The organism is Lysinibacillus sp. BS3, from assembly GCF_039614735.1.
GTDB lineage: Bacteria > Bacillota > Bacilli > Bacillales_A > Planococcaceae > Lysinibacillus > Lysinibacillus capsici.
Genome location: NZ_CP154860.1, coordinates 2,479,083 through 2,536,753, shown reverse-complemented (window position 1 = coordinate 2,536,753; position 57,671 = coordinate 2,479,083). Strand labels below are relative to the sequence as shown.

The 57,671-nt window shown below is 35.9% G+C and carries 40 protein-coding genes, 1 rRNA gene and 1 riboswitch (2 of these 42 cut by a window edge); of the genes, 27 read left to right on the top strand and 14 right to left on the bottom strand.

The genetic code is table 11. The annotated features are described in order from the left end of the window. Together AAJG31_RS12455 and AAJG31_RS12450 are read left to right on the top strand one after the other, a co-directional pair. Positions 1-398, top strand: the 3' portion of a protein-coding gene (locus AAJG31_RS12455) for an HPP family protein (protein ID WP_279493639.1). Its footprint begins 157 nt before the window's first position; only the last 398 of its 555 coding nucleotides appear in the window; its start codon lies off the left edge, out of view; it ends in the stop codon at positions 396-398. A 198-nt stretch (positions 399-596) separates the two neighbouring features. Further along, entirely contained in the window at positions 597-2,072 is a 1,476-nt protein-coding gene (locus tag AAJG31_RS12450) for a hypothetical protein (RefSeq protein WP_345803546.1), read from the top strand. Between the two features lie 38 nt (positions 2,073-2,110). Here the strand turns inward: AAJG31_RS12450 and AAJG31_RS12445 are convergent, their stop codons facing one another. Next, entirely contained in the window at positions 2,111-3,295 is a 1,185-nt protein-coding gene (locus AAJG31_RS12445; protein ID WP_048390754.1) for a CaiB/BaiF CoA-transferase family protein, read from the bottom strand. A gap of 506 nt (positions 3,296-3,801) precedes the next feature. Here AAJG31_RS12445 and AAJG31_RS12440 point away from each other — a divergent pair. Then, a complete protein-coding gene (locus AAJG31_RS12440; protein WP_279493643.1) occupies positions 3,802-5,370 on the top strand; it encodes a diguanylate cyclase in 1,569 nt (522 codons plus the stop codon). 354 nt (positions 5,371-5,724) lie between these two features. Here AAJG31_RS12440 and AAJG31_RS12435 read toward each other — a convergent pair whose 3' ends face one another. Continuing rightward, positions 5,725-6,081: a helix-turn-helix domain-containing protein gene (locus AAJG31_RS12435; protein WP_048390751.1), complete on the bottom strand. Its 357-nt coding sequence runs from the start codon at positions 6,079-6,081 to the stop codon at positions 5,725-5,727. 125 nt (positions 6,082-6,206) lie between these two features. On the opposite strand from AAJG31_RS12435, the gene AAJG31_RS12430 reads away from it, so the two are divergent. From AAJG31_RS12430 to AAJG31_RS12410, 5 genes are all read left to right on the top strand, one after another. Continuing rightward, positions 6,207-6,833, top strand: a complete 627-nt coding sequence (locus AAJG31_RS12430) for a nitroreductase family protein (RefSeq protein WP_048390749.1) — start codon at positions 6,207-6,209, stop codon at positions 6,831-6,833. A gap of 307 nt (positions 6,834-7,140) precedes the next feature. Beyond that, the gene (locus tag AAJG31_RS12425) at positions 7,141-11,496 is read left to right on the top strand and encodes an S-layer homology domain-containing protein (protein ID WP_279493645.1); all 4,356 of its coding nucleotides are present in this window, start codon (positions 7,141-7,143) and stop codon (positions 11,494-11,496) included. A 1,332-nt stretch (positions 11,497-12,828) separates the two neighbouring features. Continuing rightward, positions 12,829-13,743 carry an ABC transporter ATP-binding protein gene (locus tag AAJG31_RS12420; RefSeq protein ID WP_279493647.1) on the top strand — a complete coding sequence of 305 codons (915 nt, stop codon included), beginning with the start codon at positions 12,829-12,831 and terminating at the stop codon, positions 13,741-13,743. Continuing rightward, on the top strand, positions 13,736-14,470 hold the full coding sequence (locus tag AAJG31_RS12415; protein ID WP_279493649.1) for a hypothetical protein: 735 nt from the start codon (positions 13,736-13,738) through the stop codon (positions 14,468-14,470). Before AAJG31_RS12420 ends, AAJG31_RS12415 begins: the two co-directional genes overlap by 8 nt. 12 nt (positions 14,471-14,482) lie before the next feature. Continuing rightward, on the top strand, positions 14,483-15,217 hold the full coding sequence (locus AAJG31_RS12410; protein ID WP_202342733.1) for a hypothetical protein: 735 nt from the start codon (positions 14,483-14,485) through the stop codon (positions 15,215-15,217). A 7-nt stretch (positions 15,218-15,224) separates the two neighbouring features. Here the strand turns inward: AAJG31_RS12410 and AAJG31_RS12405 are convergent, their stop codons facing one another. Both AAJG31_RS12405 and AAJG31_RS12400 read right to left on the bottom strand, forming a co-directional pair. Then, positions 15,225-16,250 (bottom strand): sensor histidine kinase, encoded by a 1,026-nt coding sequence (locus tag AAJG31_RS12405; protein WP_279493652.1) that lies wholly within the window; start codon positions 16,248-16,250, stop codon positions 15,225-15,227. After that, on the bottom strand, positions 16,247-16,909 hold the full coding sequence (locus AAJG31_RS12400; RefSeq protein WP_004233853.1) for a response regulator transcription factor: 663 nt from the start codon (positions 16,907-16,909) through the stop codon (positions 16,247-16,249). Before AAJG31_RS12400 ends, AAJG31_RS12405 begins: the two co-directional genes overlap by 4 nt. Before the next feature lie 199 nt (positions 16,910-17,108). Here AAJG31_RS12400 and AAJG31_RS12395 point away from each other — a divergent pair, with 199 nt between their 5' ends. Both AAJG31_RS12395 and AAJG31_RS12390 read left to right on the top strand, forming a co-directional pair. Continuing rightward, entirely contained in the window at positions 17,109-17,876 is a 768-nt protein-coding gene (locus tag AAJG31_RS12395; protein ID WP_009373595.1) for an ABC transporter ATP-binding protein, read from the top strand. Next, complete coding sequence (locus tag AAJG31_RS12390) at positions 17,863-19,863, top strand: ABC transporter permease (RefSeq protein WP_279493654.1); 2,001 nt, start codon at positions 17,863-17,865, stop codon at positions 19,861-19,863. Before AAJG31_RS12395 ends, AAJG31_RS12390 begins: the two co-directional genes overlap by 14 nt. Positions 19,864-20,304: 441 nt before the next feature. On the opposite strand, the gene AAJG31_RS12385 is transcribed toward AAJG31_RS12390, so the two are convergent. The 5 genes from AAJG31_RS12385 to AAJG31_RS12365 all read right to left on the bottom strand — a co-directional run bounded on the left by AAJG31_RS12385 (position 20,305) and on the right by AAJG31_RS12365 (position 26,051). Next, positions 20,305-21,105: an alpha/beta hydrolase-fold protein gene (locus AAJG31_RS12385; protein ID WP_341715384.1), complete on the bottom strand. Its 801-nt coding sequence runs from the start codon at positions 21,103-21,105 to the stop codon at positions 20,305-20,307. Further along, positions 21,102-22,100, bottom strand: coding sequence for an ABC transporter substrate-binding protein (locus tag AAJG31_RS12380; protein ID WP_279493659.1), 999 nt, complete (start codon positions 22,098-22,100; stop codon positions 21,102-21,104). Before AAJG31_RS12380 ends, AAJG31_RS12385 begins: the two co-directional genes overlap by 4 nt. A 45-nt stretch (positions 22,101-22,145) precedes the next feature. After that, on the bottom strand, positions 22,146-23,330 hold the full coding sequence (locus AAJG31_RS12375; protein WP_279493660.1) for a helix-turn-helix domain-containing protein: 1,185 nt from the start codon (positions 23,328-23,330) through the stop codon (positions 22,146-22,148). A 32-nt stretch (positions 23,331-23,362) separates the two neighbouring features. Further along, positions 23,363-24,997: a helix-turn-helix domain-containing protein gene (locus tag AAJG31_RS12370; protein ID WP_279493662.1), complete on the bottom strand. Its 1,635-nt coding sequence runs from the start codon at positions 24,995-24,997 to the stop codon at positions 23,363-23,365. Between the two features lie 97 nt (positions 24,998-25,094). Next, entirely contained in the window at positions 25,095-26,051 is a 957-nt protein-coding gene (locus AAJG31_RS12365; RefSeq protein WP_279493663.1) for an ABC transporter substrate-binding protein, read from the bottom strand. Positions 26,052-26,379: 328 nt separating this feature from the next. Between AAJG31_RS12365 and AAJG31_RS12360 the strand changes: the two genes are divergently transcribed. Then, complete coding sequence (locus AAJG31_RS12360; RefSeq protein ID WP_279493664.1) at positions 26,380-26,562, top strand: hypothetical protein; 183 nt, start codon at positions 26,380-26,382, stop codon at positions 26,560-26,562. A gap of 190 nt (positions 26,563-26,752) precedes the next feature. Beyond that, positions 26,753-26,998 (top strand): helix-turn-helix domain-containing protein, encoded by a 246-nt coding sequence (locus tag AAJG31_RS12355; protein WP_279493665.1) that lies wholly within the window; start codon positions 26,753-26,755, stop codon positions 26,996-26,998. Positions 26,999-27,036: 38 nt separating this feature from the next. On the opposite strand, the gene AAJG31_RS12350 is transcribed toward AAJG31_RS12355, so the two are convergent. After that, positions 27,037-27,993: an ABC transporter substrate-binding protein gene (locus AAJG31_RS12350; RefSeq protein WP_279493666.1), complete on the bottom strand. Its 957-nt coding sequence runs from the start codon at positions 27,991-27,993 to the stop codon at positions 27,037-27,039. A gap of 99 nt (positions 27,994-28,092) precedes the next feature. On the opposite strand from AAJG31_RS12350, the gene AAJG31_RS12345 reads away from it, so the two are divergent. The 3 genes from AAJG31_RS12345 to AAJG31_RS12335 all read left to right on the top strand — a co-directional run bounded on the left by AAJG31_RS12345 (position 28,093) and on the right by AAJG31_RS12335 (position 32,805). Next, a complete protein-coding gene (locus AAJG31_RS12345) occupies positions 28,093-29,658 on the top strand; it encodes an AraC family transcriptional regulator (RefSeq protein WP_269897480.1) in 1,566 nt (521 codons plus the stop codon). Between the two features lie 101 nt (positions 29,659-29,759). Further along, positions 29,760-30,704: an ABC transporter substrate-binding protein gene (locus AAJG31_RS12340; protein WP_269897479.1), complete on the top strand. Its 945-nt coding sequence runs from the start codon at positions 29,760-29,762 to the stop codon at positions 30,702-30,704. Positions 30,705-30,882: 178 nt separating this feature from the next. Further along, the gene (locus AAJG31_RS12335; protein WP_279493669.1) at positions 30,883-32,805 is read left to right on the top strand and encodes an AraC family transcriptional regulator; all 1,923 of its coding nucleotides are present in this window, start codon (positions 30,883-30,885) and stop codon (positions 32,803-32,805) included. Positions 32,806-32,989: 184 nt separating this feature from the next. Here the strand turns inward: AAJG31_RS12335 and AAJG31_RS12330 are convergent, their stop codons facing one another. Both AAJG31_RS12330 and AAJG31_RS12325 read right to left on the bottom strand, forming a co-directional pair. Beyond that, a complete protein-coding gene (locus AAJG31_RS12330) occupies positions 32,990-34,267 on the bottom strand; it encodes a hypothetical protein (RefSeq protein WP_279493670.1) in 1,278 nt (425 codons plus the stop codon). A 589-nt stretch (positions 34,268-34,856) separates the two neighbouring features. After that, a complete protein-coding gene (locus AAJG31_RS12325) occupies positions 34,857-36,506 on the bottom strand; it encodes an S-layer protein (protein WP_279493673.1) in 1,650 nt (549 codons plus the stop codon). 254 nt (positions 36,507-36,760) lie between these two features. Between AAJG31_RS12325 and AAJG31_RS12320 the strand changes: the two genes are divergently transcribed. The 3 genes from AAJG31_RS12320 to thiC all read left to right on the top strand — a co-directional run bounded on the left by AAJG31_RS12320 (position 36,761) and on the right by thiC (position 41,994). Further along, positions 36,761-38,860 carry a methyl-accepting chemotaxis protein gene (locus AAJG31_RS12320; protein ID WP_279493674.1) on the top strand — a complete coding sequence of 700 codons (2,100 nt, stop codon included), beginning with the start codon at positions 36,761-36,763 and terminating at the stop codon, positions 38,858-38,860. Between the two features lie 110 nt (positions 38,861-38,970). Beyond that, positions 38,971-39,900 (top strand): AEC family transporter, encoded by a 930-nt coding sequence (locus AAJG31_RS12315; protein WP_048390721.1) that lies wholly within the window; start codon positions 38,971-38,973, stop codon positions 39,898-39,900. 60 nt (positions 39,901-39,960) lie between these two features. Continuing rightward, a riboswitch (TPP riboswitch) is annotated at positions 39,961-40,075 on the top strand. A gap of 140 nt (positions 40,076-40,215) precedes the next feature. Further along, a complete protein-coding gene (thiC, locus tag AAJG31_RS12310) occupies positions 40,216-41,994 on the top strand; it encodes a phosphomethylpyrimidine synthase ThiC (protein WP_048390718.1) in 1,779 nt (592 codons plus the stop codon). Positions 41,995-42,117: 123 nt separating this feature from the next. Here the strand turns inward: thiC and AAJG31_RS12305 are convergent, their stop codons facing one another. Both AAJG31_RS12305 and AAJG31_RS12300 read right to left on the bottom strand, forming a co-directional pair. Continuing rightward, positions 42,118-43,623 carry a catalase gene (locus AAJG31_RS12305; protein ID WP_048390717.1) on the bottom strand — a complete coding sequence of 502 codons (1,506 nt, stop codon included), beginning with the start codon at positions 43,621-43,623 and terminating at the stop codon, positions 42,118-42,120. 287 nt (positions 43,624-43,910) lie between these two features. Beyond that, positions 43,911-45,365 carry a helix-turn-helix transcriptional regulator gene (locus tag AAJG31_RS12300; protein WP_279493676.1) on the bottom strand — a complete coding sequence of 485 codons (1,455 nt, stop codon included), beginning with the start codon at positions 45,363-45,365 and terminating at the stop codon, positions 43,911-43,913. 281 nt (positions 45,366-45,646) lie between these two features. Here AAJG31_RS12300 and hutH point away from each other — a divergent pair, with 281 nt between their 5' ends. From hutH to AAJG31_RS12255, 9 genes are all read left to right on the top strand, one after another. Further along, entirely contained in the window at positions 45,647-47,161 is a 1,515-nt protein-coding gene (gene hutH / locus AAJG31_RS12295; RefSeq protein ID WP_048390715.1) for a histidine ammonia-lyase, read from the top strand. A 167-nt stretch (positions 47,162-47,328) separates the two neighbouring features. Then, positions 47,329-48,999: a urocanate hydratase gene (hutU, locus tag AAJG31_RS12290; RefSeq protein ID WP_004233805.1), complete on the top strand. Its 1,671-nt coding sequence runs from the start codon at positions 47,329-47,331 to the stop codon at positions 48,997-48,999. Further along, positions 48,996-50,273, top strand: a complete 1,278-nt coding sequence (gene hutI / locus AAJG31_RS12285) for an imidazolonepropionase (protein ID WP_054548937.1) — start codon at positions 48,996-48,998, stop codon at positions 50,271-50,273. Before hutU ends, hutI begins: the two co-directional genes overlap by 4 nt. 152 nt (positions 50,274-50,425) lie before the next feature. Then, on the top strand, positions 50,426-51,226 hold the full coding sequence (locus AAJG31_RS12280) for an NUDIX domain-containing protein (RefSeq protein ID WP_048390712.1): 801 nt from the start codon (positions 50,426-50,428) through the stop codon (positions 51,224-51,226). A gap of 80 nt (positions 51,227-51,306) precedes the next feature. After that, on the top strand, positions 51,307-51,861 hold the full coding sequence (locus tag AAJG31_RS12275) for an isochorismatase family cysteine hydrolase (protein ID WP_054548938.1): 555 nt from the start codon (positions 51,307-51,309) through the stop codon (positions 51,859-51,861). A 19-nt stretch (positions 51,862-51,880) separates the two neighbouring features. Next, positions 51,881-53,338: a nicotinate phosphoribosyltransferase gene (locus tag AAJG31_RS12270; RefSeq protein ID WP_279493681.1), complete on the top strand. Its 1,458-nt coding sequence runs from the start codon at positions 51,881-51,883 to the stop codon at positions 53,336-53,338. 25 nt (positions 53,339-53,363) lie between these two features. Continuing rightward, the gene (nadD, locus tag AAJG31_RS12265) at positions 53,364-53,978 is read left to right on the top strand and encodes a nicotinate-nucleotide adenylyltransferase (protein ID WP_048390705.1); all 615 of its coding nucleotides are present in this window, start codon (positions 53,364-53,366) and stop codon (positions 53,976-53,978) included. Between the two features lie 169 nt (positions 53,979-54,147). Next, positions 54,148-56,001, top strand: coding sequence for an SLC13 family permease (locus AAJG31_RS12260; protein ID WP_115673041.1), 1,854 nt, complete (start codon positions 54,148-54,150; stop codon positions 55,999-56,001). A 391-nt stretch (positions 56,002-56,392) separates the two neighbouring features. Next, positions 56,393-57,671: ribosomal RNA gene (locus tag AAJG31_RS12255) — 16S ribosomal RNA — on the top strand; it runs 273 nt beyond the window's last position.

Here is a 57,671-nt window from a genome sequence, read left to right as displayed (position 1 = left end):
TGCTATGGTTAACTAACATTACCAATTCACCTTGGTTAATGGCCTCATTAGGCGGTAGCTGCGTTCTTGTATTTGTCGTCTGGAATGCACCTTTGTCCCAGCCCCGAAATATAATTGGAGGTCATTTTATTTCGGCATTTATCGGGTTGGCCATGTATTCATTACTAGGCCCCAATATATTGTCTATTAGTCTTGGTGTCGGATTAACTATATTTTTTATGGCCTTTTTAGGTGTCATACATCCTCCAGCGGGCGCCAATCCTATAATTATTATTTTAGGAGGTTATGGTTGGAGTTATTTACTAACCCCTGTATTAATTGGAGCAGTCATAATTGTATTTTTCGGTTTGTTGATCAATAATTTACGAGAAAAAAGAAAATATCCGTTGTTTTGGTAAAGATGATATCCATCTATAAAGTGTGTTCACTTATATAGGTGGTTTTTTATATTGTTAACGTTTTTGCTATGCATACCCATATTTTTTTAGCATATGTTAGTTAAGATTTGTTATATTGAAGAAAGAGTGTAAAAATCATGTATTTGAATGATAGGGGAAGATCTTTGTTGGTAGAAATTGATGGGAGGATCCATTTTTATGCTGTTGGACTGTGATGAGCAATTATTCATGGCTTATAAACAAAGAAGTAAAAAGGGTGCTGAAAATATACTAGCAACTTGGCTGGAGGCAGAGTCAAATCTGCGAGAAGATCCAAAAATACTTGGTACTTCACTTTCACCCAATCTATTTTTAGTAAACGAAGAAACGGCTAAGAATATTGCCTTTTCCACAGCACGTAAATATTGGGGTCATGTATCAACAGAAATGCAAATATATTTTGACAAATATGGTTTAGATTCAAAATTTGTGAATGAGCGTCTCAGTGCTTTTTTCTATACACAAAAAGGTAAAGATACTTTTTTTGAGCAGCTTTTTGCACAACATACAATAGACTTAGAACGATTAATTTGGTTAGTCTTTGGGAAACGAATGCAAATAGCTATGCCAGTTAATGAGCTACAATCAATTATTTTATATAAATTTCAAGATGAATATTTAGTGCATATGATGTATAAAGAGCATGCATCTTTTTGGCATTGGCTTTTCACAAAAAAAGTTTATTCACTGCTTATCCACAAACCTTTAGAGCAATTCACATTTCTGTATGAAATAATGGGACATTTCGAGCATTCTGTGAGAGAAAATTGTGAACATGTGGATAACTTTGTGAATAACTATAAAACGATACTGGATAAGTGTATAACTCATGTGGATAAGCATAATGCTAGCTGTTTGGCAAAGAAACAATTACGTCTTTATCAAATTGTTACTGATTATCGCTTATCAGAAGGTGATTTTAAAAGTGTCAAAGCGCTTATTACCTCATTTGAAGCTGAATGGCGCTACTCAATGTATGCACTATCAGAGAAGGAAAAAGTGTTAATTGCCTATATTTTATTTCATATAGCAAATAGAGAACAGCAGAGTGAAAAGGTTATATATTATGGTGAATATTTATTAGAGGATGAGCGAATAAATAATTATGCCATTGAAATATTACTGGAGTATAAAGAGCTATTACCAAATCGTAAACCAACACCACCTGCCATTATTAAAAATTATCAGTTAAATTATTTAGAAAATTTATATGCCATTCTACTAGAGCATTATGTAAAAATGGCACGTTATGAGGATGGCTTACTTTTATTAAAAGAGCATGTTTTAGCATCGAATAAAAAAATTAATTCTTCATTAGTACAAAAAAACTTTAGTAGTGAACAGCTTATTGCAATTGAAGCATATGTTCAACAGGATATAGCACTTCATGTGAATAACTCTCTACAACATATTGGTTTGTCTGTGGAAGAGTGGCGACGCAATTATCGTCAACCAAATGCACCATACTATGTTGTAGCACAAAGTGCCTCCCTGCATATGTTAAATATTTTAAGAGTTTTGTTTGTAACAGAGCAGTACGAGCTTTTTGAAAAGTTAATGGAGATTTACAAAAAATATCTACTAATAGATGATCATTTTGAAAACCTACGTATGTTTATTAGTGCGTATGTATAAAAAAGGTGTCTAATACATCACAGTATTAGACACCTTTTTTACTCTAAAACACCTTTTTCCTTCAAAGCCTTGATTTGTTCAGCATTAAAGCCCAGAGATAGTAAAACTTCCTCATTATGCTCGCCTAATTTAGCACCAACATGCTTGTATTCAGGCTGCGTACCATCAAATTTAAAAGGAGAGGCAATTTGTTTTTGCATAGTGCCATCGCTTTTGGGTATAGTCACAATCATTTCTCGTGCCTTTAGCTGTGGATGTTCACATGCTTCAGGAAATGTTAGAACTGGCTCTACACAACCTTCAAAATCCTCGTTAAACACTTCAAGCCATTCTTCATATGTCTTGGACAAGAAGGCATCGTGAACAGCCTCTTTAAAACGAATTTGCGTATAGTAGGAGTCATTGAAGGTATTATCGATCAATTCGGGAATATCGAGTGCTTCACAGAGCAATTTGCGAAATTGAGGCTCTAAACTACCGACAGAGAAAAAGCGCCCATCCTTTGTTTTGTAAAAATCATAGTAACTGCCTCCATTTAAAATTTCTTGCTCTGGCTGTGGTACACGTCCACCTCCAATAAATGCTGCTCCATACATAGCATTAAGTGAAAAGACAGCATCTGTCATACTAATATCGATGAACTGTCCTTCTCCTGTTTTTTCACGATGAAGGGCAGCAGCCAGCACACCTATTGCTGCATGCATTGTCCCTCCAGCTATGTCTGCTAATTGAACGCCCATGGAAACAGGCTTTTTATCCTTATGGCGGGAATAGTCGAGTAAGCCAGCTAAGGATAGATAGTTATTATCATGTCCTGGTCGATTACTATAAGGCCCTGTTTGTCCGTAGCCAGTAATCGCACAATAAATAACCTTAGGATTTATTTCTTTAAGCGCTTCATAGCCGATGCCAAGTCGCTGCATTACACCAGGTCGAAATCCTTCGATAATAACGTCATACTCCTGTACAAGTGATTTAACAATGTCGATAGCTTCTGGTGATTTTAAATTTAGCGTTATAGATTTTTTTGATCGATTTAAATGTTGATGGATATATGCCTCGTGATCATCGTCATAGGGAGGCATAATTCGTGTTAAATCAACCCGCTTTGAAGATTCAACATGGATGACATCTGCTCCTAAATCAGCAAATATCATTGTCGCCATTGGTCCTGGTAGTAATGCAGAAAAATCGAGAATTTTTAACCCCTTTAAAATGCCCAAATCTTCCAACCCCTTTTTGTGTAGGCTACACAACCATCTGGATGATGATGGCGAGTAGCGCTTTTCTCATAATCCCCATTGTGTGAAAAGCGTATTCTATATACTGTATTATTACAGTTTATTATATTTTAATGAGTATTATAACAGATTAAATCTTAACTTGCCTATGCTAATTTTTATTATAAAATAAACGCTTCAACTTTTATATGTCAGAATAACAATAAAAGTAAAAAAATTTAGAATTTAGATTTTCTATCAAATTTCAGATAATTAGCGTCAGCTGTTGCAATCTTTAATCTAAATAACTAAAATGTTGGAATTTTGTTTGCCAGATTCTATATGATACATCCACGTTTATTGATACAATCCTAGAGGTGTGTTGGATTCTTCTTACACAATTAATACATGTTACTTTTACCTATAGGAGTCTTTGCTTATAATAGGCACTAATTGTTTAAGAATCTCTCAAAATATACATATAAAAAATCATAAATAGGAGGGGAAAAATGAAATCGCACCGATTAAAATTAAAGCATCTTATAATGGGCGTAGCAATGGCAGCATTCTTTTTAACAAGCATAGGTAGTGTTTGGGGCGGCTATAGGATGAACATTGATTCCATTAAGGAAAATACGCTAGAAACGAATAGAGTTTATGCTCAAAAATTGGCCTCAACTGCTGATTCCTATCTACACGAAGCTTTCCAAATATTAGGATATAGCGCGGATCAGGTTAGGACGAAAATGGATGATGAACAAGTATTGAATCAGGAAACAGAGCGTTTGAGATTGCAAAATCAAATGTTCAATTCGGTGGTTATAACAAATGCAAAGGGACTTGTTTTATCTGTCTCTCCGCCATCTATAGAAATTAAAGGAGAGATTTTAACATCAATTGGCGCTAAAGAGGCATTAGCCAAAAAGACACCAATTATTTCTAAGCCATATGAGGCGATGACAGGGCGGCTCATCATTTTTATATCGCATCCTATTTTCTCGGAGTCCAATGAATATCTAGGAATGATTGCTGGCACTATTTATTTAAAGGAACCTAATGCCTTTAAAAGCTTGTTGGGAGAACATTATAGTAAGGATGGTTCTTACGTATATGTAGTTGATTCAGAAGGACGAGTTATCTATCATCAAGATCCAAGTCGTATTAATGACATTGTAACAAAAAATAAAGTCGTTCAAGCTGTTACATCTGGCAAGGATGGTGCCCAACTGGTTGAGAATACAAAAGGAGTGAAAATGCTAGCTGGCTATAGTGCAGTGGCATCGACAGGATGGGGAGTTGTTGCGCAAAAACCTTTAGAAGTTGCATTAGCCCCTTCATTTGATCGTGTACAGGAGGTCCTTATAAAATCTGTGCCTCTTATGTTTGTTTCCATTATCATTGTACTTTGGGCTGCAGCACGTATTGCGAATCCCTTACAACAATTAGCATCATTAACAGAAGAAAGTTTAGATAAGAAAAATGTAGAAGGTTTAAAATCTGTTAGTGGATGGTACTTTGAAGCCTATTCTTTGAAGAATGCATTGGTTCGAAGTTTATCGTTTCTACATGGACAGGTCTCCTTTTTCAAAGATCAATCTACTGTTGATCCACTGACGGGGATTACGAACCGACGTACAATGGATTCAATGCTTGCTGAATGGTTAGCAAGTAAGGTACCACATGTCATTATTTTGTTAGATTTAGACCACTTTAAAAGTGTGAATGATACATATGGACATGCAGTAGGCGATAAAGTTTTACAATTTTTGGCTAGACAAATGGAATCAGTAGCTCGTGAAGGCGATGTATGTTGCCGGTACGGAGGCGAGGAATTTGTCATACTTCTGCCGAACACGACGGTAGAGGAAGCCACACTAGTCGCAGAACAACTACGAAAAACTTTGGCCGATACGGTCAGTCCATGTGGTAGACCAATAACATTATCTGCGGGAATAGCAGCCTATCCAGCAATGGCACATACAACTGAAGCGCTAATTGAAGCGGCTGATGACGCACTTTACCTTGCGAAACAAGAAGGGCGAAATCAAGTAAAAGTTGGAGTCTCAAAAAAGGGATAAAAAAATATAACAAAAGAGCTTACAACCCTAATTTTTGGGGTAATGATTAATGCAAACATCATTTGGGCAAGCTGTATATAAGTCATCAGCCACATGACTTTTAAATTATGTTCAAATGATATGTAACTCGGGCCACATCTCTTGATCGACTTGACAAGACGTAAGGTTATCCCCCTTTCCCTTATGACACCCCAAGTACGACTAGATGTATGCCTATATATCGTCAAAAGCCAAGCGAGCACCGATGCTCCTTGGCTTTTTTACATTTTGTGGGATATTCTAACAAAGTGACAAGCTGTGGTTTTGATACGAATTATAGAAAGGTGATTAGTATAAGGAGCCATTAAGGAAAACTTAGCTTTCCTTTTGATGACAACAAATTTGTTGCTCCTTGGCAATTCCCTTTAAACGTGCATAATCATTTCCCCATGTACACATTGTATTTAAAACGGGTATAAATGACTCTCCTAAATCTGTTAAACTATATTCTACTTTTGGTGGTACTTCTTTAAATATTTCTCTCCGAACAAGTCCGTCTCTTTCTAACTGCTTCAATTGATCGGTTAGAACTTTTTGCGTAATTCCGGGTATTAATTCATAAAACTCTTTCGTCCTTACTGATTGTTGACTCAAGAAAAATAGTATTAATCCTTTCCATTTGCCACCTGCAATATCCATAAAAATATTGATTCCTGTATTATAGTTAACCATGTGCTTCCTCTCCTAAATAGGCACAAAAATGTGGCTATACCACTTTTTTGTGCGTTATTTTCTTATTTATTATTGCTTACTATAATTAGAGGCGCAATACAATAAAAACTTAGGAGTTGTTCATAATGAGTGTAAAAGATATTTTAGAAAAAAGACGTTCAGTTAGACATTATGATTCAAATTATAAAATTAGTTCAGAAACATTGACTGCCTTAGTTGACAGTGCAAGTAAGTCGCCTAACGGAAATAATATTCAAGCAACGCGATACTTAATAATCGAGGATGCGAACTTAAGAAATTTATTACTACCTATAGCTTTTAATCAACAGCAAATAGTAGAAGCTTCAACGTTAATCGTCATGTTGGGCGACTATCAGGCATTTAACAAAGGTAATATTATTAAAATTCATGAGGAGGGGTACCAAGCAGGTTATTTTGATGAATCATTAAGAGACTATCTTGCGAATGCTGCAATAAATTATTATGAAAGTAAGACAAAAGAAGATCTAAAGTTAGAGTTAACTAGAGATGTAAGTCTTGCCTCAATGTCCTTAGTTTTGTTAGCGAATGAAGCTGGTTTTGACACAATTACGATGTCAGGCTACGATTCTAAGAAATTGAAAGAGATCTTAAATATTTCTGATAGGTATCTTGATGTTATGCTGATTGCTATTGGTAAAGGTATAAAAGCAGGTCATAAGACTGTTAGGCATAATGTAAACAAGGTAATTTATAAAAATGAAATAATTTAGTGTTTTTAAACTAACCGAACTTTTAAAAGTCCAAAATTAATATCTAATAAAGAGAAGCCAATTATGAATCTATCTTTAATGGCTTCTTTTTTATGTATTGCAAACTATGAATTTTTAAATATTCAGTGATGGAAAGCTAATGGACTCGCATAGTAAAGAAATCGTATTTTAGTCTCTAACTCTAGAAGAAATTTACCCTACTATTTTAGATTTATCTATGAAGGTTCACTAGTCTTTGGTCGATATAAAGGATATGAGCAAATGATATTTGTACGTATCAAAATACATAAACGAAAGGAAGAGTGGAATGGATAAATCTAAAATCCAAAAAGTAAATAAAGCCTTGATTGCAACAGTATTTGCTTCAAGTGGGATTGCTGTTGTAGTACCTCCACCAAATGCAGCAGCGGCTACTTCTCCCTTTACGGATATTAACCAATACTCGGACAATTATAATGAAATATTAAAACTATATTCTCAGGGCGTAATGAGCGGTTTTGCGGATAATACTTTCCGTCCTGATGTCAGTGTAACTCGTGGAGAGGCAGCGAAAATGCTGGCAACGGCGTTAAAATTGGATACAAAAAATATCCAAGATCCTTACTATAAGGATGTTCCAAAGGGCAATCAATATTATAAATACGTAGCGGCATTGCAAAATGCAGGTATTATGTCGGGCTATTCAAATGGCATGTTTATGCCGAATGAAGTGTTGACTAGAGGGGAACTAGCCAAAATGGTTGTAGTTGGATTCCATCTAGAGGTATCCCCTACGTACAACAATATTTTTAAAGATGTGAATAGCAAAACAAACAATGCCATCTATATTCAAACTTTAATCGATTTGAATATTACAAAGGGCACAACTCCTGTTACATTTTCTCCATTTGATCCTGTTACTCGCGGACAGTTTGCTTCGTTTGTAGTGGGTTCACAAGAGAAGAAAAGTAATGAAACATCTTACAAAATCACAAATGTGGATGATGACGCAGTTTATATAAATGGCCAGTCATATACAATTCCAGAGAGTCTTGCTCATATTTTTAACGAATATAATGCTCCGGTGTTAAAAGGTGCATTCATTGAGGGGGATTTATCGAGTAAGGGAATTCGCTCCATTTCAAAATTGACCCTTAATGCAAGCGGGACAAGCACACGTTCTCTAGATTTTGATGGAAATTACGGTTCTTTTGGTGCAACGATTGTAGTAAATGGTAATTATATAGAATTCTCGAATATGACGCTGACAGGGACAATGTTTGTCAACGAAACCGTTCGCCCACCATTGCATTTAGGGGCTACTTACAATCAACCATTAGCTCTTGGTCGTGTGGCAAGTAACAATATTTCATTTATTAATTGGTCAAACCCAGATAACAATAAAGGCGATGATTCGTCAAATAACAATTCGAACGATCTTCAAAATTGGACAAAACCAAATACTGAAAATGATAAGCCATTTGTTAACTGGTCTAAAGAAAAAGAGGAAATGAAAAACGTTGAGAAGTACCTAGAATTTTATAACAGTAGTGTTTCTCGACTAGTAGTATCTCAAACAGGTACAAAAATTGAAACAAATACAAAACTACCACGTGTAGACATCATTGGGAATGTGCGTGAGTTTGAAATTCAAGGCGATATTGGTACGTTAAATTTAAATACAGAAACAAAACTTACAATTTATGGTTCAGGAAATATCGATTGGATCAATTACAATAGCTACACAGATCTAGAGCTGTATATTGATGGACGAATTGGCACATTATTTGTTGATAATTCATATGGCAAAATTGATATTGGAGATTATACGTATATTGATAAGGTCATCTTACCTAAGGATGGATCACCAAATAATATCTTCGACGATTTCCTCGATGATAAAGATAATATAGGCAATATTACTGATCCAGATGGCAAACCAATTGATAAAGAGGAAAATGAGAATCAAAATCCTGATGATAAAACAAAACCAATCATTAGTATTACGAATGTAAAAGTACTAAATGGTAGCGAAATTCAAGCAGATTTCACTTCTGATGAAGTCGGTACGTACTATTATATTGTGCGTGAAAAGGGCGCAGAGGCACCAAATAAAAGTGAAATGGTTAACCGTCTCTCAAATAAGAACGTAGCACATGGAACTGCGGCAGCCATCAAAGGAACAAACTCAATTAAGGTTTCTAATTTAGGTGAGAAAAAGGAATATGTTATCTACATTATGGTTGTGGATGGCTCGAAAAATGCATCGGACATAGTTTCTCAAGAGTTCCAAATGAAAGATGCTTCACCACCAGTAGTGAAATCCCTACAAGTTACGCCATTACATGGAGGAACACGTGCTGAATTTACTTTTACAGCCAGTGAACCAGGAGACTATTACTACTATGTACGTAAGAAAACAACAGCAACTGATCCAACAACGGCTGACATCGTTGCAAAACCAATAGGTTCGGGTAAGGCTGTTGGAGGTAATCTAGGTATTAAGGGAGTTTTATCAGGCTTAGAGGCAGAAGAAATGTACCAGCTCTATGTGGTGATGAAGGATGCATCTGGTAACTATTCGATAGACCCTATCCCAAAAGAGGCCATCGAAGAGTTTACGACAAGTGCACTGGATAATATTCACCCTTATGTTGAACAGACGAAGTTAGAACCAGCGGGAAAATCAAATCAATTTTATTTATATTTAAACGAAGCATTAGATCCCGAAAGTGCACGGAATATAAATAACTATGATTTATCTGGGACCGTTATTGTAAATACAACAGGACAAAATAAAATTAAACCTTCGGCAGTAGATTATAAAGAAGGGGACAAAAGAGTGTTATTAACGATTCCTTCTGAAACAGGTTTTGTTTACGGTGATACATTACGCGTGACTGTTTTACCAAAAGTAAAAGACTTAGCGGATAATGACTTTGAAAATACCAGTACTGTAGATCCAGGCAAACCTGTACGAAATTATGCAGAATATATCCATCAAAAATTTGATATGCCCGTTATAACTATTGAAAATGTAATAAGTAAGCCAGATCAAAATGATAACTTTAGACGCTCTGAAGTTGAGTTTAAACCAAGTAAGGCCGGTACTTATTATTATATGGTGTTGCCTAATACTGTTGACGATAATGGGGAAGTAAAAACGTTTAGACAATATTTAACCGATAAGGGTATTACTGAACGTGATTTTGTTAATGAGTTCGCAAGTGAATCATCGTTAAAATCAGGTTACTTCCAATTAGGCGGAAAGGATATTTATATTGAACGTGGATCGGGTCCAGCTGATTTAGAGGAAGCTACAAAAAAATTCCCAATAACGTTAGCTAAAGATAAACTAAATCCATTTTTAAGCTATTCCGTGTATATGGTCTTAAAGGATCGTGGTGGGGAAATTTCGAAAATTACCTCTGGGGAAATGATTGGTGATACTAGAGCACCTTTAATTAAAAATTTAGTAGTAAAACCTAAAGAAAATGATGATACGACAGCCATGATTTCCTTTGATACTGATGAAACAACGGAGCTTCATTATTGGTTTGTACCGAAGAAAAATACAGATGGTACAACAAATGATTCAGCAAATCTAAAAATTGATACACCTGCTGAACGTAAATTTTTAGAGGATAAATTAAGAATTAGCCCAAGTGTTAAGAAAAGTGGAAAGGGATCATTTCCATTATCTGAAGCAACAGGTGTAACGTTAGAGCCTCATACGGAATACGTGGTATATTTTGGTGCGGAAGATACTTATGGAAATATGACAGTGTACAGATCCAATACCACTTCTGATGGATACGATGAATCAAGCGTAGGGTGGATGAAAGAAGATTTCTATTCCGATGGTACACCACCTAAAATAGCAGTTGGCACGCAACCATGGATTAAGAAAATATCAAAAAATGAGTTTGAGGCAATTGCGCAAAATCCGTTAACTTCAGATTCTATGACATTTAGTGAAGACAGAACATTTGTAGTAACGTTCTCAGAAGCTCTGAATATTACAGATGCTCAATTACTTTCAGCTTTAAATACTAAGCTAGATGGTACAACAGCAACAATTAGTAAGATCGAATGGGAAGACACAGTAAATATTAAAACATGGCAACCACGTAAACTATTAATTCAATTCAATCAAAGTGTTCTAAGTAGCTTTACTCTGGATATGAACAAAGGAACAGTCGTAGTCAAAGACTTTGCTGGATTGACATTCGATAAATCAATAGGAGAATTCAAATACCAAAATATGCCGGGATTTGGTATTGCTGGCGCAGGCTTGATTGGAAACCTAACTAAGAATACAAGCCTTCCTGCGACATCAAATAAAATTCAGGTTGTATATACAGTTAATTCTAGAGTGCATAATCCGAAATACTACTATGTCATGTCAAATACAAATTATGACCTTACATCATCAACAACTATTTTAACAAAGCAGCATATTATTGCAGGTATAGATCCAGAAAATAATCTAGCATTCGATGTTAAAGGTACTAACGTTATGTTAGGAGACTCGTTATTAAATATTAGTTTATGGCCAGACAGTCTAATTGGTACAGCTAATCAGCCAGAGAAGGTATTTATAGAAAATAAATATATCTACATGGTTTTAATGGATGATTACGGAAATATTTCAGATATTTCGAAAGCTACAATTATTAAATAAGTTACTAAACAGCGAGCTTTATTAATTTATTCATAATATCATCTGCTATCCCAAAAGAATTTTAGTCAAATCTACTGTGAATAATTGAAGGCAGAAATGTTGTTCAAAACAACGTTTCTGCTTTTAAATTGGCATAAATAAAGTAAAGTGATCTATTGTACCATCATATTATTTGGAAAAATAAAGGAGATTCTCACTAATTTTTATATATGAATTGAACTATTTATTTATATCTTTAAAGTCATTGGAGAACAGACAGCCTCTATAATTGGCAGTACTGACAAAGAGGTATACATATATGGTGATCATTATTCTAGAGGTGGAGAAATTATTTATAGGGAATTCCAATTAAATGTGCCAGCCTTGGTTCAAAAAGAGGCCCTTGATTCAAAATAATGGGAGTTTCAGTTTCATTTTCAATTGAACGATTGGCAGACTGTGCAGGAGATTTTATTTTTTTATAGAAGATACGGCGCTTGAATTCCCTAAATAAAGTACATTATGGAATGAGATGCCTGCTGTGAAAAATAATAAGGTTACTACTTTAGGTAGTACTACCTCCTACTTTAATGACCCTGTTTCATTAAATAAACACCTTAATTTAGTAGTAGAAGCCTTTAGTAATATAAAAAAATAAATAACATGAATAATTCATAAGCCAAACTACAATCTATCGTATTTTGGCTTTTATTTGAGAATAATTTTTAATTATAATAATAGTAGTAAAGAAGGTAGATAGGAGAAGTTAGGGCATTATGAATGTTGATGTCCATATTTACCTGTGGGATCTTTCTGCTACCGTGCCTGTCCTACAAATCAAGAAATAGCAAAACTCATGATGTAATCTCTTTCAGTTGCAATATAGTTATATACCAATTTATACGAAATTGTGGAACTCCTTACCTACTGTGAAGGAGAGGCAAGGTTAGACTTTAGTTTATCCTGCAAGCAGTAAAGTTATAACAAAGAGGCTGGGACATAACTAACTGGGACCTTCATAAAGCCGTATAATCTCTAAATTAACAAAATATGATAACTAGAAAAACCGAACTATTCCGAAATACTTCGTAAGCGTTTCAGTGGATAGTTCGGTATTTTTGTTGGTTGAAACATTTTTGTCCCACCCTCTTCTTAGCTAGGAATTTAAAATCGAGAAAGACTACTAAATTACAATTTGCTATATCTTTTTTAATGAAGAGTAACCCCTTATAAATGTCATTATTTTACAATAAATACTTATTTTAATAAAATGTAATTATAAACCATTTTTATGAGAGATCAGTAGAATTGTTGCGTGTAATTGATAAGATGCATTACAAGGAGGAAAAAGAAATGAGTAATATTTTAACATTGTCGAATATCACAAAGAGTTATCGAAATAATAAAGTAATTAATAATGTTTCTTTCTCAGTTCCAAAAGGTGAAGTAATAGGCTTAGTTGGACCAAATGGTGCAGGGAAAACAACCCTGATGCGAATAATTATGGGATTAATAACGAAGTTTGAGGGGGAGGTTCGGTTTGATATTGAAAAGCAGCCTTTAAAACATATAAAACGTATTGGAGGACTGATTGAATACCCTAGTTTTTATCCCCATATGAGTGGAATGGATAACCTTATTTATTTTGCAGAGATTTCAGGGGGATATGATAGAGATAATGTTTCATCTGTAATCCATTTATTGGGGATTGAAGGTTTTGTTCATAAGAAGGTAAAAAGGTATTCTTTAGGAATGAAACAGAGGTTAGGAATTGCACAGGCATTAGTTAATAATCCTAAACTATTGATTTTAGATGAACCCACAAATGGCTTAGATCCAGAAGGAGTTGCTGAAATAAGAGAAATATTGGGAAAAATTTCAAAAGAAAGAGGGATATCAATTCTTGTATCCAGCCATATTTTATCAGAAATTGAAGCTGTTTGTGATAAAGTTTTGTTTTTGAAGAAGGGAACAGTAGTAGATTATATTGATTTAAAAACAGAAAAACAGACTGATAGAGAGCTACATGAATTTATCATAGAAACTAAAAAAATAGAAATGGTAAAAAACTATTTAAATGATATACAAAACATACCTTTTATAGAAATAGATCAAGATAAAGTAAAATTTCAATATCTTTATAAAGATTCTGATTCTCTTATAGTAGATTTAGTAAAAAATAAAATTAGTATAAATGCTATTTATCCACTTCGCAAAGATTTAGAAAAGAGATTTTTTGAGTTAATGGGAGGAAATAAGATTGAATAGCACTTTAAGAATATCAATATTAGAGGTTAAACAATTATTCAAAAGATACGGCATTTGGTCAAGTTTATTTATTGCAGTTTTATACACTATTACAATTTATCTAAAAAGGCCCATGTATCCATCCCCTTCGGATTTGGATACATATTACAATTACTTTGGTGATATTTCGTACTATATTATTCTCATTCTGCCTTCTTTTATTATGTCCAGAGAGTTTTCATTAAAAACTTCTAGAATTATATTCACAGGATCTTTATCACGTATAAATATAGTCCTATCAAAATTACTTTCATTGATTTTAATTGGATGTATTGTTGGAACTATTCACCGATTACTAGCCAATTTATTGTGGGTATTGGAACATAATAAATTTACTCTGAATAATCTTACACACGATATTTTTACTAATCTAACAAATTATTTACTTATTTCCTTTTTTGTTTCAAGTTTATCTTTCATCATTGGTTTCATTACGTTCAGTCAAATTGCAACAATAGTTTCCATTATTTCTATGTTTTCATTTGAGAGTATGATTAGAGGTATTATTCTAATAAAATTAGATTATACAACAAAATTAGCTCTTTGGATTAAAGAGAATCCACTGGCTTTGGTTTATAAGGGAATGCAATATAATAATTTATCAATATCAAATAATATTTGTTTAGCATTAACAGGCTTAGTATTATTTTTAATATCTTTAATAATTATTAATAAAAGAGAAATTTAGGAGATTGATAATATGACTGGTATGTTTTCTATAAGCCGAATGGAAATAAAGAAAATATTTGATACATCAACATGCGTTTTTTTAATAATATTATTTATTGCTACAATTATTGATAATGTTCTTTATTATCAGATGAACTTAAGTAAAAGCGTAGAGTTAAGCGGAAATATTGGTATTTCCTTATTTATTATACAAATTTATTTTATTTACTTAGGTAGTAATATGATAGGATCCGAGTTTAGTTTTGGAACTTCGAAAATGGTATTCAGTAGTATGTTCAGTAGAAGTCAAATAATTCATATTAAAAGTGTTTCATTTTTATTTTATACTTCTTTATATGGCATTTTTAATATATTAATTGGATTAACTGTTCAACTTATCATAGGTAAACATTTCTCTAGTATGGAGATCCTAAGTACGCTATTCTCAGTTTGGATTGTATATATAGTTTATTTCGCTTCTATCTTATCAGTAGGAATATTTACAATTTCTATTACGTTTAATCGCGTTTACTCATTAATAACTGGATATGTTCTATATATTTTTTTATATAACATTGGTATACAAATTGTAGAAAGAGATGAAAGTTGGATGAAGACGATTATGGAGAATACACCATTTTACATTGCTTCTGATGGTTTTTCTACTCTATACTACAATATTAATGATATTATTTACTTAAGCTTCTTTTCAGTAGTAATTTATATAATAGGTCTCTATATTATCAAAAAAAGAGATTTGAAATAAATAAACTCTATATATTTTGTTTAGATTCTTGGAATAATCGTAGTTTATCAGGGAAATATATTTTAAATGTAGTGCCAGTATCTTCTTGAGAATCTACACTTATGCGTAACCCTAATTTTTTGCACAAGGTTTCACAAAGGTACAAACCCATACCAGTAGATTTAACATAGTTTCTACCATTGGTTCCCGTGAACCCACGTTTAAAAATTCTCTCAATATCAGATGAAGCTATACCTATACCATTGTCTGATATTAACAATAAAGTACCGTTTTCTACTTTTTTAGCAATAAAGGATAATTTAAGTGGATTATGACGATATTTGATAGCATTATCTATTAATTGCTTTAAAATAAAAATAATCCATTTTGAATCAGATGTGACTTTCAAATCAAGGTTATCCTTATATATGCTACCATTGGCACGAATAATACTTAGAGATAATGATTTAATAGCTAAATTTACAGCCTTATCAAGTGTAAATGTTTCTATTCTATAATCTTGAGTTAAAGTACTACTTCTTGCATAGTATAGAGCTTGTTCAACATAACCTTCTATTTTTAATAGTTCTTCTTGAATAAGTATGTTTTCAGGTGTCTTATGGTTACTTAAAATTAACTTTAGTGCAGTGATTGGTGTTTTTATTTCATGCACCCAAAGTTCAATGTAGTCGGTATAATCACGTTGAGAGTTTTTCAAAGAGAACATACAATCATTCATGTATTTTGTTGCTTCATTTAAGATGTTGTAGAAGAATTTCCCTGAAAAAAAAGGGGGTTCCTCTACAATATCTGCGATGTATGTTTTTTCTTTGATTTGTTTTGAAATATTTTTTATTTCATTATAATATTTACTTAATTGATAGTATTTAACTATAATTGGTGTGAAAAAGAAGAATAGAAGAATTAAATCTATTACTATTACTAAACTTCCATTTTCATTATACAAGTAGAGGACACTAGAGATAATTAGCAAAGATAGTAAATGAAAAAGTATTGCTAACTGTTTTTCCTTAAAAAATTCAATTAAACTCATAACTGATAACCCTGTCCTCTCTTCGTTAATAAATATTTTTTTAAACCGATCGATTCCAATTTGCGCCTTAACCTCGATATATTAACATTTAAGGTATTTTCATCAACAAAATCTCCGTTTTGCCAAAGCTCATTCATTATTTCATCTCTAGAAACTACGTTTCCTTTATTCATCATCAATAATCTAAGAATGCATAATTCATTCTTTGTAAGTTCTATTTCTATATTATTATAAATAGCTTTGCTCTTTAATATTTCCAGTGTTAAATCTTTATAAGAAAGGATAGCACTTTTGGAAATTTCGTAAGTTCTCTTTAAAACGGATTGAATATGAGCTAAAAGGATTTGTAAATCATATGGTTTTGTAATAAAGTCATCTGCTCCTATTTGAAGACTTAATAGTTCGTCAAAGGAAGTGTCACGGCTAGTTACTATAATAATGGGCACAGAAGACACTTTCCGAATTTCACGACACACTTGAAAACCGTCTTGAAAAGGAAGGTTAAGATCTAAAATAATTAAATGCGGCATGCTTTGTAGAGCATCTTCTACAATTTTTGTGAAATCGTCGCCACTTATGCATTCATACCCATATCTCTCTAGAAAATCAAAAAGTTCCTTTCTGATAATTGGATCATCCTCGATAATGAATATTTTCATTTTTAATCTCCCCTTAATCGAACCAATGAATGGTTTTATTTCCATAATTTATACCTTTTCATTATATTATAGTGCATAGTAAGTAAACTTACAAAACGGTAATATTATGATACAATAATCGATTTTTTGTTAATTCATTAAATGGTAATATTATGGTAGTAAAAGGATAAGTCATCCATAAAAGGAGTGAAATTGGGAAGTGAATACAATATTAAAAGTTGAAAATATTGAAAAGGTGTATGGTAATAAGGGTAATGTAACCCATGCATTAAAAAACATTTCATTTGAAGTGCAAAAAGGCGATTTTATAGCAATTATGGGACCAAGTGGAAGTGGTAAATCGACTTTACTTAATTGTATTTCAACCATTGATACTGCTACTGCTGGTCATGTATTTATAGATGGCGAAGATGTCACAAAATTAAAGGGCCATAAATTATCAAAATTTAGAAGTGAGAAGTTAGGTTTTATATTTCAAGAATATAATTTACTAGATACACTAACTGCTTTTGAAAATGTTTCTTTGGCATTATCTATAATTAATTATCCAGTGAATGAAATTGAACATGAAGTCGATAGAGTTGCAGCCGCTTTGGATATAAAGGAAGTATTGTACAAATACCCATATCAAATGTCAGGAGGACAACAGCAGAGAATTGCGGCAGCGAGAGCCATTGTTACAAGGCCTACATTATTATTAGCCGATGAGCCAACAGGGGCTCTTGATAGTAAATCTGCTAAAATGTTGCTGAAAAATTTAGAAATATTAAATCAGCAACAAGATGCCACAACTTTGATGGTTACTCATGATCCTTATAATGCTAGTTATTGCAGAAGGATTATTTTTCTAAAGGATGGAGAAATTTTTAATGAACTAATACGAGGAAAAGATGATCGTAAAACTTTCTTTAATCGAATAATGGAGGTTGTTGCACTACTAGGAGGAAATATCAATGATGAGTTTTAAATTGATATATAAAAATGTAGGCAGAAGTATTAAAGATTATGCTATTTATTTTCTAACTCTTGTTTTAGGTGTCAGCCTATTTTATGCATTTAATTCAGTATCATCACAACCAGCTTTAAATGATTTAAATTATTCTATGGAGATTTTTGGGGATGCATTAGTTACGTATATTGGACTTTTAACAAGGTTTATTGCAATTGTTTTTGCTTTTCTCATCATATATGCCAATCAATTCATAATGAAGCGAAGAAAAAAAGAAATGGGTATTTATATGACATTAGGGATGAGTAAATGGCGGATATCCTTTATTTTTGTAGGTGAGACCTTTTTGGTAGGGTTATTTGCTTTAATTATAGGCCTTGGGCTAGGATTTTTAATGTCACAAGTTATTTCGATATTAGCTTTAAAAATGTTTGTAGGTGATGCAGTAGGATATAAATTGTTGTTATCAAAAGAAGCTATAAAAGAAACTATTATAAGTTTTTCAATTATTTATATTATAGTAGCACTTTTTAATACTCGTAATATTATGAACATTAAACTTATCGATTTATTAACTGCGAATCGTAAAAATCAAGAGTTAAAGGTCTATAACAAATGGGCGACAAGTAGCCTTTTTTTATTAGCAATTACTTTAATAACTACTGGAATACTATTGTTAATGAAATTAGGACTTGATAAGAATTATTTAACTGTGATAGTCTCGCTTCTTGGTGTTGGTATTATTTTGTTTTATTATACCATTTCCAGTGTGATGGTGTTCTTGGCTAAAAGAAACAAAAAGCTGTATTTTAAAGAACTAAATTCATTTTTGTTTCGACAATTCGGAAGTAAAATGCAAATCAATTTTCTAGTAATAAGTATCTTAAGTGCATTACTGATAGCTTCACTAGTTGTTCTAGGTACAGGATTTAGTGTTACAAGTTCTATGAATAAACAAGTTACCACGGCAACCCCATTTGACTTAACAATTGTAAAACCATATGAGGATAACAAAAATCTTTTAGAAACAGCAAAACAAGATGGCATTCCACTTAAAGAAAATCTTAAAAGTTATGTAGAGATAATGTTGTTTAATGCAGATTTAACTTATGGAGAATTGTTTAAAGAGCAACAAGTAAAACTATCTGATTTAGAACAAGAGATACTTATGTCACAAGTTACTTTAATAACTGAAACAGATTACAATAAAATATTGGAACTATCTGGAGAAGAGGGAATTCAGTTAGGAGAAAATAAATTCATTATTAATGCAAACTATGAACCCTTTAATAAACATATTCAATATTTCTTAAATAAAGAAGGAAAAATAAGAATTGGTGATAAGGAGCTCACTCCTGCAAACAAAAAAATATTTGGCAATATTACTTACTTAACAAATTCAACCAGGGAAAATGATGTAGGAACAGTGGTTGTTCCAGACAATATGAAAAATTATATGAATCCTGATAGTTTCTTATTGAATGGTGTTTTTCCCTCTCAAGAAATAGAGGGCACGGTCTATAAAATAATGAATAATAAATGGGTTGAAAAATCTCTTGATGGAAAGATTTATTATGTAACTAAGAGTGTGATACAAGACACTTACTTTGGCGTATTTGGAGTAATAGCTTTTATTAGCAGTTACTTAGGAATAATTTTAATGATTGTCACGTTATCCATACTAGCATTACAGCAATTAACAGAAACCCAGGATAACAAAGAAAGATACCTGACATTATCGAAAATTGGTGCAGATAAAAAAATGATTAATAGGTTGTTATTTAGACAAATTGGATTTTATTTTATTTCACCTTTAATTATAGCTAGTTTCATATCAATCTTTACTACTAAGGTTGTATTAGAAAAATTAGAACCATTTTTTGAAGTCTCTATCAAACAGAATATGTTTTTAAGCTTTGGTATTATTTTGTTGCTATATGTAATATATTTCATTGCAACTTATCAGAGTGCAAAACAGGTAATTTTAGACAATAGACTTAAATAAAAGGAGTAGATAATATGACTGAATTTCTAATGGGTTTTGGATTATCGGAGGGAATAGTTGAAACTATTAAATGGTGGATCCCGTATTTAAGTTTTATAATGATCATAATAATCGTAACCATTTTATTCAAGGTTATCCGTAAAAAGAAAATAAAGAATGCGAAAAATTAATAAGGTATTTAGTTTAAAAAAGCATTATTCTTGGTTAAATGATCTTAGAACTAACATGACTTGTTCCTCACAATTTTACAATTGACAATTGAAGCAGTTAAAAATAATAGCGTATTCAACTTAAACCCAGAGCGTTTCTGGCCTTATGATCCAATTGCTGTAGAATCACAAGTTGAAGAAATCGCTAGCATGCTTAAGGAACTTTTGGAGAAAGAGAAGTAAATGTTATAAAAATGCCCAAGTGGAATGATTACCACTTGGGTTTTTTCTACTACGTATCCAAAAACCGGGGAAGCCGGCCGAGCAAACAAGGTAGGACACTCACATGGTCCTCCTCATCAAACTTCACATAATTAGTATGAATGTTTTGGTCGCTTAAATGCTTCAGTCGTTCAGCCGCTAGATCAGCTCCCTCTAACATATCTGGCAACTCGTTAGCACCGATTGTGAGTAAGAGATTAATAGCATGCTGACCGTTCCAATCATCAAAACATCTGTCTATTACTTTTAGTACTGCATTGTCAGCCCACCAAACAGAAGGACTGCCAGCTACAATGTGACTGAATAAGTGAGGTTTTGCACATAAAGCATATAGTGTGAAAAGACCGCCTAAGGAATGACCAACAATCGCTTGCTTCTTTTTATTGATAGGCCATTCCTGTGCTATAGCAGGCATAAGCTCATGTTCAATAAAATCTAAGAAATCATTAGCTTTGCCGTTTGGAGGCCAAGGCGTTCCATCTGGACGTGGTGGCAGATGTTCTTTGGTAACAGGTAGTGTAAAATCGAGACAGCGTCGCTCCATATCAAAAGGTTCCTTTGAGGGATAACCGATGCCAATAACAAGAATAGGATCATAGCCTTTTGGTTTACGTGTTTGTAATTTCACTGCCTCTGCAAGTGTTGGAAAAAGGGCGTCCCCATCTAAGGCGTAGATGACAGTATAACCATCTGCTGGTGGTTCATCTGTTGGGCTTGCAATTAAAATGCGATAATCTAGCTGTTGACGAGATGTCATGGCAACTTCAAAGTAGTTTTCTGATGTATAAGGTTTCTTTGTCATTGTTATCATGGCGCTAAAAACTCCAATACATCTTCTATCACTTTTCCTTGAGCATGAATACCGCCATTTAGCCAGTAATCCTCAGATGTCTCAAATACTTGATTGTTTTTGAAGGCTGCTGTACTTTGCCAAATTTTACTGTTCTTCAACTCATTTAAAAATTCATCCCCAAGATTACCATCATTGATTAGGAAAATATAATCGGCATCCAGTTCAGGTAGAATCTCCAATGATACTTCGAAGGCACCATTTTTCACGTAGCTGCTTTGTTCAAATCCTAATTCATGTGTTAAGACATACCCACTAAAATACTCATCCGTCATGAAAAACATACCTTTTGCATTAAAGCGAATTAAAGCAATTTTTTTACCCTCTGTTATAGAGGATAGCTTTGTTTTTGCTACATCTACTTTTTCTTGATAATCCTGTAAGGCTTGCTCAGCCTTGTCTGTTTCATCAAGTAGTTGCCCTAAAACTTTAATAGAGCCTTCTAAATCACTTGCAGCATTATTAAAAACATAGGTTGGTGCGATTTTTGCATATTTTTCATAGGTGCCATTTTCCATATAAAATGAATTGTGCAAAATAATTAAGTCTGGTTTATCTGCTATAATGGCTTCGGCTGATGGGGGACCGCTTGCAAAGCTAATTTCTGGTATACCCTGTAGCTGATCTTGTAAATAAAGCTGTGGCTTAACACCATTAGACCATTGCATAGTAGGCTTGATACCAAGAGCTAGTAATGAATCCTCCATGACAGGTGCAAAAATTTTAGTAGGCTTAGCTGGTAGTGTTACCTCATTACCAACCTCATCTTTTAGTGTTAACGGATAAATACTTTGCTCCTTTGTACTTTCTGAGGATGCCTGCGTTTCTACCTGTTCCACTTTATTGCTTGATTGGGTATTGCAGGCGGAAAGTATGCCGATAGTTAGCAAAAACATCGCTGATAAATAGGCAGATTTTATAATTGTATGACATTGAATAGGACAATTTTGTTTCATTGTTCATCAAAGTCTCCTTCCAGTGATAATCATTCTCAAATGGAATTATAAATCACTGTCTGATACGTTACCATGGACGGGGACAGGAAAAGGATTTGGATTTTTTCCGGTTAGCATAAGTAACATTTCATCTAGCATTCGGTTTATAGCAATAGCTGAGTATTCGAACCAAGGATTCGAAGGTAAAACATAGACATGTCCATTTTTTACAGCACGGAGCTCTTTCCAACGATCAAGGTATTGTAGAGTAAGCCAATAATTTCGGGTTGGTGAATCGGGACAAATGATAAATAGCAAACGGTCAGGGTCTATATTTACTAGCTGATCAAGTGTAATATGCTCATTATATGTTTGTTGGTGAGTATCGACAGAGCGAAGCTGTAAATCTGTATACAGTACATCCTGAATCCCTTTATTACAATACATAAATAATTGATCACCGCATAAACGAAGAACAGCAAACGTATCATTTTCAGCAACTTGATTAATTTCTAATCTCGCCTGTAATACCTTTTGTTCATATGTTTGAATGAAGTGCTCACCTACGCTTTGCTTTTTAACAGCTACAGCTATTTCTCTCAGCTGTGTTCGCCAATCCTTCGCTTGTATAAAGACACTTTTGATGCCAATAGTTTGAAGCCAATTAAGCATGGAGAGGGAGGGTTCCTCTTGAAAAATATGAATATCTGGCTTAGCGGAGGCTAATTTTTTGAAGTTATCCTCTGATTCTGTATCAAATATATTAACATGCACGGGAATTTTCTCTTGATAATGATTGTAATAATAAGGACTCCATTTAGCATTCAGCGGAGCCGCAACTGGTATGATACCAAGCGCTAATAAATTTCCAGTAGCGGAGACGGAAAAAGTAGAAATACGCTGGCGAGCCATCTCACTATAAGCAGAAGGTGAAATCCCAACTTCTTTTTTAAATTTTCGGCTAAAATAAAATTCGTCACTGTAACCTACTTTTCTAGCAATCTCACGAAGTAATAAATCGGTATCACGCAGTAATTGCTTGGCATGTCCGATACGTAGCGCCGTTAAATAATCTGTGGCACTTTGACCGAATGCCTTTTTAAATGCCTCTCCAAAGTAACTGGAACTCAGACCCGAAATGAGTGCTAGATGCTTAATCGTGAGAGGTTGATGATGGTTTTTAGCAATATAATCTCGAATATCCTTTAATGATATTTGAGTTGTCGTATCTGTTATACTTCCCTTTTCCATATAAATGTCACCCCTTATTATAAGTATGAGAATTACTTGGCAGTAACCAATAGTTTTGGTAATGCACCGAGTAACTTCTCTCTTGTAAAGGCATCTCCATAATTCCACTTTGTTGCATCCACTAAATAAGCATGGTTAGTTTGTACAGCAGGGAGTCCTTTCCAAATATCGCTATTAATCAATTCCATCGTAGCCATTTGCGATTCGGGTTTATCAGATAACAACATAAAGATACGGTCACCAGCATACTGAGGTAAGTGATCTATTGGTATTTCTCTATACCCTTCGCCTGCTTGAAGTAGCTTTTTGACTTGTGGGTGAGGTTGAAAACCATCTGGATGAAAAAGAGCAGGGGATAGACCTGTACAGCCCATAATAAAAAGACGTTTGCCATGATCAAAAGTCAAAACAGATGCTGTTTCACCAGGCTCTATCACTGTTTGTAGCTGCTGCCACATAGTATTTTCTTGGATTTTAAAATATTCTAGCCAATCTTCTGCACGCTGTTGTTGGCTAAGCCACTGCCCTAATAAAAGAACGCGTTCCTCCAATGAATCCCAGGAATTTAGGGTAACTGTTGGTGCAATAGAAGATAGTGCTTGATATTGCTGTTCGTCATTATTTGTAAAGATAATTAAATCAGGGTTCAGCTTCGAAGATTTTTCAAGATTGATTGGAAAGGCAACATCTTGAATATAAGGAACATGGTTTTTATAGAAGGATTTACTAATAGAGTTTTTGTTACCACCTATTGGCTGCACATCAAAAATCAACATATCCCCAAACGTTTCTCCATGATAAATAACACGATGCGGTGAACGAGGAATGGCTACCTCGTGTCCTGTCCAATCTTTTACAACAGTTTTTTGTTTATATTGTCGTGCAAACTCTTTTGGAGGTATTCCAATTACCTGTCGGAAGCGGCGATTAAAATAATATTCATCATCAAATCCCACTTGCTGCGAAATATCTTTTAATGGCTCATTTGTTTGTAGTAATAATTCCTTGGCATTTGTAAGACGTAAATCTGTAATATAATCAAGTGGTTTCTTCCCAGTTAAGGTTTGGAAGATCGTACTATATTGCCATTGAGCTATACGAGCGAGTTCCGCTAGCTTTTTCACTGTTAAAGGCTGTTGAAAATAGTTATGTATATAGTCGATAGTTTCTTCAACCGCCTTTGTCATTGTCAACTGGTAGTTCATATGAAGCTGATGTTCAAATAATAAATTTAAGAGTTCATACAAGACTCCTTGTTGTTTAAGAAAATCCAATTTAGGATTTAAATTATACAGATTTTCGCTAAGACGAATTAATCGTGTATACGGATAAATTGTATATTCCACTTCATCAGAAAAAATAGATCCTAGATGTGGGGAAGGGTGCTTATGTTTTAGCTGAAAGGCTGAAAAGGCAATTTTATAGAAACGGTAACCATGATTTATATCCGATAAATCAATCATAGAATGGGGCTGAACAAGAAAAATTTTTCCTTTCGTCACCAAATAGGGTATATCATCAATCGTTAATGTCCCACAGCCATTTGTAAAAAGTATCATCGTATGATGAGAAGTCGAGATAAACGGATAGCTCTGCGAAATACAGTCAATATCTTTTAAATGAAATAGTAAATCATTGTTAATAGAAGCTGATTTATTGTCTTCCATCTGTTCACTTCCTTAGTAAATGAAAATGATTATCAATTAACTGTATTGTATAAAAAGTAAAGAGACATTTCAACAAAGATGAAATGTCTCTTGTTAGTTATTTTTTTAACATAGTAGGTAATTGTGATAACAGCCATTCTCTTGTTGAGGCATCGCTATCACTTTTTTCAATATCAAATGTGTAGACATGACCGTTCTTCACTGCCGGTAGGTTCTTCCAAATTGGACTTTCCATCATTTCTTTTGTCGATTGTTTTGCTTCATCATCGACTGGTGTGAGGATGAAAATTCGATCACCAGCATATTCAGGAAGAAGTTCTGTGGAGATTTCAGCAAAGCCTGTTCCATCATCAAGAATTTTTTGTATGTTGTCGCCAGGCTTAAGCACATTTGAATCGTATAAAACTTGAGAAAGTCCAGCACGTGCCATGACAAATAATCGATCTCCTGGATAATATGTTAAAACCGATGCCGTTTCATCTGGTTTAATGATGTCATCAGCTACAAGCGACTCCCACATTTTATCCGCTTTTTCTGTATAAGCATCCATCCATTGAGTTGCTTCTTCTTTTTTATTAAGTATATCGCCCAGCTCTGTTAAACGTTGGTTTAAGGGCGCAAAAGTATCAAACACGATAGTAGGAGCGATTTTAGAAAGCTGTGAATATGTTTTTTCATCTGAAGTACCAATAATGATAAGATCAGGCTTTAATGACAATGTTTTTTCCACATTAATAGGAAAACCAACGTCCTCCACATCTTTTACGCGATCTTCCCAAGCGTAATTTGTAATCCAAGAGAAGCCAGCACCAACTGTTTTGATATTCAATGCAAGTAAATCACCGAATCCTTCTCCATGATAAACCACTCTCTCAGGATCTACAGGAATTTCAACCTCATGACCTAAATAATCCTTATAAACACGAGTGGTTGATGCTGATGTTGTTGTCTCTTCCTTCTTTGTTTCTTGATTGGTAGAACCACAAGCAGCTAGTATGATACTAACCAGTAATAATAAGCTATAAATGAGCATATGTCGCTTTAATTTTTTCATGTCTCTTCCTCCGTAAATGATAATCATTATCGATATAGGCTAGCATAAATTAGTCAGTGACCTAGAACAATGGATAAAATGAAAAAGGGCCATTAAGGTTTATCCAAAAATCTAACTGTAACCTTAAATTAAAATCCGTTTTACCGTATAAGTATCCTTCCATTGGTGGAGAATGGACTTTTCATTGGACTAAGATTCGTGTAATGAAAGGGGGTTAAAAATAAAAAATTATTGGATGTTTGTCATAACAGGAATGCTATTAATTGTTACAACTACGGGGTTTGGTCGCATGGCATAAGGAGTTATATTGCCGTTTATGCAGGAGGGAATGAATTTCACGACCACTCAATCTGGTTACTTAGGAACAATGCTGTTTTTAGATTATTTACTAATAGTGGGAATTTCTGGAATACTTACAACACACATTAGTGCAAAAAATGTTCTGTTAGCAGGGGGAGCCTGTGTCATTTTAGGGTTAATAGGACTGGTGTTTGTTGCAAATTTCTGGTAGGCTGCCATCACACTGTTCCTTGCAGGTGCTGGTCTATACGCCACTACTATCGATAGCTATTAACCTGTATCCTAAGAAACGAGGTACTGTCATGGGACTGTTAATGAGTGGAGCCGGGATAGGGATGTTTTTATCAGGTTTGATCGTACTTTCTTGCTTATCAACTTCCTGAGTTAGATTGGAGAGGAGCATGGCTAATTTTCGGAGTTTTGACACTAATCGTCGTATTGTTAGCGTTTTGTACAATAAAGCTCCCAAGTTCTATACAGAAAAACAACGTTTGGAGAAGGCATGTTATTTATTACAAAGCGGGACAATGAATGTTATGGAAATAGCGAATGCTGTTGGCTATTTTAATCCGAGTCATTTTGCTGCGGTTTTTAAGGAGAAATATGGGTTGAATCCTCGAGACTTTATCAGATACAGATCACAATAATACCCTTCAGCTTTTAAACAAAGCTGAAGGGATTTTTTTTATTTCACTATGCTATCCATTACATTTTCAATAATTTGGCGATTGGCTATAGCACCTGAATATAACCAGCTCGAACTTGATTCGAATTCATAAACATGATCATTTTTAATGGCAGGTATATTAGCTAGCAGAGGATCGCTTAGCAATTCAGAGCTACCTGCACTATCACTGTTAATAACAAAAAGATAGTCAGCATCTATTTGAACGAATTTTTCTAAAGAAACTTGCGACCAATCACCAGCAGCAGAAGCTGACATCTCTTTCACAAGGCTTGGCGTTTGTAACCCAAGATCCTCATAAAGAACAACACCGCTAGAAGCTGTTTCACTTACCATATAGATTGAATTTTTGATATTCCAGATCACAGTGGCTGAAGGCTTCCCGACTTTGTTGTGAATTTCTTCTTTTGCTTCTTTAGCGAATTGATCATAATCTGCTAGAACTTCCTTTGCCTTATCTGTTTGACCAAAAATTTCGCCCATTTTTAATAGTTTATTGCGCCAATTATTATCCTCCGTTCCCATCACATACGTAGGTGCAATTTTGCTATATTGCTTATATTTTTCACCTTCAGCAATTTCAGGAGAACCGATTACAATAAAATCTGGATTAAAGCTTGTCACAGCTTCATAGGGAAGATCGAATTCAATTGTTGGAATATCCTTTAATGAATCCTGGAGATAGTCTTGGATAGAAGTCCCACCCTTTACGGACCATTGTGCAACGGGCTTTAAACCTAATGCTACAAGGTGATCTTCTAGATAAGGAGCTATGATGCGTTGGGGATTTTTAGGAATGGTCACTTCATGTGCTATTGAATCTGTTAATACTCGATTGGAGTTTTCTTCCTTTGCCTTCTCTATTGTGGAAGAAGATTGAGTTCCGCATGCAGTCAAAAGGATGGAAATAATTAAAATGCCAGTTAAAAAGGCATTCTTTTTTATAAATTTTTTCAAAGCTATAAGCCTCCTATTTCAATTGATTTCTATTATTCTATTTCATTATAATGAAAATGATAATCAATATCAATTTGATGTTTAGGAGATAGAGTTTAAATGTACAAAGACAATCAGCTACTGTCCCATATTTTTTATCAACCTATACAAATAGTGAAATTAAATGAAATGTTAAGTGACATAGAAACACAATTCACCTACCCATTTATGGTCATAGTATATGAGGGATATATAGAGTGTACGCTTCAAGGTAGGCACATTAGGCTTAGTTCAAATTCTGTTATGCTTTTAGATAATACTGACGATTTTCATCTTCTAGAAACATGTGAAAGCAGAGGGATCATCATTCAATATCGTGTTTATGGCTACAAAATTGATCGTTTATTGCAAGCTTCTATCTTAATTGAGCAATGCTCCTATCGACTGATGAAATTAGCTAAAGAAGTAGAAAAAGAAGCAAACACTGAGAGCAATAATCCATTTCGTTTACAAAAATTATTTGGTGAAATGCTAGAAGTGCTATACAGCCTTTTACGTGAAAATAATCAAAAAAAAGAAGGACTATGGATTGATAAAGTACTTCATTATATTCATCTACATTTCCGTGAAGAATTAACAAGAGAGCAGATGGCCAAAAAAGCACAAGTAAGTCCAGAGCATTTTTCTCGGACGTTTCATAAGCACACAGGCTATACATATAGTGAATATTTAACATTGCTAAGAATACGAGAATCACAGAAAAGGCTATTGTTTACAATGCCTAAATTAGATGAGCTTGCCGAGGAAGTTGGCTACAATGAGGGAACTTATTTAAGTCGGAAATTTAAAGAAAAAGTAGGTGTATCACCAACAGTCTATTATCAGAAATCGAAGCGTGTCCTTGCACTCAATACCAATCATACAGCATGCTTACTAGCTCTTGGTATTACGCCGGTGTTGGGTGTATACTCTCCATTTCTAGAGGGTATCAAGCCTGTCCCTAATACGCATAAACTGAAAGGCTATGAGTATGATATTGCTTCAAATTATCAGGCAATCACCGAAGCGTGTCCTGATATCATTATTAACTACAGTGGTGGTGATGAAAAACCATTATTACTTTCAGTAGCTCCTATATTCGAGCTACCATGTAGAGAATTAAGCTGGCGAGAGCAATTTGGGTTGATTGCCCATATCGTTGATAGACAAGAAGTATGTAAGAGCTGGCTCCAGCAATATGATGAACAGATAGCTCAGTGTAACGATATTCTTGACCAACAACATGGAGCAAGAGGGACTGCTATTGTTTGGGAAATAGGTAGTCATCAAGCATATTGTTTAAATAGTAGTCATGGAAGAGGGAGTCATATACTGTACGAAGATTTGGGCTTTAGTCGACCAGCTGCGATTGTCACACGAAATATTGAACAAACAGGTTACTTAACAGTAGATATTGAAGATATTGCTTATTTTCAAGCTGATTATATATTCGTCACTGCTCTTCCTACAAAAGATTTTGGAAAAGAGCATCTCTTGAGGGTATTACATTCGGAAAAATGGCAGTCACTTACAGCGGTTCAAAAGAAACAGGTGTACTTTTTGAATCAGTATGAATTATTTTATGGCTATGACCCATTATCTACAGCTATGCAATTACAAAAATTAATGGAAGTATTAACATCATAAATATACAGAGCAACAAATCACTTTCATACATAGACAGTTATTTTACAATCTTCTACAATTAGTGAGAATGATTATCAACTGGTATGTATGGAGGGAAAAAATTGCTGACACAAAATAGAAAATTCATAGCGCCACTATTTCTTTTAATATTACTTCTGTTAACGGCTTGTGGAGAAAAGGAGAAAAATTCTAGTCCGACTACAGTGCAAGATACAAAAGAAGCAGAGGCAAAAACTGTTCAGACGACAAATGGTGAAGTTGTTATTCCGACTAGTCCTCAGCGTATTGTAGCAGAGGAGTATATTGCAAGTTTGCTTGTATTAGATGTAAAACCTGTGGGGGCTCCTGGGTTGGCACTTGAAAACTATTATTTAAAGAATGCATTAAAAGATGTAGAAGAAATCGGTGACTATGGGAAACCGTCGATTGAGAAGATTATCGCGCTCAAACCTGATTTGATTATTACTGGCAATGGGGAAAATTATGATGCTTTAAGTAAAATTGCTCCTACAGTTGTCATTCCCTTTGGTGAATTAAAGGATGCGCACGAAGAACTTACTTATTTCGGTGAGTTGCTTGGCAAAGAGCAAGAAGCTAAGGATTGGCTTACGCAATATGATCAAAAGATTGCCGATGCCAAAGCACAGGTAGATGCGATTATTCCAAAGGATGCAAGCTTCTCTATTATGGAGGACGCAGGCAAAACGTATTATGCATATGGTGATAATTTTGGACGTGGTGGGCAACCAGTCTATCAGGCACTTGGTCGCAAACCACCTGCTAAAGTAGCAGATGAAATGATGGAAAAGCAGTGGGCTGAAATTTCCGAAGAGGTGCTGGCAGATTATGCAGGAGACTACATTATTTTGACTTCAGATGATCGTACAGTTGAAGATTTTAAGAAAGATCCAATATGGGGTAGCTTGCCAGCAGTAAAAAATGATCATCTTTATGTTTGGCCTGAGGAGCGTTCATGGTATTATGACCCAACAGCCGTGTTGGCTCAGGTAGAGGAATTAACAAACTGGCTCACGAATAAAAAATAAGCTAAATAATTGAAAATGCTAGTACAACATACTAAATAAAATTAAATGAAATTCCATAAAATCACTCAGGCATTGGATTGTTTGAGTGATTTTCTATGCTTATACAGGTTTATATTGAGAACGATTATCAATTATAATAAACTTGTAGGTAGTGAAGAATTGGAAGGAATGATGTAGGATGCTACCAAAAGAGGAGTTTCTATTTCTTTGGAATCACGCAACGATCAAAGTGCTCGATATAAGATATGAGCTATTCAAACCTGAGGAAATCGGAAAATCATATAAATTGCCTGCAAATATGTTTCTTTATGCCACAGGTGGTGGTGCGGAAGTTCAAATCGATTTAATAAACTATACACTAGAGGGCTTTCATCTTATTCACGGTGGAAAGGGCACCACACTACAAATAATGGCTACAGACAAAGGCTTTGAATATTTTTTAATATTTTATCGAGCTTCCATTCCTTTAACCTCAAATAAAATGATAGCAAGGGCGTTACAAACAAATAATCCTTTCAACTATCAATACAGTCTTGTTCCTAACTCGCCTATTACAATGTTTGAAAAAATATATTTTATGTATAAGAAGTGGGAAAATGCCAATAGCCTCAGCAAATTTACTGTTAAATCGCTATTCTATCAATTATTAAATGAAATTTTTATGCAGCTAGATCAGGACAGTGTCGACATTCAAAAATTAAATGTCTCTAGTCAAATTAAAGCCTATCTAGAGCAAAATTATGCACAGCCATTGACCTTAGAATCCATTGCGAAGGCATTGCGCTATAGTCCATCTCATTTATCCATTCAATTCAAGCAACAATTAGGTTGCAGCCCGATTGAATATTTAATTCAACTACGGATTGAAAAAGCTTCTATTTTGCTTGAGAAGACGAATGCTAGCTTACGCGATATCGCTATGGGTGTGGGCTATAGTGATGTCTATTATTTTAGTAGACTTTTCAAAAAGAGAGTAGGCGTTTCTCCTACAAAATTCCGTCAAAAGCAAAAAGTAAGTGATCTGATAAAAGATAGTCCTTCAATGTCTGAAAGATACTCCATTGTCGATTGGAGCTTCCAAGATTATATTGAGAATGGTTATCAATATGATGAAAGGAAGTATGAACCAATGAATAAAAGAGGATTATCAGCTTTTACAACACTCTTTCTATGTCTGACGCTTTTATTAAGTGCTTGCAGTAGTGGGGCATCAACCAGTACACAGGGCGGGGAAAAACAAGCCTCTACCACTCAAACAGTAAGCGAATCACAAACAAAAACTGTCTCTACTATGAAAGGAGACGTAGAAATACCTGTTAACCCTGAGCGAGTAGTGGTGATGTATTATACAGGTGATGTACTAGCATTTGATGTGACACCAGTGGGTTCTTCTAAAATACAAGAGGGAGCAGCATTTGAGGAAGAATTAAAAACAGTTGAAAGTTTAGGTGAATGGTTTGAACCAAATGTCGAGGCGGTAATCCAATTAAAACCTGATGTCATCATTATCCCAAGTAAGAATGAGCTTTACGATCAAATGGAGAAAATTGCACCTACTGTCATGATCGATTTCTCATCCTCACTAGATGAACGTTTAACAAAGATTGGTGAAGTACTTGGGAAAGAGAAAGAAGCAAAAGAGCTTTTAGCTAATTTCTATACAAAAGTAGAGGATAGCCAAGAGAAGCTAGAAGAGGCAGGTATTTCAGATAGAACGGTTAGTATTATGGAAGGCGGCAAAGGAAAAATGTCTGTTGTAACAAGCTATACCTTTGGACGTGGTTCTCAAGCTATTTATGAGTATTTAGGAATAAAAGCACCAGATATTATTCAAAAGAAAATAGATGATAAAAATAACACCAATGAGGCAATCGATGTTTCATTAGAAGTATTAACAAATTATGCAGGAGATTATGTGTTCCGCTCATCTTATGAAGGAATGGTAGATTTAACAGATCATCCAGTTTGGGCTAACATTCCTGCCATTAAAGAAGGAAGGCTTATCGAAATGGATTTTGGTTTTTGTTACTACAACGACATTTATTCATTATCAAAACAGCTAGATTTCATTGTGGATCAACTAGTTGCTACAACTAAATAAGTTAAAAATGGATGGTTTACCTCATAAATGTTTATTGATACATCACATCTATGGATCGATTATATTTTTATTTACGATGAGATAAATTTGATTATTTGACTTCGAAGTGCACTTGTAATAATAGAGATTATTTTTCAAAAAGAAAGCACTAAAGAAACCAACATTGTTTCTTTAGTGCTTTAATTTAATTTCTTATGATTTGGAACGTGCCAGGAGTAGTAGTTTGGATAATATGACGATTTCCACTGATGATAAAGTCAGCTGGAACTTGCTTGCCAAAACCATTTGAGCGATTGAAGGAAGAATTAGCTGGTAAGCCTTCAATTATGATTTCCATATTTGCATCAAAGGTTACTGGTTTTTTATTCAATGTAGCTTGAAGAGTAATTCGGTTTGCCTTTTTTGTTACTTGAATATCCATAACCCCTTCATCTTCATCGATAAGTGTATAAAGTGGAGGAATAATGATGGTCATTTTATCTTCTGTTGTTAGAATATAACGTTCCGTGTCAATTTCTGATGAGGCTACATTAATTTTGGCTTTATAGATATTTTTATTTTTTGTCATAGCTGTAGTTTTCCCTGGGACAGCTGCTACCTCAGATAAAACAGGTGTTTTAGGGATGTTATCTTTTGTAGGAAGTGTATGTGTTCCTTGTACAAAATCCACTAAAGTCCATACATTTGGGACGAGTTGCTGCTGAACAGGTGTTAATGCTTCAAAAGAAGTTTTGACTGCCTGCACATCCTGAGCTGTCGATGTTTTTGGTGATAAAGCTGCAATAGCGTTTTCAACTTCTTTAGCTGCTGCCTTATCCTTTACAACCAGCTGTTCTGCATCAAGTAATTGTTGCTCGATACCTGCAGGTAAAGAAATATTTGAAAACCTACGTAATGCATTAAGCTCTGCTCGAGCATTGGCTACATCTTTATGGAACGAGAGACGAGATGAATTAATCAATTGAATTTTATTGACCACCTTGTCAACAGATGTATTTGGCGCGATATAGGAAGTTAGAATTTTTTGCGCAGATGCACTTACAAAGGTTTTTTGCGCTGCATTCAGGGTATTATACCAATCTTTTGTTTCAGTAACATTTTGATAATAATTAGGGGACGTAGAATCCACAGAATACAATTTCTCTTCAATTTGTGCAGCAAGCTTACGATAAGCAATTCTTGTCTGCTGATGTGCTGACAATATGGAGTAGTTCGTAACATACTGTTTTTCTGTTTCTGTTAAAGCATTGTAAGCCTTCAAAGCTGCCTCTAAATTTGTTTGGAAAGTAGCAGTTGTATTGTTAATGTTGTTAATTAGTTGTACAACATTTGCCACGTTAGCATTGTAGCTAGCAAGTATGTAGGCTGGCTTTGGTATCTCAGTAGCCGATGCTGGCGCGGTGTAAAGAAGCGAAGGAACCGCCACTAAAGATAGTAAGACAAGTTTCTTATTAGATTTCATAATGTAGAATCCTCCTGTGTTTAATGTTCTTGGTTAATTGAAGGGAATATATACAATATATGGTGTTGATTTAATCTTAACATAGTCTAGAATCTTTTTTGTATTTATTAGTTGAACTTGTGCTGTTTAAAATACCATATGCAAATGTGCTTAATATCTACCATGAAATAAGATTGAAGAGGTTTTTAGATGTATGGTATAGAAGATGTATATTTCTGAATGGTAGAATAATTTAAAATTGCCTATTGTTATAGAGATTTTTGTTATTTTGGAAAAATAATATAAGAAGTTAATAGATTAAAGATGCAGAGGTTGGTTATTTTACTTTAATGAAACTTTACGATCTACTTAATAATACAGCCGCCGTTGAGGAGCAATATTGGCTGTTAAAAAAGATGCCTCAAGAGCATTTGGCAGTGGAACCGAGTGAGGAGGTGGAGGATTGGTATCGAAGGTGAAGCAAATGAATACAATGTTGCAAATGAATTCATTTAGTTAAAAAAGAATTATTAAATAGTGAAGGGCTCTACAATAGGTAGAGTCCTTCGTTATACTAAAAGAGATTTAGGTGTTGACAACATAGCAAAACCTAATTGCTAATAATTCCTACATTTTGTGCTTTTCTATAAGTTTCTATTGCTTGGTTTAAGGTGTTATACATGTCATTAATTTGATATTGGTACACATTAGGATCATTTAGTATATATTGTGCTTGTTGAACTACAGCCTCAAAGTTACTTCGATCAACAGCTTTTGTCCATCTTATTCCGTTAGTAACATCTACCCCAGTTCCGCTTGTAGAAACTGTTACATTTTGAAGTTCATAATACGCAGCAGTAACACTTGTTTGTAAATTAGCTTTATCCACATAATATCCATTATTTCCGTACTTATTAGCATTCTTATAAGTCCAAATAGCATTGTTTAAATTATTGATGGCATTGGCAATATCCGTTTGAGTGGCATAATAATTATTAACAACTGCTTGGGCAGATGAAACAGCAGATTCTATTGCGTTTCTTTCTGCTTGTGTAGTCCAAGGAGAATTATAAGGTACATTTGACCCGTCCCAAGAAACAGTAACATATTGAACAGAATTAATTAAAGACTGTAGTGAAGCTTTATCGCCATAACCATATTTTGTACCACTCTTCTGAGCAGCTTGGTAGACTGCTAGTGCATTTTTATACTGATTAATGGCATTTTTCACCTGTTCTTGTGAGGCATTTGAATTATTTGCTACAGCTCTCGCACTTGCTACAGCAGAATCAAACACTGTGCGGTCTGCTTGTGTTGTCCATTTGTCCGTATTTAAAATATCATAGCCGTTTACAGATACTTGTACATATGGTGGGGATGCGATTAATGTATTAAGTTCCTTTTTATCAATAACAGGTAGTGTCACGGAGACATTTTTATTGTCTACTTGTACATTGTTTACCAGATGTCCTGAATCTAAAGCTACTTTAGTACCGCCCTTTACAACGATTTGCTCAATTTTACCCTCACCATAAAGGTTGAAATCTTTCGCTACATCAATTGTAAGCTTTTCTATATTAGTCATTGCTTCAAAAGATTCCACTTTACCAACCACATCTACTTTGGCAAGAGTTTGGTCAGAAGATACATTGACTTTAGTACGTCCCAAATTGATGTTTGATGATTTCATATCGATTAAAGTAACATATAGCCAACTTACCTTTTTCGTGACAATTGGTTTTAGTGTAATTGTTTCATCTACTGCTACTTCATTGAGTGTAACGGCTTTTTTTACTCTGTTTGTAATGATAAGCTGACCATCCACACTAACATCTTGAATCTTTACATAGTCAGCGTTTACAGTAAGATCTCCCGAGATTTGTGCGTCACCTCCATCAAAATAGACAGATTTTTTGCTTGTACCTGCTTTGTTTAAAATTAATGAGGTAACGTCCGTAATTTGACCATTTTTCACTACAATTGTAGCTCGGGCATTGGTTAATGCTGTTTTATTTGAAGTATCAAATAGGGGCTTTAATGCCGATTGAATTCTAAATGTGCCGTTAGATGTTATGACAGTATCTTTTGTAATGTTTTTGATCGTTACGGATTCACCTATTACTTTTTTTGCTGCTGCTACATGTGTCTCATATGAATTTGATTGAATTTGAGATGATGCGGCATTGGCAGTAGACATTGGTAATACTAGTGTCGCTGTAATAGCCGTGGCCATTAATGTTGATAGCGCTTTATTTTTCATGTAAGTCACTCCAATCATTCTATTTAATAGTTAATATATCATATTCTTCTATAATTTAGAATTCGAAGAGGATGTTTTACTATGAATCTCAATTCAAATAAGTCATTAGGCCCTTATATTGAAAAATAAATGTTTGGTGAAGTATCGGTATTTTTCTCTATAATTCTGTAAATTTTCTACTTTATTCGCTAAATATTTTATTGTGATACAATCATCCATCCATTATTATTAGTATAAAAGTGGGGGTGTTAGTTATGAAAAAATCAAGAGGAATTGCCTTAAAACTTTCTTCCCTTATAATAGGATTATTTCTCATTTTATTTTTATCCTATACTGTCATAACGGGAATTATTATAAAAAAGCAAAGTGTTGAAGACGCAGAGCATGGAACATTACAATCGGCTGAATCTTCTGCAGCTATTATGAGTGAAAGATTTAAGAAAGCCAATACGACATTACAAACAACAAAGCGTATCATAGAAAGCATGGAGAAGAATAATACGTTGTCTACCAAGGGTGTCATAGACGTAATGGAAAACAATTTAGCTAGCAATAATGACATTCTTGGAGTAGGAGCAATCTTTGAGCAAGATTCTATTATTTTAGAACCAACTGAAGCTGCTTTAGTAGATACTAAAAAACGTTTTATCCCTTATTTAAGTAAGAACGGAAATGATATCTCGACTGCTCTAATCGAAGGTATTGATGATAAGAGTATTTCTGAATGGTATTGGGTACCAAAAGAAGATAGACGTGCAGTTTTGACAGAGCCCTATGATTATAATGTAAACGGCCAATCCGTATTAATGACAACCATTTCAGTGCCATTAATCAATGCTTCCGGGACATTTTTCGGTGTATTGACTGCCGATGTATCAATAGATTTTTTAAATGATTTAACAAAATCGAATGCCCCAGAAGGCGGTTATGCGGCAATTATTACGAATAAAGGTGTGCTAACAGCTAACAGTTTTGGTGATGAGCTAGTTGGGCGCAATATGCAAGAGGATCCTACTTGGACAAGTATTAGTAAGACAATGGAAAATGGTGAACTAACAAGTATGTACGTTGACTCTAATCAACTGAAGGAAAAGGCCTATAATGTTTTTGCTCCAATGATTTTAGAGGGTATTGACGAAACATGGACTGTTCAAGTCGTGTTAGCTGAATCAAAGATTCTAGAAACATATAATCATGTATTTGTATTTACGATTATTGCTTCCATTATTATGGTGGTTTTGATGACAGCTGCAAGTGTGTTATTCATCTATAAACAATTAAAACCACTTAAATTTTTACGTGCATCGATTGAAACTGCAGCCGAAGGGGATTTAACACAAAAGGTAGAAGAGCGATATATTAAGCCTGATGAAATTGGTGCAGTTGCTGTGGCCTATAATAATATGTTAGATAAAACCAATAGTGCGATTCAAACTGTACTAAATTCCACGAGGTTATTGAACCAATCTTCTAATCAGGTAAATGAGGCATTTAATGAGGTAGTTGCTTCTAGTCAGGAGGTTTCCGTAGCTATCAACGAGATTGCACAAGGAGCTTCGAAGCAATCAGAGGATACAGAAGAAACAAATTATCGAATGATGGATTTATCAGATCAGATTGATGCTATTACGGCTCTTTCTAATGAAATGGATGAGCTATCTCATAAAACAGGTGTAACAACGGAAAAAGGATTGCATGAGGTTGAAAGTTTAAGAGAACGTAATATGGAGACCAATGAAGTGAATGGGCGTATCCAGCAGCAAATGGAATCATTAGCTTCTAATATTGCCAATATTAATCAGATTATTGCTTCGATTCAAAGCATTACCGAGCAGACTAATCTGCTAGCTTTAAATGCAAGTATTGAGGCTGCACGTGCTGGTGAACATGGTAAAGGATTTGCTGTAGTTGCAGAGGAAGTTAGAAAGCTAGCAGAACAATCTAAGAATGAAACAGAAATTATTAAGAGTACAGTAGAAAGTATTCTTGAAAATTCTCAGCAGACGGTTGCTGTGATTGCATCTAATGCAGATTTAATGCAATCTCAAAATGAGTCCGTACAAAGCACGCAACTAGCATTTAAAGATAGCAGTGATTTGTCGGGTTCAATTGCAAATTCTATTAGTGATTTAATGAATAAACTATCTAGCATGTTAGAGCATAAAAATCAGGCAATCATGGCTATCCAAAGTATTTCGGCTATTTCAGAGCAAACAGCAGCCTCTGCGGAACAAGTAAGTGCTTCTGCAATGGATCAACAAGTAGAATTACAAAAAGTAGCAGAGTCTATTCAAAATATGAACGATATTTCAAACGAGCTACAAGAAGTTGTAAACCGATTTAAGCTTGCTTAAAAAGAAAGGCTGCCTTCAATATAGAGGCAGTCTTCTTTATGGTGAAAGCCGGAGAAATTGACCTAGAAGGAATTCAACACTACTATTAACACTGGAAGGGGGACATTGATATGATGTATCTCGGAATGATTTTCTTTCAAATTGTTGTACCTATTTTAGTGTTACTTGTAATAGGCGCTATACTACAAAAGAAATTTCGCTTTAATTTAAAAGCATTGTCTCAGCTTATTACATATTGCTTTATGCCAGCAGCTGTTTTTGTAAATTTATATGAAACACATGTGGAATTAACTGTACTGGGAGAGGTCGGATTATTTATTGTACTCTTTATCGGTAGTCAAATGATACTCAGTCACTTTATGGCAAAAGGGTTAGGTTTAGCTAGAACAGAGGCAGCTGTCTTTAAAAATAGTGTTGTGCTCATTAACTCGGGTAATTACGGTATTCCAGTGGCTCAAATGATATTTGCCACGCAACCTATTGGAGTAGCCATTCAGGTCATGCTCGTAATCTTTCAAAATATGACTACGTATACATATGGTTTATACAATTTAATTTCTTCTACAAAGTCAGGTATGACAATCATCAAGGATTTCTTTAAAATGCCTATTATTCATGCGCTTATTATAGGTGTCGCTATGAATTATTTTGATATCGGTATTCCACAGTTTATCAAAATACCAGTAGAACATGTGGCAGATGGATTTATTGCTGTGGCTCTAATTACTTTAGGTGCGCAATTATCACAATTAGAGATGAAATCAATGTTTAATAAAACCGTCTTTATCAGCTGTTTTACGCGATTAATTATTGGACCATCTGTTGCATTGGCCATTATTTATATATTGGGATTAGATGGAGTCGTCGCACAATCACTGTTTATAGCTAGTGCTTTTCCAACATCCCGCAATAGTTCTAGTCTAGCATTGGAATATGATGTAGAATCAGCAACAGCCGCGCAAGCTGTTTTATTTTCAACCATTGTAAGCTGTATAACTGTAACCATTGTGATCTATTTTGCAGAAGTATTATTTACCTAGTAAGATAAAAAATAACTTCCATCTCTTAGTATTATCTGCTACACTAGCATCAAACTAAATAGTATTAACTAGGGGAGTCTGATGAGTCAGGCTGAGAGGGAAACGCTACGAAGTTTCTTGACCCTTTGGACCTGATCTGGCTCATACCAGCGTGGGAAAGTTAAGAAGCTATTGCAGAGTATGCAATCAATAGACCTTTACATTCGTGGCCGGATCCAAATAATTATTTTGGATTCGGCCTTTATTTTTTGGATTGTTGGGGTGAGCTAGAATCGGTCCTTATATCAAAATAAATTTAAGGGAGAGAAGTAGCTCATGTCAGCAATTAGTGAAAAGAATATTACCATTATGTCCAGCTTTGAAGGAAGCAAAAAAGTATATGTGGAAGGATCACGCCCAGATATTCTAGTACCTATGCGAGAAATTGCATTAAGTCCGACAACAGGCAGTTTTGGAAATGAAGAAAATGCTCCTATTCGAGTATATGATACGAGTGGGCCCTATACAGATCCAGCCTACCAAGTAGATATTACGAAAGGTTTACCTGCCTTACGAAATGCATGGATTCAAGAGCGAGGGGATGTAGAAGCATATGAGGGACGCTCCATTAAACCGGAGGATAATGGCTTTCGTCATGTTGATGACCCGCGTATTCAAGAAAATGTCTTCCCTGAGTTGGCGAGAAAGCCTTTGCGTGCTAAAAAAGGTAAAAATGTGACACAGCTTCACTATGCACGAAAGGGAATTATAACGCCTGAAATGGAGTTTGTAGCGATTCGTGAAAATATGGATCCTGAATTTGTACGTTCAGAAATTGCAGCTGGGCGTGCTATAATGCCTTCTAATATTAATCACCCTGAGGCAGAGCCAATGATTATTGGGCGTAATTTTCATGTAAAGATCAATGCGAATATCGGGAATTCTGCTGTATCTTCTTCCATTGCAGAAGAAGTTGAGAAAATGACCTGGGCAACTCGATGGGGCGCAGATAATATTATGGATTTATCGACTGGTAAACATATTCATACAACTAGAGAATGGATTATTCGAAATGCGGCAGTACCAGTGGGAACAGTGCCAATTTATCAGGCTTTAGAAAAGGTAAATGGTGTAGCAGAGGATTTAACGTGGGAGGTTTATCGTGATACTCTCATTGAACAAGCTGAGCAGGGTGTGGATTACTTCACCATTCATGCAGGTGTCCTTTTACGCTATGTACCACTAACAGCAAATCGTGTGACAGGTATTGTATCTCGAGGTGGCTCTATCATGGCACAGTGGTGTTTATATCATCATCAAGAGAATTTCCTGTATACACACTTTGAGGAAATCTGTGAAATTATGAAAGCCTATGATGTTGCTTTTTCCTTAGGTGATGGTTTACGCCCAGGCTCAATTGCAGATGCCAATGATGAGGCACAATTTGCAGAGCTTGAAACACTAGGCGAGCTAACACAGATTGCTTGGCAGCATGATGTTCAGGTAATGGTTGAGGGACCAGGTCATGTACCAATGCATTTGATTAAAGAAAACATGGACAAGCAATTAGAGGTTTGTAAGGAAGCTCCCTTCTATACATTAGGACCACTCACAACAGATATTGCTCCAGGTTATGACCACATTACATCAGCCATTGGGGCAGCCATGATTGGCTGGTTTGGTACAGCGATGCTTTGTTATGTGACACCGAAAGAGCATCTTGGTTTACCGAATCGCGAGGACGTTCGTGTGGGCGTTATCACTTATAAAATTGCTGCACATGCTGCTGATTTAGCAAAAGGTCATCCAGGTGCACAACAACGAGACGATGCACTGTCTAAAGCGCGCTTTGAGTTCCGTTGGCGTGATCAATTCAATCTGTCACTAGATCCCGAGCGTGCAGTGGAATATCATGATGAGACACTGCCAGCAGAGGGAGCAAAAACAGCACACTTTTGTTCTATGTGTGGGCCTAAATTCTGTAGCATGAGAATTTCACAGGATATTCGTAATTATGCGAAAGATAAGGATTTGAATACGACTGAAGCGATCCATCAAGGTATGAAAGAAAAGGCTGAGGAGTTTAAAAAAGCAGGCAGTCAAATTTACCAATAATGAAAGAAAAGGCTTATGTCAAAAAAATAGACATAGGCCTTTTCTTAATAAAAAAACTCCATGTGAATAGTGGATTCACATGGAGTGAAAGTTGGATTTGGATATCAATAATAAAGTGGAATATTAAACGTTTGTTGGTTGTTTTACATATGGATTTGTAAGGTCCATACCTTCTAAGGAAAGACCCATCGCTTTAGCGACACCTTCACCATATGCTGGGTCAGCTAGATAGCAGTGAAGGATGTGACGGCGTTTGATGAATTCTTCAACAGAAGCCATATCGTTCGCGGTATTTTCAAATAAGCGTTGCTGCTCTTCCGAAGTCAATAGACGGAATAGTTTACCTGGTTGTTCAAAGTAATTATTATCGTCTTCACGGAAATCATGAATACCTGCATGACCATCAATACGTAATTCAGGCTCTTTATGGTCTAAATTATGCTCCCACTCACCATAGCTATTTGGTTCATAGCTTAATGTCGAACCAAGATTGCCATCAAAGCGCATTGCTCCATCTCGGTGGAAAGTACGGAATGGACATTTTGGTGCGTTGACAGGAAGCATATAGTGGTTTACACCAAGACGATAGCGTTGGGCATCCGCATATGCAAAGATACGACCTTGTAACATTTTATCTGGTGAGAAGCTGATGCCAGGAACAATGTTAGATGGTGCGAATGCAGCTTGTTCAACTTCTGCAAAGTAGTTGTCTGGATTTTTGTTTAACTCGAATTCACCTACAGGAATTAATGGGAAGTCTTTTTTATACCATACCTTTGTTAAATCAAATGGGTTGTATGGTAGCTCACGAGCTTGTTCCTCTGTCATTACCTGAATGTACATTTTCCATTTAGGGAAATCGCCTTTTTCAATTGCTTCATATAAATCACGTTGTGAAGATTCGCGGTCTTGACCAATAATCTCATTAGCCTCGGCACCAGTTAAGTTCTTAATGCCTTGCTCTGTACGGAAGTGGAATTTAACCCAAACACGTTCATTATTAGCATTGATAAAGCTATACGTATGAGAACCAAATCCGTGCATATTACGGTAACCAGCTGGAATACCACGGTCAGACATAACAATTGTCACTTGGTGAAGTGCTTCAGGTAATGAAGTCCAGAAATCCCAGTTAGAGTTGGCATTTTTCATATTTGTACGTGGGTCCCGTTTTACCACATGGTTTAAATCTGTAAAGTGTAACGGGTCACGGAAGAAGAATACAGGTGTATTGTTCCCTACTAAATCCCAGTTTCCATCTTCTGTATAGAATTTAAGGGCGAAGCCACGAATATCTCGCTCTGCATCTGCTGCACCACGCTCACCCGCTACTGTAGAGAAACGTGCGAACATTTCAGTTTTCTTGCCGATCTCTGAGAAGATTTTCGCTTTAGTATATTGTGAAATATCATGCGTTACAGTAAAAGTACCAAATGCACCTGAGCCCTTTGCGTGCATACGACGTTCTGGAATTACTTCACGGTTGAAATTTGCTAGTTTTTCAACTAACCATACATCCTGAAGTAAAAGAGGGCCACGTGGACCTGCTGACATAGAGTCATGGTTACTTACTACTGGAGCACCACCTGCTGTTGTAAAGCGACGGCTACGATCATTTGCGTTTGTCATATTAGTTTACCTCCTGAAAAAAATGTGAGTCAAACTCTTCGTCTATAACTATAACAAATATAAAATAGAATTGCTAGTACATTATAATAATTATCGTTAAAGAATTTTTATATTTAAGTATAAACTATAAATATATGCGCTAGACATAGGGTTTATACATAGTTTTTAACTTAAATTTATTTTATTTAATCTCAATTTTATAGATAATTGTCATATTAAGATCAAGATAATGACATCATGATAAAATCTTTATTGAAAATAAAATCAACTAATTGAAAATTAATCTTTTAATTTTTTCTATATCGGTTAGGCGTAATACCAATTTGTTGCTTAAATAATTTTATGAAATAATTTGGATCATCAAAACCGTTTAAATGAGCGATTTCGCTAATAGCAAAATCTGTTTCTCGCAGCATTTTTGTGGCATGATGAATTCTTACTTGCTGTAAATAGCGCTTAAATGGCAAGCCTTGTTTTCTTGAGAAAATTGTACTTAAATAATTGGGGCTTATTCCAAGCTTATGAGCGACAAAGGGAAGAGACAGTGCGCTATCTTTAAATTGTTGATCAATTATTTCTATAGCTAGTTCAACATAATCAGCTCGTTTCTCTATTCGAGCTTCCCTTGCTAACTCAATTAATGTCTGCGTGAAAGAAATAATCCCATTGAGTATCGTATAAAATATAGGATGCTCAATGATTAAATGAAATAGCTGACGGTAGTGTTGTTCGATAACCGCTTTTTCATGTAATTTATATTTCAGCATAAAGCGTCTAATTTGTGCTAAGACACTCGTCAAATGAATGCGTAAATCGTCTTGCTCATAATATATGCCTTCATTAGAAAGCCGATATAAAAATGTTTTAACGGCCTCTAGGTTTCCATCTTCCAAACTACTTATTAGTAATTGTTGCTCTTCTGGTGTCAGTAAGGGATCAAAGGGCTGAGTTTCATATTGTTTGCTCGCATAAAAAATATGGCCAAAGCCCTCATAAAAACTTTGATGTAGTGCACGCTTTGTTAATGTATACATAGTTTTAATGGTTGTAGGTGTTCCATCATATATGCCGATATTTAAAGAACTATTACTAATCAAACGCCATTCCTTCATAAGTGTACGTACATCTTTTTCCACAATCCTTATATCATTTGTTTGAAAAAGACATACGATTCTATTAGATAGAGGGTAGGTTTTCATATGAAAGTGAATCGGTGTTTGTTGAAGCCAATTGTAAAGCTTATTGAAGGTTTCAGTATGCTCGGGTTCAATCATTGTGAAATGTAATGTTGTCTCAATTGAACTTGATTTATTATCTAAAAATAATTGATTATAAAAGGAATCGTTTGTAGTCTCTTGAGCATCTTCTGTAATCTGTGGTGTGCGAAGAGAAATGGTTGTGAGTTTTTTCTTTAATAGCTCTAAATCAATAGGCTTCACAAAAAGATGAGCCACTTGTAAATCAATTGCCTTCAAAGCATTTTTAAATAATGGCTCAGTTGTCATTGCTAAAATGGCACCAGAAAGCTTTTGCATATCGCGATAAAGAGCTGCTAAGCGATTATTAGGAAATATATCGATATTTAACAGTATGGCATCAGGTTCAAATTGTCTAATGCTATGAGACACCTCTGAAATACTTGTACACATTTCAATAAAAACATCTCCAGGGAAATATGTATGTAAAAACCACTTTATTCCTGCTAGGTCGGTTGGATCGCGATCAATTAATAACAGCTTCATACCATCAGCCCTTCTTAAAATATTCTAGTTTCATATAAAAGTACGGTTATATTAATAAAAATAACATAGTAATCTGAAAAAAGTCTTGTTTTCTCTATTAAAATTCTCTATATTCTGAAAAAGGTAGTTAGTACAATGTAAATAGAGTAATTGATCATCAGCAGAAGCCAACTTTTGTTATGAAAACGCTTAAAAAGTTTGAGACTGATGTTTTCATATTACGAAAATATGAATGAAGATAATTTATTTACATAGCCATATAGGGAATAGGGGGATGTCATGTGAAGTCAATCATCGAGCTTGATGGCAATACATTATCAAGACAACAAATAGAGGAAATCGTGAAGGGGCAAGCAACAGTTGCGCTTGCTACAGAGAGTTTGGAACGTATTCGTTTAAGTAGAGAGCGTATCGAAAAGCGTTTAGCTGAAGGCCAAACAATTTATGGTGTGAATACAGGGTTTGGTAAACTCAGCAATATAAAAATTGAAGAAGAAGACATTGAGCTATTGCAGCTAAATTTATTACGATCAGATGCAACCGGTGTTGGTGAACCATTCCCAACAGATGTTGTACGTGCAATGATGGTGTTACGTGCCAATGCTTTGGCCAGAGGATTTTCTGGCATTCGTGAGGAAACTGTCCAACTATTGTTGAATCTTATTAATAAAGGTGTTCATCCAATTGTTCCGTCACAAGGTTCAGTAGGAGCAAGTGGTGATTTAGCGCCTTTATCACATTTGGCATTAGTGTTAGTGGGAGAAGGAAAGGCTGAGTTTAACGGAGAAATCATGAGTGGTAGTGACGCGCTAAAGCAAGCAGGATTAACCCCTGTTAGACTTCAAGCTAAAGAGGGGCTAGCATTAGTTAACGGTACACAAGCTATGACGGGTATAGGTGTATTAACGGTCAATGAAGCTGAACGAATCGGTCTTGCAGCGGATATGGCTGCTAGCTTAACACTGGAAGCTTTAAAGGGCATTACCTCGGCATTTGATCCAGCACTTTTAGCGGTAAGACCACATCCAGAGTTAGAACTAGTAGGCGGGCGTATTCGTAAGTGGCTCGATGGCAGTAAACGTGTGACAAAGCAGGGTGAAATTCGCATGCAGGATGCTTATTCACTACGTTGTATACCGCAAGTACATGGTGCTTCTTGGCAGTCATTTTTCTACGCACAGGACCGTGTTCAAACAGAAATGAATGCAACAACTGATAATCCAATCGTTTTAGAAAGCGGGGAGGTTTTATCGGGTGGGCATTTCCATGGACAGCCAATAGCTTTGGCAATGGACTTTTTGAAAATAGGTGTATGTGAGTGGGCCAATATTTCAGAACGACGTACAGAACGTATGGTAAACCCTCAACTTAATGAAGGGCTACCACCGTTTCTAGCAACAAACCCTGGGATTGAATGTGGGCTTATGATTGCTCAATATACAGCAGCCTCTATTGTCTCAGAAAATAAAGTTTTAGCACATCCTTCGAGTGTGGATTCTATTCCTACATCAGGTAACCAAGAGGATCATGTAAGTATGGGAACAACTTCGGCACGTCAAGTACGTCAGATTGTTCACAACGCTGCTCGCGTTATAGCTATCGAATTGATTTGTGCATCTCAGGCTATTCATTTAGACAAGGCAGAAGAGCAATTATCTCCTACTACAAGTAAATTCTTAAAGAAAGTGCGTGAATTTTGTCCACCATTACTAGCCGATCAACCAATTGGCGATGAAATTGAAGCATTGGCGAAATATTTACTATCAAGTAATGATTTAGTAAATGAGTATGTGTAAATTGGTTTAAGTTTTGATATGAAAGAGCAAAGGCGTCGCTCGGTTTATACACCGAGTAGCCTCTGCTTTGAAAATATTTATATGTATTTAAGTCTGAATATTCAGTTATTAATAGCTTTAGACAGCAAAATTCACATTTTTTTAATAGGAAAAGGAGCGTGTTTTTAATGGTATTTAAGACAGATATTCGTGCACCACGTGGAAATGAACTAACATGTAAGGGATGGACACAGGAAGCAGCAATGCGTATGTTAATGAACAATCTTGACCCAGAGGTAGCAGAGAATCCAGATGAACTGATTGTTTATGGGGGTATTGGTAAGGCTGCTCGTAACTGGGAAAGCTATGAACAAATCATTGCATCTTTGAAAGAATTAGAGAATGATGAGACTCTATTAATCCAATCTGGAAAGCCAGTAGCTGTATTCCGTACACATGAGCATTCCCCTCGAGTGTTGATTGCCAATTCAAACCTTGTACCAGCATGGGCAAATTGGGATCACTTTTATGAATTAGAAGAAAGAGATTTAATGATGTATGGTCAAATGACTGCTGGGAGTTGGATTTATATTGGTGCTCAAGGAATTTTACAAGGAACTTATCTGTCCTTTGTAGAAGCAGGCAAAAAGGTATTTGGCACTGCTGATTTACGTGGTAAATTCATCCTTACAGGTGGTATGGGCGGTATGAGTGGTGCACAGCCATTAGCAGGGAAAATGGCTGGTGCTGTAATCTTAGTTGTTGAAGTTGAACGTGCTCGCATTGAACGTAAAATCAAAGAAGGTTACTGTGATTATATTGTAGAAACTGTAGATGAAGCAATTGCATTAGTTAATAAATTACGTGACCAAAATGAGCCAGCATCCATTGGCCTTGTTGGTAACTGTGCTGATGTTAATCGTGAGTTGTTGAATCGTGGAATTATTCCAGATTTTGTGACAGACCAAACATCTGCGCATGATCCGATTAATGGTTATGTACCTAATGGCATGACCTTTGAAGAAGCGCTAAAACTTCGCAAAGAGGATGTAAAAACATATGAGCGTAAAGCAAAAGAAACAATGGCAGAGCATGTTCGTACAATGCTAGAGTTCCAAGAGGCAGGCGCAGAAGTATTTGATTATGGGAATAACATTCGTGCCTATGCCAAAGAAATGGGTGTGACAAATGCCTTTGATTTCCCAGGCTTTGTACCAGCGTATATTCGTCCGTTATTCTGTGAAGGAAAGGGCCCATTCCGTTGGGCGGCGCTTTCAGGAAACCCTGAGGATATATATAAAACAGATGCACTGGCAAAAGAGATGTTTGCTGAAGATGAGGGTCTAGTCAATTGGATTGATATGGCACAAAAAATGGTGAAATGGCAAGGGCTACCTGCACGCATTTGCTGGTTGGGTTATGGTGATCGTCATCGTTTTGCATTAAAGGTCAATGAAATGGTTGCAAATGGTGAATTATCAGCACCAATTGTCTTTGGTCGCGATCACTTAGATTCAGGTTCTGTAGCATCACCAAATCGTGAAACAGAAGGAATGCTAGATGGTTCGGATGCGGTATCGGATTGGCCAATTTTAAATGCTCTTGTTAATACTGCGAGTGGTGCAAGCTGGGTAAGCGTACACCATGGTGGTGGTGTAGGAATGGGTTATTCACAGCATGCAGGTCAAGTCTTAGTAGCAGATGGATCAGAGCTTGCCGCTGAAAAAATTGCACGTGTATTAGTTTCAGACCCTGGAATGGGCGTTGCTCGTCATGCTGATGCAGGCTACGATATTGCTATCAATACAGCAAAAAACAAAGGTGTCCATATACCAATGTTAAAGGGTGATGTGAAGTGACCATTCTAATAAAAAATGCAAATGAAGTAATTACCTTGAAAAGTAATGTACAAGGACCACGTACAAAAGAACAAATGCAGGAAATTGCAGTAATAGAATATGGCAGTGTTCTAATTGAAGAAGAGCGTATTGTAGCAGTAGGAGCGTATGAGCAACTAGAAGCTGACTTCCCAGAATTAATAAAGAAGGCAGAAACGATTGATGCTACTGGTAAGATTGTTATGCCTGGCTTAGTGGATTGTCATACACATTTGGTGCATGGTGGAACACGCGAGCAAGAGTTTAATATGAGATTAAATGGTTCTACCTATATGGAAATCATGAATGCAGGCGGTGGCATTCATGCTACAACAAAGCGTACACGAGAAACAAGCTTTGATGAATTATATGAAAAAACGATGCAGCATTTAGATGTATTTTTAAAGCATGGTGTAACAACAGTTGAAGCAAAATCAGGGTATGGCTTGGACTGGGAAACGGAAAAGAAACAGCTAGAGGTCGCAAAAGAATTACAAGCTGCACATCATATTGATGTCATTAGCACGTTTATGGGAGCCCATGCAGTTCCTCGTGATTATAAGGGGCGTGAGGATGAATTTGTGGATGTGGTGGTCAATGAGATGCTGCCAAAAGTAGCAGAACTAGAGTTGGCTGAATTTAATGATGTATTTTGTGAAAAAGGCGTCTTTACACCCGAACAATCCCGACGCATTTTAGAGGCTGGAAAAGCACTAGGCTTAACGCCAAAAATACATGCGGATGAAATCGAACCTTATCAAGGCGCCGAGCTGGCTGCGGAAGTAGAGGCCATTTCTGCGGAGCATTTGTTAGTTGCTTCTGATAAGGGAATTCGAAAAATGGCTGAAGCGGGTACAATTGCTGTATTGCTGCCAGGTACTGCATTCTTTTTACGTGCACCTTTTGCAAGAGGGCGTCTAATGATTGACGAGGGAGTACCTGTGGCGATATCCACAGACTTTAACCCTGGGTCATCCCCAACAATGAGCCTACCCTTCATTATGAATTTAGCTTGCATGCATATGGGTATGACATTGGAGGAAGTATTAACGGCAACAACAATTAATGCAGCATATGCCCTAAATCGAGGCGAGCAAATTGGTTCCCTTGAAGCACATAAAAAAGCTGACGTACTTATCCTTGATGTTGCTAATTACAAGCAACTGCAATATTTCTACGGCATGAATCATACACATACAGTAATCAAAAATGGGCAAGTTGTTGTACAAAACGGAATTCTGCTGAAAGATCAATAATAATAATGGGCATAAATAAGGCGGAGTAGCTTTATTTATGCTTTTTTTATAAATTAGTTGCAAATGCTTTGATGAAAGATTATAATTCTAATAAATAGTAATTAACGAATTACAAATTACATGAACCTTGTAATTATAGAAGGGGTTATACAATGACAAAATTTCGTACCGAAGAAGAAGTGCTTGCTCATTATGATTCTTCAAAATATCAAACACCCGATGGATATACCGCAGATATTGCTATTTTTACAATTACCTCAGAGAAAACAGAGGAAAAAGCACCGCCAAACATGACGCTAAAGATTATGTTAATTAAGCGTGCTACTAGGGATGCTGAAGGAAATCCCAATATTGAAGGAGGAAAATGGGCACTTCCTGGGGGCTTTGTAGATGCAAATCAAAAAGAAACTGCCTTTATCGCAGCAAAGAGAGAATTAAAAGAAGAAACAAATGTAGAAGGTTTACATGTTCAACATTTTGGTGTTTATGATGAGATCGATCGAGATCCACGTGGTTGGATGATTTCAAATGCATTTTATGCCATTGTTCCTGAGACATATATTGAGCAACGTCAAGCGAATGATGATGCAGACGATGTAGAACTGTTTGATATAGAAAGTGTATTTACGCTTCCATTAGCTTTCGATCACCGAAAAATCATTTCCGATGCGTTGCATTTTATTAAAAGGGATATGATTCAGACAACTGTTGCTAAAAACTTTTTACCACAAGAGTTTACATTATCAGAATTGCAACGAGTACTTCTAACAGTTGGAGAAGATCCACGAATCTCTAACGATTCCGTATTCTTTACAAAAGCACCTAAATTACCATTTATCGAAAAAGCATTGGATGAAGAAGGAAAACCGAAGAAAACAAAAAGAAATTCGTTCCGGCCTTCCCAGCTCTATACATTTAATGATTTCGAAATGGTAGAGTCTATCTATCATTAGGAAAGATCCGTCTTTCCTGTTTATTTTAAAGAAAGTAATTTGTAATTTAAGTATTACTAATTAAAGAGTGGAGTGATGAAATGATGAAAAAGCGTGCATTAATTAATATTGATTATACAGTGGATTTCGTTGCGACGGATGGGGCTCTTACTTGCGGAGAGCCTGGGCAATTGCTCGAACGTGCAAATGTTGATTTAACAAAGGAGTTTATTAAGAGGGGGGATTTTACAGTATTTGCGATAGATGTTCATGAAAAGGGAGATATTTATCATCCAGAAACAAAGCTATTCCCACCTCATAATATTCGTCATACAGAAGGTAGAGAGTTATATGGTGCATTAAACTCATTATATGAAGAAAATAAAGACCAAGATTTCGTCTATTACATTGATAAAACGCGTTATTCTGCTTTTGCAGGAACAGATTTAGAATTGAAATTGCGTGAAAGAGGAATTGCTGAGCTGCATTTAATCGGCGTTTGTACAGATATTTGTGTTCTTCATACAGCAGTAGATGCTTATAATAAAGGGTTCGATATCGTCATTCATAAAAATGCTGTCGCCTCCTTTAATGAAGCTGGACATGAGTGGGCGTTAAATCATTTCGAGCATACTCTAGGTGCCACTATTATTTGACATGAATGGAGGGGAAAATATGAAATATGTAGATGATAGTTTCATGTTACACACGGATCTATACCAAATTAATATGGTTCAAACTTATTGGCAAGATGGTGTTCATCAACGTAAAGCTGTTTTCGAACTATATTTTAGAAAGCTTCCATTTGGCAATGGCTATGGAGTTTTCGCTGGATTGAAAAAAGTGATTGAGTTTATTAATAACTTTGGTTTCTCTCAAAGCGATATTCAATATTTACGAGAAGAGGGGAAGTATCCCGAGGAATTTCTTGAATACCTAAAAGAACTTAAATTTACAGGGACAATTAAGGGGATGAGAGAGGGAGAACTGGTCTTTGCAAACGAGCCTATCCTGCGAATTGAAGCACCATTAGCAGAGGCTCAATTAATTGAAACGCCGTTGTTAAATATCGTTAATTACCAAACACTGATTGCGACAAAAGCTTCACGTATCAAACAAGTGACGGGTGAGGATGTTGTAATGGAATTTGGAACCCGCCGCGCACATGAATTTGATGCTGCTATTTGGGGAACTCGTGCTGCTTATATAGGTGGATTCTCTGCAACAAGCAATGTAAGAGCAGGAAAATTATTTGGTATTCCTGTGTCAGGAACACATGCCCATGCGATGATTCAAACCTATCGAGATGAATATACTGCGTTTAAAAAATACGCAGCAGCCCATAAAGACTGTGTTTTCATAGTAGATACTTATGACACACTACGTTCTGGTGTTCCTAATGCTATCCGCGTAGCGAAGGAGCTAGGGAATCAAATTAATTTTATTGGTATCCGTTTAGACAGTGGAGATTTAGCCTATCTCTCAAAACAGGCAAGGAAAATGCTAGATGATGCAGGATTTACTGCAACTAAAATTATGGCTTCGAATGATTTGGATGAATATACAATTATGCATTTAAAGTCACAAGGGGCGCAAATTGATGCTTGGGGTATCGGAACTAAGCTGATTACAGCCTATGATCAAGCAGCTCTTGGAGGAGTATACAAATTAGTTTCGATAGAAAACGAAAGTGGAGAACTAGTTGATACCATTAAAATTTCAGCAAATCCTGAGAAAGTGACTACACCTGGACGTAAACGTGTTTACCGTATTATTAATGCGGAGAATGGTCATGCTGAAGGAGATTATATTGCGTTAGATAATGAAAACATACAGCAAGAAGAAAGATTGAAAATGTTCCACCCTATTCATACGTATATTAGTAAATTTGTTACAAATTTTACGGCGAAAGAGTTACATGAAAGTATTATAGAAAATGGAAATATTGTTTATGAGGAGCCAACTATTCAAGAAATACAAAAATATGTACAGGAAAACTTACATTTATTGTGGTGTGAGTATAAACGAACAATGAATCCTGAAGAATATCCTGTCGATTTAAGTCAAGTATGTTGGGACAATAAAATGGCAAGCATACAGGCAATAAAAGAAAAGGTTTCACAACGTATTTAAAAGTAACTGCTAGGAGGTAGAGACGATGGCGAGAATAGGTATTTATGGTTCATCATTTGATCCTATTACCAATGTCCATCTTTGGACAGCAAGCACTGTAGCACATCGGTGTAAGTTAGATAAGGTTATTTTTTTGCCTTGTTCAAATAAACGCAAAGATAAAACCATCAAAACAGCTGATACACATCGTTGGAATATGCTTCAGTTAGCTATTGCTAAGGACGATCGTTTTATCGCAGATTCCTATGAAATGGATCAAGAAGGCTGGAATATCTACACATATGACACTATGAAATACTTTAGAGAGAAGAACCCAGAGGATGAGGTGCATTTTATTATGGGTGCTGATTTACTAGTGGATATTGGTGCGGGTTTATGGAAAAAGGGCGACGCATTAGTAGCGGAGAATAAATTTATTGTAATGGCACGACACGGCATTGATATGCTCTCAACCATTAGTCGTTCTCCGATTTTAAGAAATAATGATGATGGAAGATTTCATCTTATAGATAAAGGGCTAGCGATGGAAATTAGCTCTACCTATATTCGAGAAGAATTCGCAATGGGAGGAGAACCGAGATACCTCTTGCCTACTGCTTGTTACAACTATATTAAAGAACATCATCTTTACCAAAAATAAAATAGTGAAGCTATCATTATAAGTGTGGATGACTACCACACTTATTTTAATTTTGAAAAGATGGTGAATTTTATCATATAGAGCTCAGGGTAAGCTATAATAAAAATAGTAATGAAGTACAATTTTTTGCTGTCAATTTTTAATAATGATTAATGTTAGAAAGGAATTCATGAATGTGCAGCTTACATTAACATTTCTTATTTTAGGAGCAACAATTTTCGCATTTGTGACCAATAAAATACGAGCAGATCTTGTAGCAATTGTGTCACTATTAGCATTTGTCATTATGGATATTTTGACGCCCTCGGAGGCATTAGCTGGTTTTTCAAACTCTGTAGTTTTAATGATTGCAGGGTTATTTGTCGTGGGTGCAGGGATTTTACGTACGGGCCTGGCAGGCATGGCGGGGCAACTCTTACTAAAATGGTCAGGCAATAGTGAGCTGAAGTTATTTGTGCTACTGCTTATTATTGTAGGATCGGTTGGTGCATTTATGAGTAATACGGGTACTGTCGCCTTAATGATGCCAATCGTTGTAAGTATAGCAATAAGTATGAAAGTCAGCCCTTCTAAATTTCTACTACCACTCTCCTATGTAGCAAGTCTTTCTGGTCTGATGACACTGATTGCGTCCCCAACCAATTTAATTGTCAGTCAGTTATTGGTTGATCGAGGCTATAACAAACTTGGCTTTTTTGAAGTAACTCCTATTGGTATCGTGGGGATGATTGCTGGCATTTCCTATTTAGTACTTGTAAGAAATATTTTATTACCAAAGGATCAAAACCGTACACAGACTAATGAAGGCTATAAACTTTCACCGAAAAAAATTATTAAACAATATGATTTAAATAATCGTCTATTTAAAATCTCCGTCCCTGAGGAGTCACCTATTATTGAAACATCGTTAGCGGAATTAAAACTACCAGCTAAGTATATGCTTTGTATGATGAAAATTCATAGGAAATCACAGGAGGGCATTAATTTACTACCGATGACTTATCAAGAAATGGCAGGACCAACTAGTGTCATTCATGCCAAGGATGAGTTATATGTTCAAGGAGAAATAGAGGATATTCGGCGTTTTGTTGAGGATTATCATCTTGAGATGCAAGGATTAGTTGAAGGAGAAGCCGATGAATTGGTATCGAAGCATCTGGGTATTGCAGAGGTATTGCTTACCCCGAATTCGAGCTTTATCAATGAAACGGTTAGTTCCCTTGGGTTCCGGGAAAAATACAATCTAAATATCATTGGTATTAATCGTAAGGGTGGTTACAAGCTTCAGGATATGGTGTCTCACAAATTAAAATTTGGGGACGCAATATTAGTACAGGGAGCATGGGATGAAATTCTTTTGTTAGCAAGAGAAACGCAAGATGTCGTGGTTGTAGGACAGCCGAAAGAACACGCAAGTGTGGCAGCAGCTACAGGCAAAGCTGGAATTGCGGGGATTATTATGTTATTCATGATTATTTTGATGGCATTTGAAGTTTTTCCTGCTGTCATTTCTGTGATGATTGGTGCTGTACTTATGATTTTAACAGGCTGCTTGAGAAACATGGAAGATGCCTATAGCAATATGAATTTTGAAAGTATTGTATTAGTAGCTGCCATGTTACCAATGGCGACAGCGTTAGAAAAAACAGGAGGCATGACCATTTTATCTGATGGTATTATTAATGCTTTAGGTGGTTTCGGACCATACGGTGTACTCATAGGAGTTTATATTTTGACAGCTATTTTCGGTCAATTTATTAGTAATACGGCAACTGCTGTATTGTTTGCACCCATTGCCATGAGTGCAGCCATTGCAATGGAGGTTAGTCCCACAACATTTATGATTGCAGTCGCAGTTGCAGCAAGTATGGCATTTGCTACGCCAATTGCTTCCCCTACGAATGCACTGGTAATGACAGCGGGGGGCTATAAATTTATGGATTTCGTAAGAATAGGGGTTCCGTTACAGCTTGTTATGTTTATTGTGATGATGATAGCCATCCCGTTCTTTTTCCCATTTTAAAAACTCGGTTTCTTTACCGAGTTTTTTGTTTTTTTAAAGATCTATTATTTTTTTGTAGGAAATTATGATAAAATTATTTTCTAGTTCATGGTCTAATATTGAACTAGCTTGTGAATAGATTTTATAGTTATTAATATAGGAAGTTTTACTTTGATAATAAAAAAAATAAAGTTTTTTATTAAAAAGTGTTGACCTTTTAAAAATAAGGGTGTAGTATTATACAAGTCGCCAGGGTGACACGCTAAAATAAAGCAAAACATGAACCTTGAAAACTGAACAAGCAAAACGTAATCAATAAAGTTTTAAGTAGCTAGTTTTGCTAGTGAACAAAACAAAAATTTTGGACATCAAACATGATGCCAGCAAAACAATTTGAGCTAATCAAATTTCTTTTATGGAGAGTTTGATCCTGGCTCAGGACGAACGCTGGCGGCGTGCCTAATACATGCAAGTCGAGCGAACAGAAAAGGAGCTTGCTCCTTTGACGTTAGCGGCGGACGGGTGAGTAACACGTGGGCAACCTACCCTATAGTTTGGGATAACTCCGGGAAACCGGGGCTAATACCGAATAATCTCTTTTGCTTCATGGTGAAAGACTGAAAGACGGTTTCGGCTGTCGCTATAGGATGGGCCCGCGGCGCATTAGCTAGTTGGTGAGGTAACGGCTCACCAAGGCGACGATGCGTAGCCGACCTGAGAGGGTGATCGGCCACACTGGGACTGAGACACGGCCCAGACTCCTACGGGAGGCAGCAGTAGGGAATCTTCCACAATGGGCGAAAGCCTGATGGAGCAACGCCGCGTGAGTGAAGAAGGTTTTCGGATCGTAAAACTCTGTTGTAAGGGAAGAACAAGTACAGTAGTAACTGGCTGTACCTTGACGGTACCTTATTAGAAAGCCACGGCTAACTACGTGCCAGCAGCCGCGGTAATACGTAGGTGGCAAGCGTTGTCCGGAATTATTGGGCGTAAAGCGCGCGCAGGCGGTCCTTTAAGTCTGATGTGAAAGCCCACGGCTCAACCGTGGAGGGTCATTGGAAACTGGGGGACTTGAGTGCAGAAGAGGAAAGTGGAATTCCAAGTGTAGCGGTGAAATGCGTAGAGATTTGGAGGAACACCAGTGGCGAAGGCGACTTTCTGGTCTGTAACTGACGCTGAGGCGCGAAAGCGTGGGGAGCAAACAGGATTAGATACCCTGGTAGTCCACGCCGTAAACGATGAGTGCTAAGTGTTAGGGGGTTTCCGCCCCTTAGTGCTGCAGCTAACGCATTAAGCACTCCGCCTGGGGAGTACGGTCGCAAGACTGAAACTCAAAGGAATTGACGGGGGCCCGCACAAGCGGTGGAGCATGTGGTTTAATTCGAAGCAACGCGAAGAACCTTACCAGGTCTTGACATCCCGTTGACCACTGTAGAGATATAGTTTCCCCTTCGGGGGCAACGGTGACAGGTGGTGCATGGTTGTCGTCAGCTCGTGTCGTGAGATGTTGGGTTAAGTCCCGCAACGAGCGCAACCCTTGATCTTAGTTGCCATCATTTAGTTGGGCACTCTAAGGTGACTGCCGGTGACAAACCGGAGGAAGGTGGGGATGACGTCAAATCATCATGCCCCTTATGACCTGGGCTACACACGTGCTACAATGGACGATACAAACGGTTGCCAACTCGCGA

Excerpts from the sequence above, each read along its gene's own strand:
- AAJG31_RS12425 (WP_279493645.1), top strand. The coding sequence starts at position 7,141 with ATGGATAAATCTAAAATCCAAAAAGTAAATAAAGCCTTGATTGCAACA.
- AAJG31_RS12385 (WP_341715384.1), bottom strand. The coding sequence starts at position 21,105 with ATGATAACAATGACAAAGAAACCTTATACATCAGAAAACTACTTTGAA.
- AAJG31_RS12440 (WP_279493643.1), top strand. The coding sequence starts at position 3,802 with ATGAAATCGCACCGATTAAAATTAAAGCATCTTATAATGGGCGTAGCA.
- AAJG31_RS12435 (WP_048390751.1), bottom strand. The coding sequence starts at position 6,081 with ATGGTTAACTATAATACAGGAATCAATATTTTTATGGATATTGCAGGT.
- AAJG31_RS12280 (WP_048390712.1), top strand. The coding sequence starts at position 50,426 with ATGACAAAATTTCGTACCGAAGAAGAAGTGCTTGCTCATTATGATTCT.
- AAJG31_RS12275 (WP_054548938.1), top strand. The coding sequence starts at position 51,307 with ATGATGAAAAAGCGTGCATTAATTAATATTGATTATACAGTGGATTTC.
- AAJG31_RS12430 (WP_048390749.1), top strand. The coding sequence starts at position 6,207 with ATGAGTGTAAAAGATATTTTAGAAAAAAGACGTTCAGTTAGACATTAT.
- AAJG31_RS12345 (WP_269897480.1), top strand. The coding sequence starts at position 28,093 with ATGTACAAAGACAATCAGCTACTGTCCCATATTTTTTATCAACCTATA.
- AAJG31_RS12360 (WP_279493664.1), top strand. The coding sequence starts at position 26,380 with ATGAATTTCACGACCACTCAATCTGGTTACTTAGGAACAATGCTGTTT.
- AAJG31_RS12380 (WP_279493659.1), bottom strand. The coding sequence starts at position 22,100 with ATGAAACAAAATTGTCCTATTCAATGTCATACAATTATAAAATCTGCC.
- AAJG31_RS12375 (WP_279493660.1), bottom strand. The coding sequence starts at position 23,330 with ATGGAAAAGGGAAGTATAACAGATACGACAACTCAAATATCATTAAAG.
- AAJG31_RS12450 (WP_345803546.1), top strand. The coding sequence starts at position 597 with ATGCTGTTGGACTGTGATGAGCAATTATTCATGGCTTATAAACAAAGA.
- AAJG31_RS12400 (WP_004233853.1), bottom strand. The coding sequence starts at position 16,909 with ATGAAAATATTCATTATCGAGGATGATCCAATTATCAGAAAGGAACTT.
- AAJG31_RS12315 (WP_048390721.1), top strand. The coding sequence starts at position 38,971 with ATGATGTATCTCGGAATGATTTTCTTTCAAATTGTTGTACCTATTTTA.
- AAJG31_RS12410 (WP_202342733.1), top strand. The coding sequence starts at position 14,483 with ATGACTGGTATGTTTTCTATAAGCCGAATGGAAATAAAGAAAATATTT.
- AAJG31_RS12325 (WP_279493673.1), bottom strand. The coding sequence starts at position 36,506 with ATGAAAAATAAAGCGCTATCAACATTAATGGCCACGGCTATTACAGCG.
- AAJG31_RS12355 (WP_279493665.1), top strand. The coding sequence starts at position 26,753 with ATGGCTAATTTTCGGAGTTTTGACACTAATCGTCGTATTGTTAGCGTT.
- thiC (WP_048390718.1), top strand. The coding sequence starts at position 40,216 with ATGTCAGCAATTAGTGAAAAGAATATTACCATTATGTCCAGCTTTGAA.
- AAJG31_RS12335 (WP_279493669.1), top strand. The coding sequence starts at position 30,883 with ATGCTACCAAAAGAGGAGTTTCTATTTCTTTGGAATCACGCAACGATC.
- AAJG31_RS12330 (WP_279493670.1), bottom strand. The coding sequence starts at position 34,267 with ATGAAATCTAATAAGAAACTTGTCTTACTATCTTTAGTGGCGGTTCCT.
- AAJG31_RS12365 (WP_279493663.1), bottom strand. The coding sequence starts at position 26,051 with ATGAAAAAATTAAAGCGACATATGCTCATTTATAGCTTATTATTACTG.
- AAJG31_RS12305 (WP_048390717.1), bottom strand. The coding sequence starts at position 43,623 with ATGACAAACGCAAATGATCGTAGCCGTCGCTTTACAACAGCAGGTGGT.
- AAJG31_RS12420 (WP_279493647.1), top strand. The coding sequence starts at position 12,829 with ATGAGTAATATTTTAACATTGTCGAATATCACAAAGAGTTATCGAAAT.
- AAJG31_RS12260 (WP_115673041.1), top strand. The coding sequence starts at position 54,148 with ATGAATGTGCAGCTTACATTAACATTTCTTATTTTAGGAGCAACAATT.
- AAJG31_RS12270 (WP_279493681.1), top strand. The coding sequence starts at position 51,881 with ATGAAATATGTAGATGATAGTTTCATGTTACACACGGATCTATACCAA.
- AAJG31_RS12405 (WP_279493652.1), bottom strand. The coding sequence starts at position 16,250 with ATGAGTTTAATTGAATTTTTTAAGGAAAAACAGTTAGCAATACTTTTT.
- nadD (WP_048390705.1), top strand. The coding sequence starts at position 53,364 with ATGGCGAGAATAGGTATTTATGGTTCATCATTTGATCCTATTACCAAT.
- AAJG31_RS12370 (WP_279493662.1), bottom strand. The coding sequence starts at position 24,997 with ATGGAAGACAATAAATCAGCTTCTATTAACAATGATTTACTATTTCAT.
- AAJG31_RS12300 (WP_279493676.1), bottom strand. The coding sequence starts at position 45,365 with ATGAAGCTGTTATTAATTGATCGCGATCCAACCGACCTAGCAGGAATA.
- AAJG31_RS12320 (WP_279493674.1), top strand. The coding sequence starts at position 36,761 with ATGAAAAAATCAAGAGGAATTGCCTTAAAACTTTCTTCCCTTATAATA.
- hutU (WP_004233805.1), top strand. The coding sequence starts at position 47,329 with ATGGTATTTAAGACAGATATTCGTGCACCACGTGGAAATGAACTAACA.
- AAJG31_RS12390 (WP_279493654.1), top strand. The coding sequence starts at position 17,863 with ATGATGAGTTTTAAATTGATATATAAAAATGTAGGCAGAAGTATTAAA.